This window comes from Streptomyces sp. NPDC021093, from assembly GCF_044333135.1.
Lineage (GTDB): Bacteria > Actinomycetota > Actinomycetes > Streptomycetales > Streptomycetaceae > Streptomyces.
The window spans coordinates 112,042-169,337 of record NZ_JBIRQJ010000005.1; the positions used below are offsets into that span (position 1 = coordinate 112,042).

Genomic DNA, 57,296 nt, shown 5'->3' on the forward strand with positions numbered 1-57,296 from the left:
GCTGAGCACGGGCACCTTCCCGTACGCCTCCCGGTACTCGGGCGCGATCTTCGTCTTGAGGTTGGACGTGCCCGCCATCCGGTCCTGGAGTCCGAGCTCCAGCAGCACCTCCGTCGCGGACTGGTCGAGCGTGACGGCACGTTTCGGCGCCCCCTCGAACGACAGCTGCCGTCCGCAACTGGTGACCTCCACGGCCTTGCCGTCGGCAGCCGGCTGCGGCGCGGAGGTCGTCGTCGGACCGGCACAGCCGACGACGGCGAGGGAGAGGGTCAGCGCGACGGCGCCGACCCGGACGGAACGGGACATGAGTCCTCCGGGGCAGTGATGGCAGGAGATCGGAACCGCACTCAGGTGCTGACGCGGCCCGGAACGAGCGCTACTGTAACGGTAATCATTTTCATTAAGCTAGCCCCCAAGGCCGGGCACCCCTGCCCGCGCCCCGACCTGCCGCTCCAACTCCCCTCCACCCGAGGTGAGTTGAGAGACAATGAAATCCCAGGAGTTCACACCCAGTGACGACCTCTCACCCCCACCGCCCCGCTCCGAACCCGGAACCACAGCCACAGCCGCCCGCGGGAGAGCCCCTTGGCGACCCCCTTGCGGAGGGGGCGCCTGCCGAGGTGTCCCGTGCCGGTGGGTCCTCTGCCGAGGTGTCCCGTGCCGGCGGGCCCCCTGCCGAGGGACCGCCCCCCGGCGCGCCCTCCGCCGAAGAACCGCCTGCGGGTGAACCCCCCGCTGAAGGGCCGCCCTCCGCCGAGAAGCCTGCCGAGAAGCCCGCCGAGAAGCCTGCCGAGAAGCCGTCCGTCGGTGAGCCCCCCGCCGGTGAGCCCCCCGCCCGGTCCGTCCTCCTCGACGCGCGCTTCCTGCGGCTGTGGACCGGCACCACCGCCTCCGGTCTCGCGACCTGGGCCCTGCCCTTCGTGCTCGGTCTCGCCGTCCTCGACCGCACCCTCACTCCGGCGGCCCTGGGCCTGCTCCTGGCCGCCCGTACCGCCGGATTCCTGATAGCCGTGGCGGTCGGCGGCGTCCTCGCCGACCGCCACACCCGGCGCGGCGTCGTCCTGTGGGCCGCCCTCGCGGCCGGGGTCGCGGCGCCCCTGCTGGCGGCCGGACTCGGCCGTTCGCTCCTGCTGATGGCGGTCGCCGCGGCGCTGGCCGGCGCGGGTCAGGGTGCCTGCCGCCCCGCCTTCCAGGCGCTCACCGCCGAGGTCGTCGCGCCGTCGCAGCGCCAGCAGGCCAATGCGGCGATGACCCTGTCCGTACGCGTCACCACCCTGACAGGACCGGCCCTGACCGCGCTGCTCGCGGTGTTCCTCGACACCGCGACCCTGCTCCTGGGCATCGGCCTGCTCTGGCTGACCGCCGCACTGGTCCCGGGCCGCGGCAGCCCCGGAAAGGCATCCGCCGAAAGCGCGAAGCCCACGTCACAGGACGACGAAGCAGCCGCCTCGCGCCCCGACTCGCGCCCCGAATCGCTCCCCGCCCCGCGCCCCTCCCTCCGAGCCGAGTTCATCGACGGGCTGCGCGAGGCCCGTCGGCACCCCTGGTTCCTGGCCGGACTCGGCGCGCTCACCACCGTCATCGCCACCGGGTACTCCGCCACCGGCGTGGCCCTGCCGCTGATCAGCCGCGACCGCTACGGCACCGAGATCGTCCTGGCCGCCGCCATGACCGCCTACACGCTCGGCGCCCTCGGCGGCGCCCTGCTGATGGCCCGCTGGCGCCCCCGCTCCCAGGGCCGCGCGGCCCTCCTCGGCCTGGCCTGCTACGGCTTCGCCCCGCTCGGCCTGGCCCTGCCCGTACACCCCGCCGTCGTCATCGGCGCGTACGTCCTCGCGGGCGTCGGCATCGAACTCTTCAACGTCCCCTGGTTCACCGCCACCCAGCGCGAGGTCGCCCCCGACAAACTGGCCCGAGTCTCCTCCCTCGACTTCCTCCTCTCCTACGGCCTGGCCCCCCTGGGCCTCGCCCTCATCGCCCCCGCCGTCACCACCTTCGGCCCCACCCCCACCCTCCTCACCTGCGCCTTCCTCTGCTTCCTCGCCCCCGCGGCCGCCACCCTTGCACCCGGCGCCCGCCACTTCTCCCGTACGAAGTGACACGCAGGCAAGCGAAAGAGCCCCGCCACCGCCCGGAAGGGCGGTGGCGGGGCTCCGTGCGAAGCAGCCGGCCTAGAGGTCGAAGTACAGCTCGAACTCGTGCGGGTGCGGGCGCAGCTGGATCGGGGCGATCTCCTGCGTGCGCTTGTAGTCGATCCACGTCTCGATCAGGTCGGGGGTGAAGACACCGCCGGCCAGGAGGTACTCGTGGTCGGCCTCCAGGGCGTCGAGGACGGCCGGGAGCGAGGTCGGGACCTGCTGGACGCCCGCGTGCTCCTCGGGGGCCAGCTCGTAGAGGTCCTTGTCGATCGGCTCCGGGGGCTCGATCTTGTTCTTGACGCCGTCCAGGCCGGCCATCAGCAGCGCCGAGAAGGCCAGGTACGGGTTGGAGGACGGGTCCGGTGCGCGGAACTCGACGCGCTTGGCCTTCGGGTTGGAGCCCGTGATCGGGATGCGCATCGCGGCGGAGCGGTTGCGCTGCGAGTACACCATGTTGACCGGGGCCTCGAAGCCGGGGACCAGGCGGTGGTAGGAGTTCACCGTCGGGTTGGTGAAGGCGAGGAGCGAGGGGGCGTGCTTGAGGATGCCGCCGATGTAGTAGCGGGCCATGTCCGAGAGGCCCGCGTAGCCCTGCTCGTCGTAGAACAGCGGGATGCCGTTCTGCCACAGCGACTGGTGGACGTGCATGCCCGAGCCGTTGTCGCCGAAGATCGGCTTCGGCATGAAGGTGGCGGTCTTGCCGTTCTTCCAGGCGACGTTCTTCACGATGTACTTGAAGAGCATCAGGTCGTCGGCCGCGGCGAGCAGCGTGTTGAACTTGTAGTTGATCTCGGCCTGGCCCGCGGTGCCCACCTCGTGGTGCTGGCGCTCGACCTGGAGGCCGTGCTTGTCCAGCTCCAGGGAGATCTCGGCACGGAGGTCGGCGAAGTGGTCGACCGGGGGAGTGGGGAAGTAGCCACCCTTGTAACGGACCTTGTAGCCGCGGTTGTTCTCCACCGCACCGGTGTTCCAGGCGCCGGCCTCGGAGTCGATGTGGTAGAAGCTCTCGTTCGCGGACGTCGCGAAGCGGACGCTGTCGAAGACGTAGAACTCGGCCTCGGGGCCGAAGTACGCGGTGTCGGCGAAGCCGGTGGAGGCGAGGTAGGCCTCGGCCTTCTTGGCGATGTTGCGCGGGTCGCGGCTGTACTGCTCGCCCGTGATCGGGTCGTGGATGAAGAAGTTGATGTTGAGCGTCTTGTCGCGGCGGAAGGGGTCGATCCGCGCCGTCGACAGGTCGGCGCGCAGCGCCATGTCGGACTCGTGGATGGCCTGGAAGCCACGGATCGACGAACCGTCGAAGGCCAGCTCCTCGTCCGGGTCGAAGGCCGCCGCGGGGATCGTGAAGTGCTGCATCACGCCCGGCAGGTCGCAGAACCGGACGTCCACGAACTTGACGTCCTCGTCCGCGATGAACTTCTTGGCTTCGTCGGCGTTCCCGAACATCCAGCTCCTCCTACTCCCGCCCGGGGCCGGACGGGGTTGCCGCTATCTCTGCGGGTCTACATGCGGGCCAGTGCGGTGGCACACGCTGGCGTCGACCATAGGCAGACGGGATTTCTCCAGCATGACCCATTTGTTTCGCCCAAGTTAACCAGCCCGGTGCGACAGTGCCCCGTCGAGCCGCTAAGGCTCCGCCCGGGAGCCCGTTCGACGCTGCCCCGGCCGGACCGGGACGAAGGGGGGCGCAGTACCTTTGACGGGTGGACAACAGGCAAGCAATCGGATCGTGGCTCTCCGGGCCGCGCGCGGCGGCCGAAGAGATGGGCGCCGACTTCGGGCACCGGGGCAAGCGCCTCGGCCTGCCCCCCGAGGGCCCCGGCTCGGTGGCTCCGCTGGGCCGCCGGTTCGGCGCCCTCTTCGTCGACTGGGCGCTCTGCCTGCTCATCGCGTACGGGCTCTTCGCCCGCGGCGACTCGCAGGCGGCTGGCAACTACGCGCTCGGCATCTTCCTGGTGCTGCACGTACTGACCGTCGGCACCCTGGGCTTCACCCCCGGCAAGCGCATCTTCGGCGTGCGGGTCGTCTCCGAGCACGGCGGGCGGCTCGGCTTCGGCTGGGCCGTGGTGCGCAGCGTGCTGCTCTGCCTGGCGATCCCGGCGCTGATCTGGGACCGCGACGGCCGCGGCCTGCACGACCGGCTGGCCCGCGCCGTACAGGTGCGCCTGTAGGAGCCCGTACGGCACGGAACGCAGGACGGCCCCGGAACCTCGAAGGTTCCGGGGCCGTCTTCTGCGTAGAAGGAACGGGGAGGGGCGGGGTCAGCGGCCGCGCGGCATCTTCATGCCCTTGGTGCCGGGCATCGGGCCCTTGGGGACCGGCATGTTGCTCATCAGGTCGCCCATCGCGCGCAGCCGGTCGTTGGTCGCGGTGACCTGCGGGCCCGTGAGGGTGCGGGGCAGCTTGAGCATCCTGGTGCGGACCTTCTTCAGCGGCACCTGGTCCTCGCCGTTGCCGACGATGATGTCGGTGACCGGGACCTCGCCGCCGACGATGCGGGCCATCTTCTTCTTCTCGGCCGCGAGCAGCGTCTTCAGCCGGTTCGGGTTGCCCTCGGCGACCAGGACGATGCCGGCCTTGCCGACCGCCCGGTGCACGACGTCCTGGTTGCGGTTCATCGCGACGGCCGGAGTCGTCGTCCAGCCGCGTCCGACGTTGTCCAGCACGGCCGCCGCGGCTCCCGGCTGTCCCTCCATCTGCCCGAAGGCAGCGCGCTCGGCGCGGCGTCCGAAGATGATCGCCATCGCCAGGAACGCCAGCAGGAAGCCGAGAATGCCCAGGTAGACCGGGTGACCGATCAGGAAGCCGAGGCCGAGGAGGACACCGAATACGACGATGCCCACGCCCGCGACGATCAGACCCACCTTGGGGTCGTTCCGCCGCGTCATCTTGTACGTCAGGGCAATCTGCTTGAGTCGCCCGGGGTTCGCAGTGTCCGCGTTCGCTGCGCGTTCCTTCCTCGCCATGCGAGAAAGTTTACGTTGCCTAGGACGTACGAGCGGACACGGCCTCCAGTACGTGCTGAGTCTCGACCCGGTCCTTCGCCCGGCGGCGGTCCTCCAGCACGGCGGTCCAGGCGTTCCGGCGTGCGGTGCGCTGCCCGGTGCCCATCAGTAGCGACTCGACGGCGCGCAGTGCGTCGGTGACGGACGGGAGGGCGTTGGCGCGTACGGCCTGCATGTCGGGGGTCCCCCTCGTAGCAACGGCGGGTGGCGGTAACGGCGTAACTGCGGTGCGTAAAGCCAGGGTCACTGCTTGGTGTTACCAGCGCGTGACCGACTGGTCAAACACCGATGAAACCTTGACGGTACGGGCGAAAACGTTGACGCGGCCCGTACGACGCCCCGACCTGCGGCATTCGTACGGACCGCGTCATTACGGCCACTACTTGTCAGTAACTGCTTGTGAGTCGATTCACACGGTCCCGGCCGCGGCGGTCTGCGCCCCGCGCCGTTCCATCGCCTGGCCGTAGAGACGGCCCGCGCGGTACGAGGACCGGACCAGCGGCCCGGACATCACACCGGAGTAGCCGATCGCGTCGGCCTCGTCCTTCAGTTCGACGAACTCCATCGGCTTCACCCAGCGCTCGACGGGGTGGTGCCGCGGCGAGGGCCGCAGGTACTGCGTGATCGTGATGAGCTCGCAGCCCGCCTCGTGCAGGTCGCGCAGCGCCTCGCTGACCTCTTCACGGGTCTCGCCCATGCCGAGGATCAGGTTCGACTTGGTGATCAGCCCGGCCGCGCGCGCCCTGGTGATGACGTCCAGCGAACGCTCGTAGCGGAAGCCGGGGCGGATGCGCTTGAAGATGCGCGGCACCGTCTCCACGTTGTGCGCGAAGACCTCGGGGCGGGACTCGAAGACGACGTCCAGCAGCTCGGGGACCGCGTTGAAGTCCGGGGCGAGCAGCTCCACCTTGGTGCGGCCCAGCTCGCGGCCGGCCGTCTGCTGGTGGATCTGGCGGACCGTCTCCGCGTACAGCCAGGCGCCGCCGTCCTCCAGGTCGTCGCGTGCGACGCCCGTGATGGTGGCGTAGTTCAGGTCCATGGTGACGACGGACTCGCCCACGCGGCGCGGCTCGTCACGGTCCAGGGCCTCGGGCTTGCCCGTGTCGATCTGGCAGAAGTCACAGCGCCTCGTGCACTGGTCACCGCCGATGAGGAAGGTGGCCTCGCGGTCCTCCCAGCATTCGTAGATGTTGGGACAGCCAGCCTCCTGGCACACCGTGTGCAGTCCTTCGGCCTTCACCAGGGCCTGCATCTTGGTGTATTCGGGGCCCATCTTCGCCCGAGTCTTGATCCACTCGGGCTTGCGCTCGATGGGGGTCTGGCTGTTCCGGACCTCCAGACGCAGCATCTTGCGTCCGTCGGGTGCGACAGCGGACACGTCCGGCTCCCTACGACTTCGATTCTTCGGCGAACACCAGGGTACGCCCGATATTTGTATGGCTTTACGTCCGCACAACCCGGTGCCGGACAGGTGCATTCCCTAAACGGTCGCCGACTCCACCACCCGCGGCGCGAGCACGGACTCCGCCATCACCGCGGTCAGGTGCTTCTCGACCACCGGGAGCACGTCCTCGATGGTGAGCGCGCGGCCCAGCTCGTTCGCGAGCGAGGCGACGCCCGCGTCGCGGATGCCGCACGGGACGATCCGGTCGAACCAGGTGTTGTCCGGGTTCACGTTCAGCGAGAAGCCGTGCATCGTGACGCCCTTGGCGACGCGGATGCCGATCGCGGCGAGCTTGCGGTCCTCGCGGCGCTGACCGGCGTTCGACGGCGCGTACTCCGGGCCGTTCAGCCGGGCGTCGAACTCGGGGTCCGTCAGCCGCGGGTCGAAGTCCAGGGACAGTCCGCCGATCTGCGGGCGCTGCTCGACCGGGTCGCCGAGCACCCAGACGCCGCTGCGGCCCTCGATCCTGGTCGTCTCCAGGCCCAGCTCCGCACAGCTGCGGATCAGGGCCTCTTCGAGGCGGCGCACGTGCGCCACGACGTCGACCGGGCGGGGCAGCTTCTGGATCGGGTAGCCGACGAGCTGTCCCGGGCCGTGCCAGGTGATCTTGCCGCCCCGGTCCACGTCGACGACGGGGGTGCCGTCCAGGGGGCGCTCGCTGTCCTCGGTGCGCCGTCCCGCCGTGTAGACGGGCGGGTGCTCAAGGAGCAGACAGGTGTCGGGCACCTCGTCGGCGAAGCGGGCGGCGTGCACCTCACGCTGCTTCTGCCACGCCTCCTGGTACTCGACGGCATCGTCGCCGAACCCCAGTCGGACAAACCGCAGCTCACTCACGGTGGTGTCTCCTTCGTATCGCCACGCCCCCAGCCACTGTACGGCGGCGGGAAGAGAGGCCCATGGGCAGGGCGAAAGCACGGGGTCTCCGTCAGCGCCTCCGGAGAATCGTCACACGATCGGATGAAGTAGGGGCGCAGAGGTCCGTTGCGGGGTCCAGGGTCGCTAAATTCACGCCGTTCCATGAGGGCTGCCACCCGGGGCCCGGAAGGCAGGAGAGCTCAGAGCTGATGACGGAACGACCTCCGCAGCGCACCCCCAACCGACAGCTCGCCGCGCTCATCGCAGAAGCGGGATTCTCCAACGCAGGCCTTGCCCGACGGGTGGACCAGCTGGGTCTGGAGCACGGGCTCGACCTGCGGTACGACAAGACCTCGGTCACCCGCTGGCTGCGCGGCCAGCAGCCGCGCGGCACCACCCCGGCACTGATCGCCGAAGTGTTCACGAGGCGGCTGGGCAGAAGGCTGTCCGCGCAGGACCTCGGGCTCGACGCCTGCGCCCCCGTGTACGCGGGGCTCGAATTCGCGGCCACCCCGGAAGAGGCCGTGGACATCGTGAGCGGTCTGTGGCGCAAGGACTCCGGCAGCCATGCCGAGCTGCGCAAGATCGCGTTCACCCCGGCCGGGCTCGTCGTGCCCAGCAGGGACTGGCTGATCGGGCGGGCCGACGACCGGGTCGGACGCGGTGAACCCCCCTCGCTGAACGGCGCGGGCGCGAACCGGGTCCCGGCCCAGGGCGGCCGCCCGGGGGCGCTGCCCCGGCAGCGGCAGACCGACCGGGGTCCGGGCCAGCGGGTCACATCGGGCGACATCGCGGCCCTGCGCTCGGTGGCCGATCTGTTCCGCACGCTGGATCACACGTACGGCGGCGGGCACGCCCGGCAGGCCCTCGTGCGCTATCTGGAGCACGAGGCGGAACCGATGCTCAGGGGGGTCTACGGGGAGGCGACGGGCCGGCGGCTGTTCTCGGCCGCCGCCGACCTGACCCGGCTGGCGGGCTGGACGGCGTACGACATCGCGGCGCACGGCCTCGCCCAGCGGTACTTCGTCCAGGCACTGCGGCTCGCGCAGGCGGCCGGTGACCGGGCCTACGGGTCGTACGTCCTGGTGACCATGAGCAGGCAGGCGGTCTACCTCGGGCACGGGCGGGAGGCCGTGCAGCTGGCGCGGGTCGCCCAGCAGGGGGTCGGGTCGTCGGCGCCCCCGGTCGTCCAGGCACTGCTGCACGCCGTGGAGGCGCGCGGGCACGGGGTGCTCGGCGAGGTGCGGGCCTGTACGTCGTCGCTGGTGCGGGCGGAGCGGGCGATGGAGACCGCGCGGCCGGCGGACGACGTACCGCACTGGGCGAAGTTCTTCGACGAGGCGCAGCTGGCCGACGAGTTCGGGCACTGCCACCGGGACCTGCAGCAGTACCGGGCGGCGGCGCAGCACGCGGAGCGCTCGTTGCAGCTGCGGCCGCACGGGTACGCGCGCAGTCGGCTGTTCTGCCGGGTGGTCCTCGCGCAGGCGCGGCTCGGGCTCGGGGAGCTGGACCAGGCGTGCGTGCTGGGCGCGGAGGCGGCGCAGCAGGCCTCCGAGATGCGGTCGGCGCGGGCGACGGAGTACGTGCGGGAATTCGAGCGGCGCCTGGAGCCGTACCGCGACGCGGCCGCGGTGCGGGGGTACCGGGACCGGGTCGCCGCGCTGGGCTGACGAACCGGCCCCGGTGCCCTGGTGGGCGGCCGTTCCGGCCGGGGGTACGATCCCGGCCGGGCGGCCCGCCCGTTCGGTGACGCGGACTGCCGTCAGGCTGCCGCGCGCAGCTCCTCGGCCGGGTGCCCGGTGCGGATGCCGAAGTCCCGCAGGATCTCCTGCGCGGCCCGGCGGCCCGAGTGCAGGGCGCCCTGCACGGTGCTCGTCTCGCGGTGGTCGCCGCACACGTACAGCCCGGACAGCAGCCGGACCGGCCGCCGTACGTCGTGCGGTGCGGGCATCGCGGGCACGGCGTCCGGGTCGTGGTGCACGGCCAGGAGCTCCCAGTCGTCCGTCGGTGTCCCGTACAGCCGCGACAGGTGGGAGCGGACCCCGTCGTCCAGGCCGGGCGGGGGCGTGCCCAGGACCGTGGAGGAGATCAGCACACGGCCGTCGGGTGCGCGCGTGGGGTCGACCGCGCTGATGACGGCGGTGTGCGAGACGGGGCCGCTCCGGTCGGCGTCCAGGACCAGGGCGGAGCCGGTCGGGGGCGCCGAGCGGGTGGTGTGGTGCAGGACGGTGACGGGGTGGAAGTCGGGGACGCGCAGGCCGGGCAGCAGCTCGGCGGCGGCGCGGGCGCCGGTCGCCAGGAGCAGGGAGCGGCAGCCGAGGTCGCCGTCCTCCTTGGTGCTGACGGAGGAGATGGAGGCGCCCGTGACGTGCACTCCGGTACGGACCGTGCCGGGCGGCAGCGTCGCGGCGAGGAGCTCGGGCAGGGACCCCGCGCCGCCCTCGGGCACGCACAGCCGGCCGCGGGCGAAGCCGCGCAGGGCGAGGTCGGCGCACCGGCTGGAGGTGGTGAGGTCGGGGTCGGACAGCAGCGCCGACAGCAGGGGCCGCAGGAAGCCGTTGACCGTACGGGACGGCAGGCCGCGGTGGAACAGGGCCTGCAGGGCCGGGAGTTCGGGCCGGGCGAGCAGGCGCTCGACGGGGGTGCCGGCGAACCTGCCGAGCGCCGCGCTCAGCCTGGCCTGGTCGAGCGGGCCGCCGAGCGGGCCGAGGGGGCGCGGCCTGGGGGCGCTCGCGAGGGCGCGTGCCGTGGTGAGTGCGCCCCGCGCGCTCCGTGTCCTCTGGGGGCCGCCCGTCTCGCCCGCGCGATGGTGCCGGCCCTCGCTGTGCACGAGGACACCGGGCGCGTACGGGCGCAGGACGAGGTCCTCCAGGCCCGGGGTGTGCAGCAGTTCCGGGTAGGCGGTGCTGAGCACCTGGCCGATCCGGTCGAGCCGGAACCCGTCGATCAGGTCGGTGGACATCCGGCCGCCGACGCAAGGGGCGGCCTCCAGGACGCTGACCGTTACTCCGGTGCTGATGAGCTGGTGGGCCGCCCGGAGTCCAGCGACTCCGGCTCCCACGATGACGACGTCCGCATGGTGTGCTGTGGCGAGCACGTGCCCCTCCCCGAGGTCGGCGCGGCTGTGGTGCAGGGCTCATGCCCCCGACAGCCTTGCGGAATACCCGTATGGAGGGTGCAGCGTAGAAGTCCGCACGTGCTCTCCGGCAGGCGCGCACCTCCCGTGCACCGATGCACGGCGGTCGCACGACGGTGGAGAACCGGTCAAGAAGTGATCGGAAAACGGTCGACGATGGGCATGAAGTTGCCTCAATTGGTGTGCAGTGCTGCCTTGATCGCGTCGTCGACGGTCGGGAACGCGAACGAGAACCCGGACTCCAGGAGCCGCCGCGGCACCACCCGCTGACTGCCCAGCACGTCCCCCGCCAGCTCCCCGAGCGCGATCCGCAGTGCGGGCGCCGGCACCGCGAACAGGGCGGGGCGGTGCAGCACCCGCCCCATCGCCGCCGTCACCTCCCGGTTGGTGACCGGCTCGGGGGCGGTCAGGTTCACCGGGCCCGACAGCGACTCGGTGTCGATCAGATGCCGCAGCGCCGCCACCTCGTCGTGCAGCGCGATGAAGCTCCAGTACTGCCGCCCGCTGCCCAGCCGCCCGCCAAGACCCGCCCGGAAGACCGGGAAGAGCCTGCCCCAGGCCCCGCCGCCGCGCGCCACGACCAGGCCGGTCCGGGAGAACACCGTCCGGATCCCCGCCTCCTCGGCGGGCGCGGCGGCCTCCTCCCACTCCACGCACAGCGACGGCAGGAACCCGTCGCCGGGCGGCGCCTCCTCGTCCACCGCGCGGTCCCCGGTCTCCCCGTAGTAGCCGAGCGCGGAGCCGCTGACGAACACCCGCGGCGGTACGTCGAGCGAGGCGACGGCCTCGGCGACGGCCGCGGTGCCGAGCCGTCTGCTCTCCCGCAGCTCCCGCTTGTACGCGTCCGTCCACCGGTGGTCGCCGATGCCCGCCCCGGCCAGGTGCACCACCGCCTCGCAGCCGACCAGACCGTGCGTGTCCACGTAACTCCGCATCGGATCCCAGGTGACCTCGTCCCCGGTCCTGGCCGGGCGTCGTACGAGACGCACCACCTCGTGCCCGTCCGCGCGCAGAGAACGTACAAGTGCCGTACCGATGAGGCCCGTGGAGCCCGTGACTGCGATCCGCATGGGGCCATCCTGCCCCGGGACGGGGCCCGTGCGCGCTCCGTGGCACAGTGGCGCCATGTCCGCCTTCGCGATTCGCACCGCCACGCCGGCCGACGGCCCCGGGATCGGCCGGATCGACCGGGAGACCTGGTCGCCGCTGAGTGCGGTGACCCCGGAGCCCGAGCCGCCGTACGGCCCGTACTTCGACGCCGGTCACCGGCCCGAGGACGTGCTCGTCGCGGTGGGCCCCGGCGGGATCCGCGGGTACGTCCGGCTGGTGCGGCCCACCCCGCTCGCCGCCAACGCGCACGTCCTCCAGATCAACGGCTTCGCCGTCGTCGACGAGGCCCGCGGCCGGGGCCTGGGGCGGGCACTGCTGCGGGCCGCGGCCGACGAGGCGCGCCGGCGCGGCGTCCGGCGGCTCACCCTGCGGGTGCTCGGCCACAACGCACCCGCACGGGCGCTGTACGAGGCGGAGGGATACGCGGTGGAGGGGGTGCTGCCCGGCGAGTTCTTCCTGCGGGGCGAGTACGTGGACGACGTGCTGATGGGCAAGGCCCTCTGACGGACGGGCCCCCGAAGGGTCCGCCGGACGGCGGGAAAGGGGCACAGCGGGCATAGTGATCAGCAGTGGCGCGTGGCCGGAGAGCGGTGCGCGTGCCCGCTCGCAGCCCCTGTCCCTGCCGCCCACCGTCCGTGCAGCTCACCGTCTGTGCAGCTCACCGTCTGTGCAGCTCACCGTCGGTGCCGCCCGCCGTCTTTGCCGCCCGTTGTCGTCAGCCCGGAGGAGTCTGAGCGCGATGAGCTCGGTCCGTGCGCGCCGAGGGGACGAGGTCCCCAAGTGGCTCAGGGGCGAGAAGCCCGCGCTCTGGCTGCGGCTGTTCCCCCTGACCGTCCTGGTGCTGCTGGCCCTGGCCGACCGCATCACGCCGAACGACGTCGAGCTGAGCTACTACCTCGCCGCGCTGCCACCGCTCGCCGCCCTGCTGTACGGACCGGTGAGCACCGCGTTCGTGGGCGTGGCGGTGGCCCTCTTCGCGCTGCGCGGCGGCGAGGACTGGGGCCACGGGGACGGGGTGGTGCTGTCCCTGATGCTGCTCTGCGCGACGAGCGTGGTCATCTCCTGGTCGCGCATCCGCAGGGACGCCCGGCTGGTGACCGTCGGGACGGCGGCCGAGGTCGCGCAGTTCGCGGTGCTGCCCCCGCTGCCGGCCTCCGTCGGCCGGGTGCACTGCGTCGGCCTCTACCGGGCCGCCGAGCTGGGCGCGCTGGTCAGCGGGGACCTGTACGACGTCCGCGGCGGCCCGCACGGCGTACGGGCGGTGATCGCCGACGTGGAGGGGCACGGGCCCGGCGCGGTCGCCACCGTCTCGGCGCTCCTCGGGGCCTTCCGCGAGGCGGCGCTCGACGACGCCGACCTGCCCGCGGTCGCCGCGCGTCTCGACCGGCGGCTGGTCGTCGACTCGGCCGCGGTGGAGCACGCGGAACTGTTCGCGACGGCCGTCCTCATGGAGTTCGCCGATGACGGCCGGTCCGTCCGGGTGGTCTCCTGCGGCCATCCGCCGCCCCTGCTGCTGCGGAACGAACGCGTCACCGAGCTGCGGCTCGACCCCGCCCCGCCGCTGGGCCTGGGGCTGACCGGGTTCGGACCGCCGGCGGTCACCGTCGTACCGCTGGAACCCTGCGACCGGATCCTGGCCCACACCGACGGCATCACCGAGGCCCGTGACGCGGACGGGGAGTTCTACCCCCTGGCCGAACGGCTCGAAGCGCTCGCCCCGGCCGCCGGAGGACCGGAGGACCCCGCGCACCTCGCGCTGCTCGCCGAGGCGGTGCAGCGGGACCTGGTGCGCTTCGCGGCCCATGTCGAGGACGACGTGGCCCTGCTGCTTCTGGCGCCGGACGGGCAGAACTGCCCGGACGACGGGGACGGTCCGGACGGCAGGGATGACGGGGGCGGCCGGGGCAACGGGGACGACCGGGACGACGGGGAGAGCCCGGAGGGCCGGGGCGGGGCGGCCGCCGGTTAACGCAGGCTCATGCCGCCGGTCAGTTCGCGCAGGCAGCGGGCGGCCAGGTCGGCGGGGGAGCCGGGGCCCCTGACGGGCGCCTCGGTGCGGGCCCACTCCTCCAGTGCCGTACGGATGGCGGCGGTCGCAGCCGCCGCGGCGAGCCGCACCTCAAGAGGGTCGGCCGACTCCCCGGCGAGCGCGCCGAGCACGGGGATCAGACGCTCCTCGGACTCCTGGTTCACCCGGTACCAGACGGCCCGCAGCGCGGGGTCCTGCTCGGCGGCCCGCAGCAGCCCACGGGTCCAGTCGAGCTGCTCGGCGGCCTCGGCGTCGGGCGCACCCAGCACCTCGGCCACCGCCCGCTCCAGCGTCGTCAGCACGCCCGCCCCGGGCTCCGCCGCCGCGAGCCGCGCGCGCCACTGGTCGCCGCCGCCGGAGAGCAGCGGGGCGACGGCGTCCTGCTTGCTGCGGAAGTACCGGTAGAAGGTGCGCAGCGCCACCCCCGCGCGCGTGGCGATGGCCTCGGCGGTGGTGCCGTCCGGGCCGTGCTCGGCGAACAGCTCGGCGGCGGCGCGCGCGATGTCGAGCTGGGTGGCGGCCTTCCGTCGCTCGGTGAGGGAGGGCTGGGCGGGGGGCGTCGCGGGGGGCGTCGGCTGGGTGCTCACCACGGAAGAGTACGCCGGGGAGAGGCACATGTGCACACGTTGACGCTATGGCAAATCGTGCCAGTCAGGCGTACCGTGTATATCGGGAACGCCAGGAACCCCTGGTGGGGCCCGTGTGGAACCGCGAATCGGAGAAGAGAACCATGAAGCGTTACGAAGGCCGCCGCGTCCTGATCAGTGGTGCGGGCTCCGGCATCGGCCGTGCCACCGTGCACCGCGTGCTCGCCGAGGGCGGCCGGGTCGTCGCCGTCGACGTCAGCGAGGCCGGTCTGCAGGAGACCGCCGGGCAGGCCGCGGCGGCGGGCGCGTCCGACCGCCTCACCACCGCCGTGCTGGACATCTCCGACGAGGCCTCGGTCAAGGCGGGCGTCGCCGCCGCGGTCGAGACCCTCGGCGGCCTCGACGTCCTGGTCAACGCGGCCGGGATCCTGCGCTCCTCGCACACCCACGAGACCACGCTGGACTTCTTCAACAAGGTGATCGCGGTCAATCTGACCGGCACCTTCCTGATGATCCGCGAGTCGATACCGGCCCTGCTCGCCGGTGACAAGCCGGTCGTCGTCAACTTCTCGTCGACGTCGGCCTCGTTCGCCCACCCGTACATGTCGGCGTACGCGGCGAGCAAGGGCGGCATCCAGTCGATGACGCACGCCATCGCCGCCGAGTACAGCAAGCAGGGTCTGCGCGCGGTGTCCGTCGCACCCGGCTCGATCGCCTCCGACATGACCAGCGGCAAGGGACCGGGCCTGCCCGATGACGCCGACATGACGCTCTTCATGAAGCTCGCCCCGGCCATCGGCGAGGGCTTCGCGGGCGCGGAGACCGTCGCGGGCGTCGTGGCGATGCTGGGCTCCGACGACGGTGCGTTCATCACCGGCACCGAGATCCGGATCGACGGCGGCACGCATTACTGAGGGCGGTGGGAGGGGCCGCTGTGCGGCCCCTCGTCCCTCACCCCTCGTCCCTCACTTTTCGTCCCTCTTCGGCCCTAGTCCCCGAACCGCTCCCAGAGCTGCGGGAAGCGGTCCGCGAGGACGCCGTCGTCGTCCAGGTCCAGGGGCGTCCCCTCCGGCTCCGCCGCCTGCGGCGGGACCCCGAGGTCGGGAGCCACCGCCCCCGTCAGCTGTTCGTACGCCTCGTCCGCCGCGTACCCCAGCTCCTCCCCGTCCCCGTCGATCTCGTCGTCGAACTCGTCGAGCAGTCCGGCCAGATCGTCCGGCTCGTGCAGCGCGCCCTCGAAGACCTCCCGGCCCTGGCCGATCAGCCAGCACCGGAAGTAGTCGAAGGCATCGTCGTTCGCGGCGCCGAGGAGCACCGCCGCCGCCCCCCACAGGTCCCACCGGTAAGCGCGGTTGTAGCGCACCTCGAAGTGCCTGGCGAAGTCGAGCACGGCATCGGGGTCCATCTGGAGCAGTCGCTCGACCAGCAGGTCGGCGTGATCCTCGGGGTCGCCCTCGGCGGCCACGCGGGTGCTGTCGACCGTCTCCCAGAATTCCGTCTCGTCCATCACGTGGTCCAGCATCGGGCTTGCGGGGGTGCGGCGCACGCGGAGCGCACGGATGAGGGCTGTCTCGTTACTCACGTCCGGGCGTCGGCACGCTCTCGTCCGGGCGTCGGCACGCTCTCGTCCGGACGTCGGCACGCTCCTGTACGGACGTCGGCCGATCCGCGTGCGGCGGTCCGTGCGGCGGTCCAGCGCGGTCCCCCTCTTGTGTGACCGTCGGAAGTTTCACTCGTTTGATGGGCAAGCGATGCACGCACTCTCACCCTCAAAGGGGTTGCCCTCGCCATGGACATGCACGACCGTACGGCGCACACCGGGACCGTCGCCGCCCCACTGAGCGTGGAACAGGCCGAGGCCACGCTGGTCGAGCACTATCCGCGCCTCGTCAGGCTCGCCTTTATCACCCTGCCGCCCCCGCTCGGCCGTCACCGCCGTGTCCTCGCCGCCCACGGAATCGTCCAGCGCGCCCTCCCGGCCCGCAGCACCCGCGGTCGCCCCTTCCCACCGGCGGTCCCCGCGCCACGGCTGCCCGCCAGGCGCGGCGCCCCCACCGAGCCCGCGTACGTCACGCTCCGGGCCCTGGTGCTGCGGGAGGCCCTCTCGTACGGCGCGCGGCCCGGCTGGTGGCCCAAGCGCGGCCCCGGCCCCCGGCAGCTGTGGCCCGTGCTGCCCGCCGTGTGGGGGCTGCGGCTCTTCCCCGCCGCGGGCGGCGCCGACGAACTGGCCCTGGAACAAGCCCTGTCGGGCACCGACGCCGCCACCCGCGCCGCCCTCGCACTGCGCCGTGCCGAGGGTCTGGGCGACGCCGAGACCCGGGCCGGGCTGGCCGAGGCAGGGGTGGCCGAGCCCGCCCTCGCGCTCCGCACCGCCGAACGACTCGCCCGGCAGGTGCTGGGCGTGGCGGGGGAGAGCGATCAGGGGAACTGTCAGGAGGAAGGCCGGGAGGAAGGCCGGGACGGAGGTCGGGACGGAGGCCGGGAAGTGGCTCAACACCCGCTCCTCTCCGGTGAGTTCGATCCCTGCTTCGTGCACACCCGCCCCACCGACCTGCTGCGCCGCCGGCACCGCGTCCGCACCGCGGGCGCTGCCCTCGTCGTCGCCGCGACGGCCGCCGCGGCCCTGCCCGTCGTGCTCGGCGGCGGTCCGCGCACACCGGAGCGGATCGCCGCCACCGGCACCGTTGACGTCGCCCTGGCCCAACGGGTCCTGGACCCCCGCAACGTGGTGCGCACCGCCGCCGGTGCCTGGGCCGACACCTCGCGCGTCGACTTCACCGTCTGGCCCGCCAGGGGCGACCGCAGCGACGACCTCGCACTGCTCGGCCGTGCCCTCCAGGTGTGGGCGAGTCCCGCCCGTACGGTACGGATCTCCAGCACGCCCGGCACGGGCACGGAACCGCCGACCGCACCGCCCCGGCTGCTGTACGCGGGCGACGTCGACGGCACCGCGGTCGTCCTGCTGAACGACGGCGACCGCACCGTCAGGTACGCGGAACCCGCCGACGGCGACAGGCCGCCGTCGCTCGAATTCGCCCGTACCGACGACGCCGACGTGGTCACCGGCGCGGCCCTCGTCGTCACCCGCGACGGAGCCGGCACCCGCTTCCTGCTTGCCCCCTGGATCGCCGAGAGCACCACCCGCGACCTGCTGAAACCCCATTCCCCCGGTCGCGGGCTCACGGTGCGCGGAGACGGCGTCACCGCGGCCGTGCCCCGCCCGGCCGCCGGCGGTACGTGCGACTCCTGGCCGGTGCTCCAGCTCCGCTCGTCCGAGCTGATCGTGGAGAAGCACGCGTTCCTGCTGACGGACCTCGGAGACCTCGCGCCCGTGCACCTCACGTACACCCCGCCGCCCGGCCGGGGAGCCCCCGCCAGGCAACCGCGCGAGGCGACCGGCACCGCCGCGCTGCGGACCTGGGCGCACAGCGCCTGCCACCTGCCGTCGATGCGCGGCGTCGGCGTGCGCGCCGTCAACAACTGGGTGTACGCACAGCAGACGCTGCCCGAGGCGGGCGGCCGGGCCGACTGGGTGTGCACCCGCGCCGACACCTGGCGGGGTCCGGGCCGCGTCATGGTCCAGCTCCAGCTGCCGGGCACGGAGCCGACCCGGCTCGGGGCGCTGGTGGCGACCGCGCAGGACACCGCGTCCTGCAGCAGGTTCGGGCAGCACGTACTGGCGGGCGCGGGCTGGCAGGCACCCGGGTCGGGCCATTGGTACCTGCTCGCGGCAGGAAGCAGGAAGGTCACCCGGATCGAGGCGGGCGGCGGAGTGCGGGCGACGGCGCCCGGGACCACGATGGCGGTACGGGCGCCCAAGGGGGTCGAGGCACAACTGAAGGGGAGGACGGCGGACGGGGGGACGGTGGCGGGGCTGCGATGAGATCCCGGCGGTAATCCCGACAGAAGGTGTCGGGATTGAGCGGCATCCTCGTACGTATCGAACCGAACGACGAAGGAGCCGTGATGAACCCGACGAACCCTGTGCGGCAGGACCTGGCCGGCCGGATCGCCCTCGTCGCGGGCGCGACGCGCGGCGCAGGACGCGCCATCGCCGTGGAGCTGGGGGCGCTGGGCGCGACGGTGTACGTCACCGGGCGCACCACCCGCGACAAGGTCAGCGAGGTCGGCCGGACGACGGAGACGATCGAGGAGACCGCGGAACTGGTGACGGCGGCGGGCGGCGAGGGCGTCGCCGTCCCCACCGACCACCTGGAGGCGGACCAGGTCCTGGCCCTGGCCGAGCGGATCGACCGGGAGCGCGGGCGGCTCGACGTCCTCGTCAACGACATCTGGGGCGGTGAGCACCTGGTCGAGTTCGGCAAAAAGATGTGGGAGACCGAACTCGCGCACGGCATGCGGATGTTGGAACTGGGGGTCAAGAGCCACATCATCACCAGCAGCTGTGTGCTGCCGCTGCTGGTGCGTCATGAGGGCGGGCTCGTCGTCGAGATCACCGACGGCACGGCCGAGTCGAACAAGGGGTTCCGCGCGAACTTCTACTACGACCTCGCGAAGAACGCACCGATCCGGATGGCGTCGAACCTGGCGCACGACCTGGCGGACGTGGGCGGGACGGCGGTCTCCGTGACCCCCGGATTCCTGCGCTCCGAGCAGATGCTCGACCACTTCGGGGTGACGGAGGCGAACTGGCGCGACGCGATCGCCAAGGAACCGTCCTTCGCGATCGCGGAGTCACCGGTGTACGTGGGACGGGCTGTGGCACACCTGGCCGCAGACCCGGCGCGGGCGCGGTGGAGCGGACGGTCGCTGTCCAGCGGGCAGTTGGCGGCGGAGTACGGATTCACGGACGCGGACGGGTCGCGGCCGGATGCGTGGGGGTATCTGTCGCGGGTCATGAACGGTGAGACGGACGTCTCAGCCGACGACTACCGCTGAGGTGAGGCGGGGTGGGGTGGTCGTACGGGTGCGGGCCGGTGGAGGGCTGGTCGCGCAGTTCCCCGCGCCCCTAAATGCCTGCCCCCTACCCCCTAGCCCTCTTGGGCAGCGGGGCCGCCCCCCGGGGGCGGGACGGGTGGGCAAGGGGGCGGCCCCCCACTGCGGCACGCCCCCCGCGCTCGCCCCACTCACCCGTAGAGCTTTCCCACCCTCCGCGCCGTCTCCGCCAGCATCGTCCTCAGCTCCGACGGCTCCAGCACCTCCACCTCCGCCCCCAGCCCCAGCAGCTGTGCGTACGCCACCTCCACCGACTCCACCGGCACGGTGACCGTCACCCGGCCCCGGGGGTCCGGCGGGCCCGCGGCCGTCAGGGCCTCGCGGGAAGCGGTCGGGTCCAGGGTGCGGGGCAGGGCGCGCGCACCCGCTTCGGTCAGTCGCAGGACCGCCTCCGTCCGCAGGATCGAGCGGGCGAAGTCCGCCGCCCTCGACTCCCAGAAGGCCGGCAGATCGAAGGACTGGGGCCGTTCGAAATGTTCGTCGGTGGCGGTGACCGACCTGAAGCGGTCCAGCCGGTAGACCCGTACGTCCCCGGAACCGGCCCGCGCGCACACGTACCAGATGCCGCCCTTGAGCACGAGTCCGTACGGTTCCAGGCGTCGCTCGACCTCCCGGTCCGCCCGCCCGTACCGCGTGTCGACGACCCGGTCGTCCCACACGGCCTCCGCCACCGCGGGCAGCAGCGCGGGGGTCTCCGGCTCCTGGTACCAGCCGGGTGCGTCCAGGTGGAAGCGCTGCGCGGCATTCGCGGAGGCGTCGCGGAGCGAGGGCATCAGGGCCGCCGACACCTTCAGCCGGGCCGCCGACGCCGCGTCCTGGAGGCCCATCTCCCGCAGTGCGCCCGGCAGTCCGGACAGGAAGAGGGCTTCCGCCTCGCTGCGGGCGAGCCCCGTCAGGCGGGTCCGGTAGCCGCCGATCAGGCGGTAGCCGCCCGCCCTGCCCCGGTCCGCGTACACCGGGACGCCCGCCTCGGAGAGTGCAGCTGCGTCCCGTGTGACGGTCCGCTCGGACACCTCCAGCTCCTGCGCCAGCTCGGCGGCCGTCATCATGGGCCGGGACTGGAGCAGCAGCACCATCTTGATCAAACGGGCAGCGCGCATGAGGTCATCATGCGCGCTGCCACTGACATTCAGGCCGCGGAGGGCCCACGGGTGCTACAGGCCGTAGCGCTCCCGCGCCTCCTTGACCGCCGAGGCCGGGACCGTGCCCCGCTTCGACAGCTGGGCCAGCGTGGCCACGACGACCGACTGGGCGTCGACGCCGAAGTGGCGGCGGGCCGCCTCACGGGTGTCGGAGAGGCCGAAGCCGTCCGTGCCCAGCGAGGTGTAGTCCTGCTCGACCCACTGGCTGATCTGGTCGGGAACCTGACGCATCCAGTCGCTGACCGCGACGACCGGGCCCGGCGCGTCGGCCAGGACCTGGGTCACGTACGGCGTGCGCTGCTCGCCGCGCAGGAGCGCCTCGTCGGCCTCCAGCGCGTCGCGGCGCAGCTCGCCCCACGAGGTCGCGGACCAGACGTCGGCGAACACGTTCCACTCGGCGGCGAGGAGCTCCTGCGCCTCCAGGGCCCAGTGGATCGCCGTGCCGGAGGCGAGCAGCTGGGCACGCGGGGCGTCCGGAGAGGTCGCGGTGGCCGCTTCCTTGAACCGGTAGAGGCCCTTGACGATGCCCTCCTCGACGCCCTCGGGCATCGCGGGCTGCGGCATCGGCTCGTTGTAGACGGTGAGGTAGTAGAAGATGTCTTCCGGCTTCTCGCCGTACATCCGCTTCAGACCGTCCTGGACGATCACCGCGACCTCGTACGCGAACGCCGGGTCGTAGTTCAGCGACGCGGGGTTCGTGGAGGCGATCAGGTGCGAGTGGCCGTCCGCGTGCTGGAGGCCCTCGCCCGTCAGGGTCGTACGGCCGGCCGTCGCGCCGACGATGAAGCCCTTGCCGAGCTGGTCGGCGAGCTGCCACATCTGGTCGCCGGTCCGCTGCCAGCCGAACATCGAGTAGAAGATGTAGAACGGGATCATCGTCTCGCCGTGCGTCGCGTACGCGGTCGACGCGGCGATGAAGTCCGCCATGGCCCCGGCTTCGGTGATGCCCTCGTTGAGGACCTGACCGTCCTTGGCCTCCTTGTAGTACATGAGCTGGTCGCGGTCGACCGGGTCGTACGTCTGGCCGAGGGGCGAGTAGATGCCGGCGGAGGGGAACAGCGCCTCCATGCCGAAGGTGCGCGCCTCGTCCGGGACGATCGGCACCCAGCGCTTGCCGGTCTCCTTGTCCCGCATCAGGTCCTTCACCAGGCGGACGAACGCCATGGTGGTGGCCATGCCCTGCTTGGAGCCCTTCTTCAGGGCGGCGAAGGACTTCTCCGCGGGCTGCGGCAGCGGTGCGGAGGCGTGCATGCGGCGGGCGGGGGCCGGACCGCCGAGGGCGGCACGGCGCTCCTGGAGGTAGCGGATCTCGGGGGAGTTCTCGCCCGGGTGGCCGTACGGGACCAGGGACTCGTCCAGCTTGGCGTCCGGAATCGGAAGCTCCAGGAGGTCGCGCATGGCGCGGAACTCCTTGCCGGTGAGCTTCTTCATCTGGTGGTTGGCGTTGCGCGACTCGAAGCCGGGGCCGAGCGTGTAGCCCTTCACCGTCTGCGCGAGGATCACGGTCGGCGCGCCCTTGAACTCGACGGCCGCCTTGTACGCCGCGTACACCTTGCGGGCCTCGTGGCCGCCGCGGGAGGTGTGGAAGCACTCGGCGATCTTCGCGTCGCTCAACAGGGCCGCGAGCTGCTTGAGGGCCGGCTCGGCGCCGAAGAAGTGCTCGCGGATGTAGGCCACGTCGCGGGTCGCGTACGTCTGGAACTGGGCGTCGGGGACCGCGCGCAGACGGCGGACCAGCGCACCCGTGGAGTCGAGCTGGAACAGCTCGTCCCAGGCGGAGCCCCACAGCGACTTGACGACGTTCCAGCCGGCGCCGCGGAAGGCGCCCTCCAGCTCCTGCACGACGCGGAAGTTGGCGCGGACCGGGCCGTCCAGGCGCTGCAGGTTGCAGTTGATGACGAAGGTCAGGTTGTCCAGGCCTTCGCGGGCGGCCAGTGCGAGCGCGGCCGTGGCCTCGGGCTCGTCCATCTCGCCGTCGCCGAGGAACGCCCAGACGTGGGAGTTCGAGGTGTCCTTGATGTTGCGGTTCTGCAGGTAGCGGTTGAAACGCGCCTGGTAGACCGCGGACAGCGGGCCGAGACCCATGGAGACCGTGGGGAACTCCCACAGCCAGGGGAGCCGGCGCGGGTGCGGGTAGGACGGGAGGCCGTTGCCGCCCGCCTCCTGCCGGAAGTTGTCGAGCTGCTGCTCGGAGAGGCGGCCGTCGAGGAAGGCGCGCGCGTAGATGCCGGGGGAGGCATGGCCCTGTATGTAGAGCTGGTCGCCGGAGCCGTCCCCCTCCTTGCCGCGGAAGAAGTGGTTGAAGCCGGTCTCGTAGAGCCAGGCGGCGGAGGCGAAGGTCGCGATGTGGCCGCCGACCCCGAACCGGGAACCGCGGGTCACCATGGCCGCCGCGTTCCAGCGGTTCCACGCGGTGATCCGGCTCTCCATCTCCAGGTCGCCGTCGAAGGCGGGCTCGGAGGCGGTCGGGATGGTGTTGACGTAGTCCGTCTCCAGCAGCTTGGGCAGTGCGAGACCGGCGGCCTCGGCGTGCTGGAGGGTGCGCCGCATCAGGTATTCGGCCCGGTTCGAGCCTGCGGCCTTGGCGACGGCGTCGAGGGAGGCCGCCCATTCGGCGGTCTCTTCGGTGTCGCGGTCCGGGAGCTGGTCGAGCTCGCTCGGAAGCTTGCGTACGGGGTCGGTCATGACGCCGCCTTCCGGGAAGGAGGGGGTGGAGAAAGAGGGGGGTCTGTGTCTGGCAGGACGGGACCCTGGTGGTGCGTTTTAGCGGGACCTTGATGAGGTCCGCCGTCGACTGTAAGCAACTGATCGATGATCGATCAAAGTCTGGGGCCAAAAAAGTCTTCCGCAGACCAAACTAGGCATTCCGTGCCACGAAAATGGGCACGAAGTGTCAGTGCCGAAAGTCCCAATCCGGGCAATACGGGCGCGTGGCGCTCGGATCAAGCACGCGGCGCACATCCGAGCACATGCGCCTTCACCAGCTCGCCGATCCGCGGATCCCGTCGCCGGAAGGCCGCCACGAGGTCCTCGTGCTCCTCCGCGTACGACTTCTGGACCGTCCCCAGCCAGCGGATCGACAGCGCTGTGAACACCTCGATGCCCAGGCCCTCCCAGGTGTGCAGCAGCACGCCGTTGCCCGCCGCCCGCACCAGCTCGCGGTGGAAGCCCACCGTGTGCCGCACCTGCGCCTCCCCGTCGACCGCCCGGTCCGCCGCGTACAGCGCCAGCACGTGCGGCTCAAGGGCCGACACGTCGTCCGCGAGCACGGGGGCCGCCAGCTCGGCGGCGATCTGCTCCAGGCCCGCCCGGACCGGGTAGCTCTCCTCCAGGTCGGCGGCCGTCAGATTCCGTACCCGTACGCCCTTGTTGGGGGCCGACTCGATCAGCCGCAGCGTCTCCAGCTCGCGCAGCGCCTCGCGCACGGGCGTCTGACTGACCTGGAGCTCGGTGGCGATCCTGCGCTCCACGATGCGCTCGCCCGGCTTCCAGCGCCCGCTGACGATCCCCTCCACGATGTGCTCGCGGATCTGTTCGCGCAGCGAGTGGACGACGGGCGGGGTCATGAGGAACTCCTTCAAGCGGGCGGCGCGGCGGGCGGGCCGTGTGGGGATGACGATACGGGCAGCCCGGGGGCCGTCAGGCCGGGACCTGTGGTCCGTGCGGCGATGCCCCCGCGGGCACCTTGGCGGCGTTGCGCGCGACCGCGTCGTAATGGGCCTCGATCGAGGCGAGGGTGGCTGCGGCGTCCGCCACCGCGCGGCGCTCGTACGCCAGATGGACGGCTTCGGAGACCCCCAGGTAGTTCACCGCCGTACGGCACCGGAGATCGGCGCTGGCGGCGGCCTTCTCGCGGGGGCCCGCTTCGGCGGTACGGGCCCAGGCGGGATCCTCGGCCGCGGCCTCGAAGGACGCGTAGGAGAAGCCCCGCTGCTTCATGCAGGAGGACCAGGCGGCGGTCATCCTCGTGTACGCCGGGTCCGCGGCCCCCCGTGCCCAGGCGGCGGACCGCAGCCTCAAGAGGGTGTTGAGCGCGCTGTTGCCGGGGTGCTCGGCGGACTCGGCGGGGCTGCCCTCGGCGAGGGTGCGTTCCGTGCGGCCGGCGCAGCCGCCGCGCGGCACGGTGCGGCCGTTGACCTTGCGGTCGGGTCCTGTGGAGGGGGCGCCGCTGGGGGCGGGACGGGGATCGGGGCCGTTGAGGACGAGCAGACGGGTCTGCTGCTCGGGGTCGGGCTTGCGGCCGGTCCGCTCGTCCGTCCCACCGGGCACGTTGTGGAAGCCGTACGCCGCCGCCTCTTCGAGGGTGCGGGGGAGCGTGGTGCCCCGGCGGAGGTCGGCGAGCAGTCCCGCGTCGGAGTGGGCGGTGATCCGCGTCGTGAATCCGAATTCGGCCATACAGGAATTGAGGAGTGCGGACTCGGCCCGCTGGATTTCCTTCAATTCGCCGTCGCCGGGCAGAAAGGCGGCGAAAGGCATTTCCGTGTCGGTGGGTCCGGAAGGAGTGGCCACCGGCCCGACGACGACCGGCTCGGCCGCCTTCTTCTCCGTACCCCCGCAGCCCGCCAGCAGCCACAGCGCCGTGACCGCCAGGGCTGCCGCTCCCCGCTTCCGCACGCGGTCAGGCTTTCCCGTACACCCAGGGCCCACAGGCGCTGAACGCACCGGTGCCGGCCTCGCCGACACAGGTCTGGTACGAGATCACGGAATCCTCGGCGAGGTTGAAATTGAAGTCCGCACGGTAGTTGAGACCGCCGGTCACCCAGTTGTTGTAGACCTTGTTCCGGTACGGGACGTAGAGGCGGCCCACCGCGGAATGGCCGTCCTTCGCGATGTCCTGGACCACGTGGTGATCGCCCTCCGACTCCCACCAGGAGGCGCCGCCCGCACCGGTGCTCCAGGCGATGCCGCCCTCTTCGCCGGCGGCCGAACCGGCCATGGCGAGGGTCAGTGCAAAAGCACCCGTAATGGCCAGCGAAATACGCTTTGCCCCGGTCTTCCTGCCGGACTGCATTTCCCGCTCCCTCCCACGACTGGGAATTACCCTAACGCGCAGCGGCCCCTCCGGAAAATTCCCGGAGGGGCCGCTGCGGTGGAGAAGAAGCGGAGGTTACAGGCCGCGTTCTACCTCGTTGCGAACCTCGGCCCCTCGCGGGGCCGCCACGTTACAGGCCGAGCTCGACCTCGAACTCGCCGGCCTCCAGGATCGCCTTGACGGCCGTCAGGTAACGGGCCGCGTCGGCGCCGTCCACCAGGCGGTGGTCGTAGGAGAGAGCCAGGTACGTCATGTCGCGGATCGCGATGGTCTCGCCCAGGTCCGGGTGGTTGATGACCACGGGACGCTTGACGGTGGCACCGATGCCCAGGATGGCGACCTGGTTCGGCGGCACGATGACCGTGTCGAACAGCGCACCGCGCGAGCCGGTGTTGCTGATGGTGAAGGTCGCACCGGACATCTCGTCCGGGCTGATCTTGCCGGAGCGGGCCTTGCCGGCCAGCTCGGCGGTCTTCTTGGAGATACCGGCGAGGTTGAGGTCGCCCGCACCCTTGATGACCGGGGTCATCAGACCCTTTTCGGCGTCCACCGCGATACCGATGTTCTCGGTGTCGAAGTAGGTGATCGTGCCCTCGTCCTCGTTGATCCGGGCGTTGACGACCGGGTAGGCCTTCAGCGCCTGGGCCGCTGCCTTCACGAAGAACGGCATCGGGGACAGCTTGACGCCCTCGCGGGCGGCGAAGGAGTCCTTCGCGGCGGCGCGCAGCTTCATCAGCTTGGTGATGTCCACCTCGACGACCGAGGTGAGCTGGGCCTGCGAGTGCAGGGCCTTCATCATGTTGTCGCCGATGACCTTGCGCATGCGGGTCATCTTGACCGTCTGACCGCGCAGCGGCGAGACCTCAAGGGCCGGAGCCTTCGAGGACGCGGCCGGGGCGGCAGCGGCGGCCGGAGCCGGGGCCTTGGCGGCCTCGGCGGCAGCCACGACGTCCTGCTTGCGGATGCGACCGCCGACGCCGGTGCCCTTGACCTGGCCCAGGTCGACGCCGTTCTCGGCGGCGAGCTTGCGGACCAGCGGGGTCACGTACGCACCGTCGTCGCCGGAGGTCGCGGCCGGAGCCGGGGCCTTGACGGCGGCGGGAGCGGGCGCGGCCGGAGCAGCCGGGGCGGCCGGAGCCGGAGCGGCAGCGGCGGGCGCGGCCTGGACCGGTGCCGGAGCAGCCGGGGCGGCGGGAGCCGGAGCCGGAGCGGCCGGAGCCGGGGCGGCAGCGGCGGGTGCGGCCTGGACCGGAGCCGGGGCAGCGGCCGGAGCCGGAGCGGCCGCGGCCGGGGCAGCACCCTTGGCACCGATGACGGCGAGCTTCGCGCCGACCTCGGCGGACTCGTCCTCGGCGACGACGATCTCCAGGAGAACGCCGGAGACGGGGGCCGGGATCTCGGTGTCGACCTTGTCGGTCGAGACCTCGAGCAGCGGCTCGTCCTCGGTGACCTCCTCGCCGACCTCCTTCAGCCAGCGGGTGACGGTGCCCTCGGTGACGCTCTCGCCGAGCGCCGGAAGGGTGACGTCGGTGCCTTCGGCGGAGCCGGCGGCCGGAGCCGCTGCCGGGGCGGCGGGCGCCTCGGCGACCGGAGCCGGAGCGGCGGGCGCCTCGGCAACGGGAGCCGCGGCGGCCGGAGCCTCAGCGGCGGGGGCGGCAGCGGCAGCCGGAGCGCCGGAGCCGTCGTCGATGATCGCGAGCTCGGCGCCGATCTCGACGGTCTCGTCCTCGGCGACCTTGATGGAGGCCAGGATGCCCGCGGCCGGGGCCGGGATCTCGGTGTCGACCTTGTCGGTCGAGACCTCAAGCAACGGCTCGTCGGCCTCGACGCGCTCGCCCTCGGCCTTGAGCCAGCGGGTGACAGTGCCCTCGGTGACGCTCTCGCCGAGCGCCGGCAGGGTTACGGAAACCGACATGGTTTCAGTTGCTCCTAACGGAAATGTGGTGCGGAAGTGGTCGTCGCGCCCGGACCAACGTATTAGTCGTGGGAGTGAAGCGGCTTGCCGGCCAGGGCCAGGTGGGCCTCGCCGAGCGCCTCGTTCTGCGTCGGGTGCGCGTGGATGAGCTGCGCGACCTCGGCCGGCAGGGCCTCCCAGTTGTAAATGAGCTGCGCTTCGCCGACCTGCTCGCCCATCCGGTCACCGACCATGTGGACGCCGACCACGGCACCGTCCTTGACCTGGACGAGCTTGATCTCGCCCGCGGTCTTCAGGATCTTGCTCTTGCCGTTGCCGGCCAGGTTGTACTTCAGAGCGACTACCTTGTCCGCACCGTAGATCTCCTTGGCCTTGGCCTCGGTGATACCGACGGAGGCGACCTCGGGGTGGCAGTACGTCACCTTCGGCACGCCGTCGTAGTCGATCGGCACGGTCTTGAGACCGGCGAGACGCTCCGCCACCAGCATGCCCTCGGCGAAGCCGACGTGCGCGAGCTGGAGGGTCGGGACGAGGTCGCCGACGGCCGAGATCGACTCGACGTTGGTGCGCATGTACTCGTCGACGAGGACGTAGCCGCGGTCCATCGCGACACCCTGCTCCTCGTAGCCGAGGCCCTGCGAGACCGGGCCGCGGCCGATCGCGACCAGCAGCACCTCCGCCTCGAAGGTCTTGCCGTCGGCCAGGGTGACCTTGACGCCGTTGTCGGTGTACTCGGCGCTCTGGAAGAAGGTGCCCAGGTTGAACTTGATGCCGCGCTTGCGGAACGCGCGCTCAAGGAGCTTCGAGGAGTTCTCGTCCTCGACCGGGACCAGGTGCTTCAGGCCCTCGATGACGGTGACGTCCGTACCGAAGGACTTCCACGCCGAGGCGAACTCGACGCCGATGACGCCGCCGCCCAGGATGATCGCCGACTCCGGGACGCGGTCCAGGGTGAGCGCGTGGTCCGAGGAGATGATGCGGTTGCCGTCGATCTCCAGGCCCGGCAGCGACTTCGGAACGGAGCCGGTGGCCAGGAGCACGTGCCGGCCCTGGACGCGCTGGCCGTTCACGTCGACGGAGGTCGGGGACGAGAGCCGTCCCTCACCCTCGATGTACGTCACCTTGCGGGAGGCGACCAGGCCCTGCAGGCCCTTGTACAGGCCCGAGATGACCTCGTCCTTGTACTTGTGCACGCCCGCGATGTCGATGCCCTCGAAGGTCGCCTTCACGCCGAACTGCGCGGACTCGCGCGCCTGGTCGGCGATCTCGCCCGCGTGCAGCAGGGCCTTCGTCGGGATGCAGCCGTTGTGCAGGCAGGTGCCGCCGAGCTTGTTCTTCTCGATCAGTGCGACGTCCAGGCCCAGCTGGGCTCCGCGCAGAGCCGCGGCGTAGCCGCCACTGCCACCGCCGAGGATCACTAGGTCGAAAACGGTGCTGGCGTCGTTCGCCACGTCACGTCCTCCATGCATGTGCGCCGGTCGCCGGTCATCGATGACCGGGCGGCGGGGGTGTACGGCCGCTTGTTGTTCGGCCCTGTGGTGGGGGCCCTGTCCTGCCGGTAAACCATCTTCGCACTTGTTGACGGAAGGCGGGACGCCGGGCCGGGTCCTGAGACGGGGACGGACCCCGCTCTCAAGGGTTACCAGCGCGTACGTACGTACAAATATTTCGTTTAGGGCGAAACCGTACGAACACGCACGTACGACCCCGAGCACGTTGGCTCGGGGCCGTACGGATGAATGACTAACCCAGGTCGCCGTCGGCCGTGCGCTCCGCCAGCTTCACCAGCGTGCGGATCGACGAGCCGGTGCCGCCCTTGGGCGTGTAGCCGAACGGGGCCGACTCGTGGAAGGCCGGGCCCGCGATGTCCAGGTGCGCCCAGGCGATGTCCTCGCCGACGAACTCCTGGAGGAACAGACCGGCGACCAGGCCGCCGCCCATCCGCTCGCCGATGTTGGCGATGTCGGCGGTCTCGGAGTTCATGCCCTTGCGCAGCTCGGCCGGCATCGGCATCGGCCAGGACTGCTCGCCGACCTCCTCCGCGATCTCGTGGATCGCGGTGCGGAAGGACTCGTCGTTGCCCATGATGCCGAAGGTGCGCGAGCCGAGCGCGACCATCATCGCGCCGGTCAGCGTCGCCACGTCGACGATCGCGTCCGGGTTGTCCTCCGAGGCGCGGGTCAGCGCGTCGGCCAGCACCAGACGGCCCTCGGCGTCCGTGTTGAGGACCTCGACGGTCTTGCCGCTGTACATCCGCAGCACGTCACCGGGGCGGGTGGCGGTGCCGGACGGCATGTTCTCGGCGAGCGCCAGCCAGCCCGTGACGTTGACCTTGAGGCCGAGGCGGGCGACCGCGACGACGGCGGCGAACACGGCGGCGGCGCCGGCCATGTCGCACTTCATCGTCTCGTTGTGGCCGGCCGGCTTGAGCGAGATGCCGCCCGAGTCGTAGGTGATGCCCTTGCCGATGTAGGCGAGCGACTTCTCCGCCTTGGCGTGCGTGTAGGAGATCTTCACCAGGCGCGGACCGTGGGCCGCGCCCTGGCCGACGCCCAGGATGCCGCCGAAGCCACCCTTGGTCAGGGCCTTCTCGTCAAGGATCTGGATCTTGAGGCCGTGCTCCTTGGCGGCGGCCTGGGCCACGGCGGCGAACGACTCGGGGTAGAGGTCGTTCGGCGGGGTGTTCACCAGGTCGCGGGCGCGGTTGATCTCCTCCGCGACGGCGGTGGCGCGCTCGGCGGCGGCCTTGAAGGCCTTGTCGCGCGCCTTGGTGCCCAGCAGGGCGATCTCGGCGAGCGGCTGCTTGGCGTCGCTCTTCGCGGCCTTGTCGGCCTGGTCCTGGTAGGCGGTGAAGCTGTACGCGCCGAGCAGCGCGCCCTCGGCGATCGCCTCGGCGTCCTCGACGGACTCCACCGGAAGCGCGAAGCCGGCCTTCTTGGTACCGGTCAGCGCGCGGGCGGCAGCGCCGGCCGCGCGGCGCAGGGACTCGGCGGCGTACGCGTCGTCCTTCTCCGGGACGGGGCCGATGCCGACAGCCAGGACGAGGGGGGTCTTCAGTCCGGAGAGGACGGGGAGCTTGGTGACCTCACCCTCGGCGCCGGAAGCGCCCAGGGTCTCCAGGACGGAAGCCAGCTTTCCGTCGAACGCCTTGTCCACGGCCTCCGCGCCGGCGGCGACGACGGGACCCTTCGGTCCCTTGGCGATACCGATGACGAGCGCGTCGGCGCGCAGCGTCGCGGCACCGGAGGTGCTGAGAGTGAGAACAGTCACGGTGGTGAAATCTCGCTTCCTGGGTTCCTGGTGATGGCGGGTATGTGCGCCTATCGGTCGAGACTACGCGCGGTTGGGTACTTCGATCACGGCGGTGACCGGTTCACTCATCCGTGGTGTCTCTCCGAGGTTTCGGGGGCGCGGAGCGTGAGCGATGCGTCACACTCGCCGTAGTTCGTGCAAGGGATCAGGGGATTGCTTTGCATGATTTCCACAGGTTTCCCGTGGCGAGTCCGCAAGGATGAGGTATTGAGGGGCCTTCAAGGGGGAGGGGAGTACGCCATGGCGTACGGAGACAGGACGACAGGCGTGATGCGCGCGGGCAGAGCGGGGGCGGCTCTGCTGACCGCCGGTCTGCTGGGAGCGGTGGTGGCGCTGTCGCCCACCGGAGCGGTCGCCGCGGAGGCGCCGCGCATCGATTTGAAGGTTCTCGTCGTCGACGACGGCGGGGAAGCGGTGGGGGCCGTCACCGACGAACTGCGCGGTACGGGCGTGCCGTTCACCACGGTGAAGCTCGGGGCCGCAGGCCGCCCGGTGATCAATGCGGCGTTCCTCAGTGACACCGTCGCCGGCCGCCCGCGCGCCAAGTTCCAGGGTGTGGTGCTGCCCAACGAGGCGCCGTTCGGCGCGGATTCGCCCGAGTCGGCCGCGCTCGTCGCGTACGAGAAGACCTTCGGCGTCCGCCAGGTCGACGCCTACACCTGGGCGCACCCGGGCGTCGGCCTCGACTACACCGACCAGGAGGGCTACGCGGGCCCGATGGACGGCGTCGACGCCACCGTCACCGCCGCGGGCCGGGCGGGGCCCTTCGGGTACCTCGACGGGCCGCTGAAGTTCGAGGACAACTCGCCCTCGGTGATGGAGAGTTACGGGTACGCGGCCCGGCCCCGCACCGGTTTCACCAGCTACGTCGACATGCCCACCGGGACCGGCGCGACGCGCGGCAGCCTGGTCGGCGAGTACGCCCACGACGGACGGCGCGAGCTGGTCGTCACCTTCGCGTACAACAAGTACCAGCGGCAGTTCCGGGTACTGGCGCGCGGTGTCGTCGAATGGCTGACCCAGGGCGTACACCTCGGGCAGAGCCGCAACTACTTCTCCGTTCACGTCGACGACGTCTTCGCCCCCGATGCTCGCTGGGACAGCGAGCTCAACTGCACCCCGGGCGACTTCGACTGCAAGGGCGGTGAAGGTGAGGGGGAGAAACCGGTCCGGATGACGGCGGCCGACGCGCAGTACGCGGCCCAGTGGCAGCGCGAACGGGGCTTCCTGCTCGACATGGTCTACAACGCCGGGGCGGGCGAGGAGTGGAAGGCCGAGAACGGCGGCACCGACGCGCTGGCCGCGCAGCTGGTGACCGACCGCGCCCAGTACCGCTGGATCAACCACACGTACACCCACCCCTTCCTCGGCTGCACGCAGGACAACACGGTCGTGCCGTGGAAGTGCGCCACCGACACGGCGGGCAACACGCTCTGGATGAGCCGCGCCGAGATCTCGAAGCAGATCTCCGACAACCACAAGTGGGCGACCGCACGGGGCATCTCCGTCGACCGGACGGAACTCGTCACCGGCGAGCACTCCGGGCTGAGGACCACCCCGCAGCAGCCCGTGGACAACCCGAACCTGGCTCCCGCGCTCGCCGACAACGGCGTGAAGTGGACCGCGAGCGACGCCTCGCGCGAGCCGCAGCAGCGGGCCGTCGGCACGGCAGGGGCGCTGACCGTGCCCCGGCACCCGATGAACGTGTACTACAACGTCGGCACCGCCGCCGAGATGACCGACGAGTACAACTGGCTCTACACCAGCAGGGCCGACGGCGGCAGCGGCGCCTGCGAGGACAACCCGGCCTCCACCTGCCTGGCCGGACCGCTCGACGTGAACACCGGCTTCGCCTCGTACATCGTCCCGCAGGAGGCCCGTACGGCACTGAGCCACGTCGTCGGCAACGACCCGCGCCCGCACTACGTCCACCAGTCGAACCTGGCGGAGGAGCGGCTGCTCTACCCGGTCGTCGACAAGACCCTGGCGGACTACCGGGCGCTGTTCGCCGACAGCGCGCCCGTGGTGAACCCGCGCCAGCGCGACGTCGGCGTCGAGTTCACCCGCCGCGCCGCCTGGGACAAGGCCCTGGCCGCCGGCACCGTCACCGCGTACCGCATCGGGGACACCGTCACCGTCAAGGCACCGTCGGGCGTCGTCGCGCCCGTCACCGCCCCCGAGGGGACGAAGAAGCAACTGCTCCTCGGCACCGCCGCGTTCGGGACGCCGTACGCGGGGCAGCGGTCGGCGTGGACCGGGCCGGAGACACTCCAGTCCGCGGTCACGCTCAAGCTGCCGACCGCGCTGTAAGGGGCGCCCCTTCGGGGGCGCGGCCACCGCAACTGCCATCGGCAACTCGTCCTGGGGGGACACGAACATGAGCCGTGGGCGTCATGTCAGCATGCTCACCGAAGGCACCTATCCGCACGTCCAAGGGGGTGTCAGCACCTGGTGCGACCAACTGGTGCGCGGCATGCCCGACGTCGAATTCCATGTCGTGTCCCTCACGGGCAGCGGGCGCGAGCCCGTCACCTGGGAGCTGCCGCGCAACGTCTACGAGCACACCGTGGTGCCGCTGTGGGGTCCGGCGGACACCTCGCGCGCCGCCCGGCCGAGAAGGCGCGAGAAGCGCGCCTTCCTCTCCACCTGCGAACGCTTCCTGCTCTCGATCCTCGACCCCGATTCGGGCTGCGACTTCGGCCAGGAGCTGTACGCCCTGGCCGAACTCGCCCGGCAGGGACGCCTCACGGCGGCCCTGGGCAGCGAGGACGTACTGCGCACCCTGATGTGGATCTGGACCATGCCGCACCTGGACATATCGCGGGCCCGGCCCACCCTGCACGACGCACTCATAGCCACCGACCTCCTCGACCACCTGCTGCGCCCGCTCGCCGCCCGCCTGCCGGACGGCAGCATCGCGCACGCCGTCAGCAGCGGGCTCGCCACGCTGCCCGCGCTCGCCGCCAAGCACTTCGACGGCGCGCCCTTCCTGCTCACCGAGCACGGCATCTACCTGCGCGAGCGCTACCTGGGCTACCGCTCCGCGGCGCAGCGCTGGCCCGTGAAGGCCCTGCTCCTGGGCTTCTACCGGGAGCTGAACTCGCTGGGCTACCGCGAGGCCGACCTGATCACCCCCTGCAACCAGTACAACCGCAGGTGGGAGGAGCGCGGCGGCGCCGACCCGGACCGCATCCGCACCGTCTACAACGGCGTCGACCCCCAGCTCTTCCCGCACGCGGGACCCGAGCCCGAGATCCCCACGCTCAGCTGGGCGGGCCGCATCGACCCGATCAAGGACCTGGAAACACTCGTACGGGCCTACGCGATCTGCCGCGCCGAGATCCCGGCGCTGCGGCTGCGGCTCTTCGGCGGAGTCCCCGAGGGCGGCGAGCATTACAGGACCACGCTGGAGAAGCTCGCCGCCGAGCTCGGGGTCACCGACGGCATCACCTACGAGGGGCGGGTCTCGGACGTGGCGCGCGCCTACGCATCGGGCAGCGTCGTGATGCTGTCCAGCATCAGCGAGGGCTTCCCCTTCAGCATCATCGAGGCCATGTCCTGCGGCCGTACGACGGTCTCCACGGACGTCGGCGGAGTGCGCGAGGCGGTCGGCGACACCGGCCTGGTCGTGCCGCCGCGCGAGCCCGGGGCCATGGCCAGGGCCACCCTGGAGCTGCTGCGGGACAACGCGCGCCGGGCCGAACTGGGGGAGCGGTCCCGGCAGCGGGTCATCGACCAGTTCACCCTGCGGCGCTCCGTCGAGGGCTTCCGCCGCATCTATGAGGAGCTCGACGGCGTGCCCGCGCCGCTCGCCCACCCGATCCACGACGCGGACGAACTGTCCGGCGAGTGGACCGTGCAGCTGCGCATGCCGGACCCCTGGCGGGCGATGGCGGCGGACGGGACGACCTGGTGAAACTGCTCGACGCACGCAAGAGCCTCAAGAGCCGCTTCTACGGGGGTACTTCATGAGCGGCCCCATGTGGCTGACGCCCGACGACCGGCAGGACACCCTGCCCGCCATCCCGCGCCCCCGGCCCCGCTGGGCGGCCGCCGCCGACCCGATGGACGAACTCGCCGACCGGCTCCGCGACCTCATAGAGGCCGCGGTCCACCCCGACGAGATCGCCGCCATCCTCGAATCCGACGGCATGACCGACGACCACATCCGGCTCACCTACGGCCGCGCCGACTCCTTCGAGCTCGCCGAGGACCTCTACGCACGCGTACCGCGGACGTATCCCGAACCGGGTCTCGCGCCCGGCGACCCCTGGCACGTCAGCCTGTTGCCGTGTCTGCTGCGCGGCCTGGTGTTCGCGCTGCCGGGACTCGCGTACGTCCTGGTGGCGCCCCTCGCGACGGGCACCACCCCGATCGCGGTCCTGCTCGCCAGCGCCCTCACCGGCTGGGCGTGGAACCAGGCGCTCGCCCACCGCGCGTACACCTGGCTCGGCCTCGGCGACCGGCCCGCCGCCGTCCGCGCACTGCTCACCGGGGCACCGCTCGGGGCCCTGCTCGGCACCGCGGTCGCCCTCGCCGTCGCCGGTACGGGCGAAGGCGGCGCCGTCGCCTTCGCTTCCGTACAGGCGCTGTACCAGGGGGCGGCGACCGTCCTGCTCGTCCTCGGCCGGGAGCGGCTGCTGCTCGCCGCGCTCGCCCCGATGTCGGCGGGCGCCGTCCTCGCCCTGCTGCACGACCTCCCCGACCCGGCCCGCATCGCCCTCCTCGCGGTGTCGCCGCTGGCGGTGCTCGCGCTGGCGGCGGCGGAGCTGCTGCGGGGCGTCGGCGGCCGGGTGCGGGGGCCCGGCGGACCCCGGGTGGCGGCCTCCGTGCCGTACGGGGTGTTCGGCCTGGCCACCGGCGTCCTCGTGCTGCACGTCGCGCTCGGCGACGTACTGGCGGACGGGATGACGGGGGAGATCGGGGCGGCCGGGGCGGCGGCCGCACCGGGGGCCGTGGCCCTGACCCTCAGCATGGGTCCCGCGGAATGGCTGCTGCACAGGTTCCGCAGCGGCAGCCTGACCGGGCTGCGGGAGTCCACCACACCGGCGGCGTTCCGGCGTGCCACGGTGCTGACGCTGGCCCGCTGCCTCGGGCAATACCTGCTGGTGCTGGCGGGGCTCGCCGCGGCGGGCACCTTGCTGTGGCCGCAGGCGGGCGGGTTCGACGGGGTGCGTGCGGCGGGGCTGCTGCTCATCGGGACACTGATGTGGACGGGGCTGCTGCTCCAGGCGTTCGGCGCGGTCGTCGCGGCGGCGTCGGTGTGCGGAGCCGCGGCGCTCGTACAGACACTGGTGGTGCTGGGCGGGACCACCTCCCTGACGTCGCTGGCGGTGCCCGGCCTCGCGGCGGTGGTGCTGGCCGCGCTCGTCTGCGCACTGCTGGGGAGGGCGACGGCGCACCGGCCGTGACCCGCCTGCCGGAAACCCCCTGCCGGGGACCTCTGCCGGGTCCCCCGCGGGGCCCTGCCGGAGACACTGCGATGAGGACCGACACGTGAGACAGCTGCTCGTCCCGTTCTACGAACACCCCGCCGAGCGCCCCGACGCCTGGGCGGCGCTCCTGCGCGTGCCCGAGCGGCTCTACGGGGTGGTCCTCAACCCGGCCAGCGGGTCCGGGAGTTCGCCCGACCCGGCGTTCGCGGCGGTCGCGGAGCGACTGCGTGCGGCGGGCGTACGCGCCCTCGGGTACGTCGACACCGACTACGCCCGGCGTCCGCACGCCGAGGTGGTGGGCGACCTGCTCCGGTACCGCGACTGGTACGGCACCTCCGGCGCCTTCCTCGACCAGGTCTCCTCCGGTGCCGACGCCTTCGCCCACTACCGGCGCCTGGCGGTGGCGGCGCGGGCGGCGGGCAGCGGCTCCCTGGTGCTGAACCACGGGACGCACCCCGACCCCGCGTACCTCCGGCTGGCGGACGTGCTGGTCACCTTCGAGGGCAGCTGGGAGACGTACCGGGACGCGCCCGAGGCCCCGGCCTGGACGGCCGGCTACCCGGCGGACCGGTTCTGCCACCTGGTGTACGAGGCTCCGGCGGACGTGGACATCGCCTTCCTCGCGGCGCGGCGGGGCGCGGCGGTGCACTGCGCGGTGCCGGGCGGCGGGGAACACCCGTGGGGGACGCTGCCGCAGGGGCTGGGCGCGGCGGCGCCTCTATGAGGCGTGCCGCGGCCCTGCTGCTGACCTTGCCGCTGTTCCTGACGGCGGGGTGCGCCCGGCCGGGCCCCGAACCCGCTCCGGGGCCCAGCGAGTCCGGGCCCCGTCCCACCGGCCCCCGTTGGCAGCCGCGCCCCGGGCTCGCCTGGCAGTGGCAGCTCAGCGGGAAACTGGACCTTTCCGTCGACGTCCCGGTGTACGACGTGGACGCCCACACCACCTCCGCCGAGACCGTCGCCGCGCTGCACGCCAAGGGCCGCAAGGTCGTCTGCTACCTGTCGACGGGGGCGTGGGAGGAGTTCCGCCCGGACGCCGCCCGCTTCCCGACGGAGGTCCTCGGCAAGGGCAACGGCTGGAAGGGCGAACGCTGGCTGGACGTCCGCCGCACCGACGTCCTGGAGCCCCTGATGGCCGCCCGCATGGACATGTGCCGGGACAAGGGCTTCGACGCCGTCGAGCCGGACAACATGGACGGCCACCTCAACGAGACCGGGTTCCCGCTCACCGCCGCCGACCAGCTCCGCTACAACCGGCTGATCGCCCGCCTCGCCCACGACCGGGGCATGGCCGTCGGCCTGAAGAACGACCTCGACCAGATCCCCGAGCTGGTGGGGGACTTCGACTTCGCGGTCAACGAGCAGTGTGCCCAGTTCGACGAGTGCGCGCAGCTGACGCCGTTCATCGAGGCGGGCAAGGCCGTCTTCCACGTGGAGTACGAGATCCCGGCCGAGGACTTCTGCGGACAGGCACGTCGGCTGAAGCTCAGCTCGATGCTGAAGAAGTACGAACTGGGGGCGTGGCGCAGGGAGTGCTGAGCGGCTGAGCGGGAGCCGGGCGCAACAGCCGCTACCCCAGCGCCAGCACCACCAGGGCCGCCGTCGCCGCCGTCTCCGCCAGAGCACCGAACACGTCCCCCGTCACCCCGCCGAACCGCCGTACGCAGTGGGCGAGGAGCACCTGGGCCGCGCCGAGCGCCCCGAGCACCGCCACCGCGTGGTGCACCGCGCCGTACGGGCCCAGGGCGAGGCCCGCCGCCGCGCACAGCGCCGTGGTGACGGTCCCCGCCACGACGGCGGCGCGTACCGGAACCACTCCCGCCACCGCCGCCCCCAGCCCCTCCGGCCGGGCCGCGGGCACGCCCGTACGGGACGCGAGGGTGAGCGCCAGCCGGGCGGCGACGCCCGAGACCAGCGCCGCGACCGCGCCGTGCGCCCACCCGTCGGCGTACAGCTGGGCCAGTACGGCCACCTGGGCGAGCAGCGAGAACAGCAGGGTGATGACGCCGAACGGACCGATGTCGGACTGCTTCATGATGTCGAGCGCGGTCGCCGCCGGCTTGGCGCTGCCGAGCCCGTCCGCGGTGTCCGCGAGCCCGTCCAGGTGCAGTCCCCGGGTGAGCACGGCAGGCACCGCGGCGGATGCCACGGCGGCGAGCAGCGGCCCGGAGCCGAGCAGGAGCAGCAGTACGCCCAGCGCCGCCGCGCACAGCCCCACCACCGCGCCCGCGAGAGGCGCGCACAGCATGCCCGTACGCGCCGCCTCCCGGTCCCAGCGCGTGACATGCACCGGGAGGACAGTGAGGGTGCCGAAGGCGAACCGCACACCGTCCGGGAGAGTGGGGCGCGCGGTGGGCGGGGGAGGAGTGGTCACCGGCCGCAGGCTATCCCGCACGACCGGCCGGTAAGTTACGCATGACGGGTAAATGAGACAAAGCGGAGTGGGTGGCATGGGTCACTGGCTGTACCGGAACATCGTCGAGCCCGGCAAGCTCCCGCTCTTCCTCGCCCTGCTCTCCTTCGTGCTGTCCTTCCTGGTCACCCGCACCATCACCCGCATGATCCGGGCCGGCAAGGGCCCCTTCCGCAACGTCACCCCCGGCGGCATGCACATCCACCACGTCGTCCCCGGCGTCGTCCTCACCACCATCGGCGGCTTCGGCGCCGTCGCCAGCGGGCGGCACGGCGTGGGGGCGGCGATCTGCGCGGTCATCTTCGGCACGGGCGCGGGTCTCGTGCTCGACGAGTTCGCGCTGATCCTCCACCTCGACGACGTCTACTGGTCCGAACAGGGCCGCACCAGCGTCGAGATCGTGGTCCTCACCGCCGCCCTGGTGCTGGTGGTGCTCACCGGCTCCCTGCCCTTCGGTGTGAACGACATGACGCCGGACGAACTGCACAGCCGCGGGCTGGTCTTCCTGAACGTCGTCCTCAACGGGATGTGGTCGGTGATCGCTCTGTTCAAGGGCAAGGTGCGCACCGCTCTGTTCGGGATCGTGGTCCCCTTCGTCGGCATGGTCGGCGCGATCCGCCTGGCCCGCCCCAACTCGCCCTGGGCGCGCCGCTTCTACCGCCGCCGCCCCAGGGCCAGGGCGCGGGCGATGCGCCGGGTCTACCGGCACGACCGCCGCTGGTCCCGGCCCACCCGCGCCCTTCAGGACTGGATCGGCGGAGCCCCGTCGCCCAAGCCCTGAGCGCGCCGCCCGCGCCCTCTGCGCACCGCACCCTCGACCAGCATCAGTACGAGGACGCCCAGCAGCGCCGCGATGTGCTCCTTGCCCGCCAGGTTCGTCTTGACGATCACCTCGACCACCATCGCCACGACGACCGCCGCGGCCGTCCACCGCGCGCCGTACCGCCAGCACACGTACAGCGCGAGCCCGACCACCGCGGCCGAGGGGCCGGTGTCCACCACCGTCCTGTCGATCTCGGGCAGCCCGAGCGGATGGTCGGGGCCCAGGGCGACACCCAGGCGGGCGTACATCGTGCCGGACAGGGTGGCGACGTACGCGATGAAGAGGGTCTTCGCGCGGCCCAGGCAGATCTCCGCGATGCCGAACACCAGCAGCACCTGTGCCAGCGCCCCCCACACCGGCAGGTTCAGCGCCGGTACGAACAGCGACAGCGGGGTGCGCAGGAGCGACGGCAGCAGCGGGTCGCCCGCCCGCAGCGCCCCGATGTCCTGGACGAACTGGTAGCCCCAGGACTGGTTCTGCACGGCCTGGAACACCGACGTCAGCACGATCGACGCCAGCGTCAGCGGGATCGCCCGCCACTTGCGCGCGACCAGCGCCTCGCGCACGCGCGCGTACAGCCGGCCCCACTCGCGGTGGGCGAACCGCCGCATCGAGGAGGCGCGGGCGATCGTGTCCGTCAACGTCTCTTTCCCGTCCCCAGGTGCTTGCGGTGCATCCACTTGGGCAGACCGGGGGCTTCCAGGAAGCCTTCGGCGCGCCCGGCGGCGATGCCGATGCGCAGTAGGTCGGCACTCTTCTCGAAGAGCATGAATCGAGGCTCCCAGATCGGTCGGTACTTGGCGTTCGCCCGGTACAACGACTCGATCTGCCACCAGCGCGAGAAGAAGCTCAGCAGGGAGCGCCACAGCCTCAGCACCGGTCCCGCACCGAGTCGTGAACCACGTTCGAAGACCGAGCGGAACATCGCGAAGTTCAGCGACACCTGAGTGATCTTGATCTCTCCGGCGCGCTGCAGGAGCTCGATCACCATGAACTCCATCAGCCCGTTCTCGGAGTCCCGGTCGCGCCTCATGAGGTCGAGGGAGAGCCCCTTGGGCCCCCACGGCACGAAGCTGAGCACGGCCCGCAGCTCGCCCGTGCCGTCCGTGCACTCCAGCATCACGCAGCGCCCGTCGCCCGGGTCGCCCAGCCGCCCCAGCGCCATCGAGAAGCCGCGCTCGGTCTCACCGTCGCGCCAGTCGTCGGCCTTGCGCAGCAGCTCGGCCATCTCGGCCTCGGGGATCTCCTCGTGGCGCCGGATGCGGACCTCGTACCCGGCCCGCTTCACCCGGTTGTACGCCTGCCGCACGGTGCGCATCGCGCGCCCCTCCAGGGTGAACTCGGCGGTCTCCACGATCGCCTCGTCGCCGAGCTCCAGCGCGTCCAGACCGTGCCGTGCGTAGATCGTGCCGGCCTCCTCGCTCGCGCCCATCACGGCCGGCACCCAGCCGTGCGCGCGGGCCTCCGCCAGCCACGGCTCGATCGCCCCCGGCCAGGCCTCCGGGTCGCCGATCGGGTCGCCGGAGGCGAGCGAGACCCCGCCCACCACGCGGTACGTCACCGCCGCCTTCTCCGTCGGCGACCAGACGACGCTCTTCTCGCGGCGCAGCGAGAAGTACCCCAGCGAGTCGCGGTCGCCCTGCTTGTCCAGGAGCGCCCGCAGCTTCTCCTCGTCCTCCTCGGACAGCGGGTCGACGGCGCGGCGGGAGCGGAACGCGGCCAGCAGGACGCCGATCAGCAGCGCCGTGCTCATGATGTTGATCGTGACGTCGACCCAGCCCGGCGTCAGGATCCCGGCGAACTGGGTGTCGGGCGCGGCGATGGTGATCAGCCGGGCCACCCCGTACCGCCAGCGCTCCAGGAACGTCGAGGAGCCCGCCCCGTGCGAGGCGGTGTTCGTGACGGTGACCAGCAGTGCGGCCAGCAGTGAGGTGACCAGCAGCCCGCCGACGGCGACGGCGGTGGCCAGCTTGGGGTTCGACCGGTCGCCCTTCGCGTAGAACTCGCGCCGGCCGAGCAGCAGTGCCACGAAGAAGGCGCCGGTGAGGGCGAGGGAGACCCAGTTGTGCGGGTACTTCCTGACCTCGGGGAAGACCATCACCAGCGCGAACAGCAGGAACAGCAGTCCGCTGAGCGCCGTGTTGAGGAGCCACGCCGCCCGCTTGCGGCGCCGCAGGGTGACCGCCATGACCAGCGCGAACAGGCCCGCGGCGAATCCGGCCGTCAGCAGGTACGGGGTGAAGTGGTCGCCGTCGTTGTGCCGCCGCAGGTCATTGCCGAGGGACACCCACACGGCGCTCAGGAAGCAGATGAACGTCACGACGCGCAGGTACCAGACGGCGAAGCCCGCACTGCGCCGGGTCAGTGGTGTGCTCCGCCGTGCCGCGGGTGCCTTGGGTGGTTCTTCGGTGGCCAAGCGGACATCTCCCATAAAAAGCGATGATATGGGGCATCGTGCTTGGCCGGAGGACCCCGCCGGATCCGTGCGCGGCCGGTGTCATCCGGCCGCACCGGGCGACTCAGCCCATGGCGTCCGCACTGCCCGCGCCGTCCGCGCCGCCCGCCTCCGCCGCGACATCCTTGATGTCCTCGGCGTCCTCGGCCGCCTCCTCCCGCACCGGCAGCTCCGCGGCCAGCGCGGCGGCGGCCTGCACCAGCGGAAGTGCCAGCAATGCCCCAGTTCCTTCACCCACAGTGACGCCCTGGTCGATCAGAGGGTTGAGCGCCATCCGGTCCAGCGCCTTCGCCTGCGCGGGCTCGCCGCTGGCGTGCCCCGCCAGCCACCAGTCCGGCGCCCGGAACGCGGCACGCTGCGCGACCAGCGCACACGCCGCCGACACCACGCCGTCCAGGATCACGGGCGTACGGCGCACCGCGCACTGGAGCAGGAACCCGGTCGCCGCCGCCAGGTCCGCACCGCCCACGGCGGCCAGGAGCTCCAGCTGGTCGCCGAGCACCGGCCTGGCCCGCCGCAGCGAGTCCCGCACCGCCGCGCACTTGCGCATCCACGCCAGGTCGTCGATGTGGGCGCCGCCGCGCCCGGTGACCACCGACGCGTCCGTGCCGCACAGCGCGGCGACGAGCGTGGCCGCGACGGTCGTACCGCCGACGCTCAGGTCCCCGAGCACCACGAGATCGGTCCCGGAGTCGGCCTCCTCGTCCGCGATCGCCATGCCGAGGCGTACGGCGGCCTCGGCCTCCTCCGGCGTCAGCGCGTCCTCGACGTCGATGCGTCCCGAACCGCGCCGCACCCGGTGCCGCACGACCTCGTCGGGCAGCAGCGCGGGATCGCAGTCGAGACCGGCGTCGACGATCCGCACCGGCACGCCGAGCCGCCGGGCCAGCACGGCCACCGGGCTCTCGCCGTCCAGTGCCGCCCGCACCAGCCGGTACGCGGAACCGGCCTCGCGCGCGGACACGTCCAGCGAGGCCACCCCGTGGTCACCGGCGAACAGCACCACCTTCGCCCGCTCCACGGGCCTGACCGGCACGGCCCCCTGGGCGGCGGCCAGCCACTCGCCCAGCTCGTCGAGCCTGCCGAGCGTGCCGGGCGCCACGGCGAGGCGCTCCCGGCGGTCCTCGGCATCACGCCGGACGCCGCTGTCGGGGCGTTCGATCAGGTCGGAGAAGTCGTCGAGATTCAGCGCGCTCATTCGCCGAACAGTACCGGCCGAACGGGGTAATCCTGAGACCTCCCTGCGGGTCCTCTCGGCAGTCCCCATGGCGGTCCTCGCGGCGGTCCCCGCGGCGGCCCTCCCGACGGTCCCCGCAGCGGGTCCCGGCGGGGCCCGCTCGGCGGCCCGCTCAGCGCAGCACCAGCGCCTGTCCCGCCACCACCAGCAGCACCTGCTCGCACTCCGCCGCGAACGTCGTGTTCAGCCGCCCCAGTTCGTCCCGGAAGCGCCGGCCGCTCGCCGTCGCCGGAACGACCCCCGAGCCCACCTCGTTGCTCACCGCGACGACCGTCCGCCGGGTCTCCCGCAGCGCCCGCACCAGCTCCCCGGTCCGCTCCCGCAGCGCCCGCTGCCCGTCCGCGGCCCACTTCTCGTCGTCCCACGCGCCGACCCGGTCCATCGCGTCCGTCAGCCACAGCGCCAGGCAGTCGATCAGCAACGGCGGTCCGTCCTCGCCCAGCAGCCCCACCAGCTCGCACGTCTCCTCGGTGCGCCAGCTGCCCGGCCGCCGCTCCCGGTGCAGCCCGATCCGCTCGGCCCACTCCCGGTCGCCGTCCCGCCGTCCGCCGGTCGCCACGTACACGACCCCCGGGAAGCCCTCAAGGCGCCGCTCGGCCTCCACCGACTTCCCCGACCGGGCCCCGCCCAGTACGAGGGTGCGCCGGGGCACGTCGGGCACGTCCTGGTACTCGCCGACCACGAGCGTCGTCCCGTCCGGCACGGCCCTGGCGCCGAGCGCGGCCAGCCGCCTGGCGGTCTCCGCCGGTCCCGGCACCCCGTGATCCAGATGTACGGCGACCACGTCCGTCGTCCCGGCGACCGCACCCCACCCGCGCAGCTTGGCCAGCGCGTCCGGCCGCCCGAGCACGTCCATCACCACCAGGTCGTACGGGCGCACGCCGCCCTCGCCCGCGGGCGAGCCGCCCTGCGGCAGGTACAGCAGCCGGTCGCCCTCCGCCGACGTCACCTCGTACCCCGTCCCGGGGGAGTCCATCGGCACGGCCCGCACCCGGTGCCCGCTGATCAGCGTCAACTCCTGTCCGTCCGGCACCCGTCCGGCCCGCGGCAGCCCCGGCGGGAGCTCGACGGGCGGCCCGTTGTGCGGATGCGTGAGCAGTACCTGCCGTACGCCCCCGAGGGACTGCCCCGCCCGGGCTGCGGCCAGCGCGGCTCCCGGCGTCAGATCGAGCAGCAGCGCCCCGTCCACCAGCAGCGAGGTGGCACCGCGCGCGTGCGCGGCGCGGGCGGTGGCGCAGGTCGCGCAGGGGCAGTCGGGGCGGGGGAGTCCGGCGGGCGCGGCCGTGCCGAGGAGAGTCAGTTCCACGGGTCGATCCTCCCGCGTCCTTGTGCGCGCTGCGCGCCCGGCTACGCTGCGGAAAGCATCGAGACGACCCGGGAGGCGTACATGGCGTGGACGTGGCGATTCGAGACGGCGGGCGGGACCGAGGTCCAACCGGCGGTGGAACCGGAGGAGTTCACCACTCAGGGCGATGCGGAGTCCTGGCTCGGCGAGGTCTGGAAGGACCTGCTGGAGGGCGGGGCCGCGCAGGTGATCCTGTCGGAGGACGGGACGAAGGTGTACGGCCCGATGAGCCTGAACGCGGAGGGGTAGACGGGGCGGGGGCGGGCCGGGCCAAGGGGGGCAGGCCGGGCCAAGGGGGGCAGGCTTTTAGGGGCGCGGGGCCGTACTGGATATGCGGCTCCGCCGCGTGGGCGCGACCAGCCACAACGCACCCGCACGACGACCACCGGCCCGGCCCGCACCGTTCTACCCCGCCCCGCCCCGCCCCGCGCCCAAGCGGCCCTCACATCTCGCCCAGCGTCACCTCCGCCCCCTTCTCCACCCCGTCCCGCTGATAGGCGACCCTCACCCTCGCCCCCGGCTTCGAAGAAGCCAGCGCCTCGCTCAGCGAAGTGATCGTGGTCAGAGGCCGCCCGCCGAAGGCGACCAGAATGTCCCCCGCCTCGATCCCGGCCCTCGCCGCCGCCCCGTCCTTCTGGACCGAGGCCACCGCCACCCCCGCCGGCTGGAACCTGTCGTCCAGGACCGTCCGCCCGGAAATCCCCAGCGCCGCGCGGCCCGAATCCGTGACCTTGCCGTCCTTGATGATCTGGTCGGCGACCGTCCGCACCATCGACGCCGGGATCGCGAACCCGATGCCGGGCGCCGCCGAACCCCCGAGCTGCGGATCCGTCGCTGCGAGCGTCGGGATGCCGATGACCCGGCCGTCCAGGTCGACCAGCGCGCCCCCGCTGTTGCCGGGGTTGATCGCGGCGGACGTCTGCACCATGTTCCCGATGGTGGCCCCGGTGCCGCCGCCCTGCCGGGGTTCGCTGACCGTGCGGCCGACCGCCGAGACGATGCCCTGGGTGACGCTGCTGGACAGTCCCAGCGGGCTGCCCATGGCGAGGACGATCTGCCCGACCTCCACCTTCGCCGAGTCCCCGAAGCGGGCCGCCCGCAGTCCGTCCGGCACCTTCTCCAGCTTGATGACGGCCAGGTCCTGCTCCGGGTACGCCGCCACCAGCTTCGCCGTCATCGGCTCACCGCCCCTGGTGGCGACGGTGACCTTGAACTCCTTCTCGTCGCCCACCACATGGGCGTTGGTGACGACATGGCCCCTGTCGTCGTACACGACCCCGGACCCGAGCCCGCTCCGTGCGTCGATCTGGACGACCGACGGCAGTACGTCCTTGATCACCCGCTGGTAGTCCTCCTCCAGCTCCCGGGTGCCGGACGCACGCGACGGGGAGGAGGACGCGGACGTGGACGCGGAGGCGGAGGCGGAAGCGGAAGCGCGGGCCGCGTCCTTCGGCGCCGGATCCGAGCACCCCGCCAACCCCGCCCCCGCCAGCACCACGGAGCAGACGCTCAGCGGCACCAGCACCCGCCGACGTACGGAATCTCGGTGCGCGGAGGTGCGGCGTGCAGGGTCGCGGTACAGCGAACGGTCGTCCATGACTGGAGTGTCCCTTCGGTCCGTACGGCACGGCCCGCCGAAAGGGGCCGATCAGGGGGTCGGGAGGGCGGGCGCCGCCGGCTCGCTCGCCGACTGGGCCGCCGGCTGCGCAGCCGACTCCGCGTGCAGGAACTGCGTGGCCGCCAGCTCCCCGTACAGCGAGTCCCCCGCCACCAGTTCCGCATGCGTGCCCACTGCCCGTACCTTCCCCGCGTCCATCACCACGATCCGGTCCGCGAGCGTCACCGTCGACAGCCGGTGCGCCACCACCAGCACCGTCGTCTCCCGCGCCGCCTCCGCGACCGCGTCCCGCAGCGCCAGCTCGTTGACCGCGTCGAGCTGCGAGGTCGCCTCGTCGAGGAGCAGCAGCCGAGGTCCCCGCAGCAGTGCCCGCGCGATCGCCACGCGCTGCCGCTCGCCGCCCGACAGCTTGGACCCCCGGTGCCCGACCACCGTCTCCAGACCGTCGGGCAGTCGGTCCACCAGCCCGTCCAGCCGGGCCTTGACCAGCACTTCCCGTATCGCCTCGTCCGTGGCGTCCGGCGCGGCGAACACCAGGTTCTCGCGCAGCGTCCCCGCCAGCACCGGCGCGTCCTGCTCCACGTACCCGATGGCGGCGCGCAGTTCGGCGAGCGGCCAGTCCCGTACGTCGCGGCCGTCGACCAGCACCCGCCCGCCCGTCGCCTCGTAGAAGCGCTCGATCAGCCCGAAGACGGTCGTCTTGCCGGCCCCCGAGGGACCGACGAAGGCGGTCATGCCGCCGCCCGGCACGTCGAAGTCGACGCCGTGGTGGACGTACGGAAGGTCGTCCCGGTAGCGGAAGGCGACGCCCTCGAAGGCGACCTTCGCGGGCCCGCCCCCCACCGGGGCGAGCGCCGTCCCCGGCTCCTCCACGTCCAGCTTCTCCGCCTCCACGATCCGGGCCACCGCCGCCGAGCCCACCTGGTACTCGGTGACCGCCTGCACCATCTGGCTGATCGGGTCGATCAGATAGAAGAGGTAGAGCAGGAAGCCGATCAGCGTGGCCACCGAGATCGACCCCGAAGCGACCCGGGCCCCGCCTATCCCGAGCACCGCCAGGAACGACATCTGGACCGCGAGTCCGACCGAACTCCCCGCCAGCGCCTGCCACTTGGCGGACCGCACCCCGTGCCGCCAGGCCTCCTGCGCGGCACCCTCCACGACCGCCGCCTCGCGCGCCTCGGCGCCCGAGGCCTTGACCGTACGGAAGGCGCCGAAGGTGCGCTCCAGCACGGTCGAGATCGCCCCGACCGCCTCCTGCGACTGCTTCGTCGCCTGCGCGATCTTCGGCATGACGAACCCGACGGCCCCGCCGATCAGCACGATCACCCCGAGCGTGACCCCGAGCAGCACCGGGTCCAGGACCGCCATCAGCGCGATCGTCGCGAGGAAGGTCAGGCTGCCGGTCGCCGCCGAGACGATCGAGCTCGTGGTGACCGAGCGCAGCAGCGTGGTGTCGGAGGTGACCCGGGACATCAGGTCGCCGGGCTGGGTGCGCTCCACCTCGGGCACCCGAAGCCGCAGCAGCCTGCCGATCAGGTTGCGGCGGGCGACCAGGACCACCGTCTCCGCGGTGCGTTCCAGCACGTACGAACCGACGGAAGCGATCGCGGTGCCGAGCACCACGATCGCCGTGAGCAGCAGCAGGAGGCCGACGATCGACTTGTCCTCGCCGAGCCGTTCGACGAGTGCCATGGCGGCGAGCGGCTGCGCCAGCCCGCTCGCCGCGCCGACCAGCGTGAACAGTGCACCGAGCGCGACGGCCCAGCGGTGCGGACGGAAGTGCTGGTAGAGGGCGCGCCAGGTCTCGCGCGCAGGGAGTTTGGGCGTGCTGACCGGGTCTCCGGTCTTCTCGGTTGTCGTGGCCACGTTAAAGAAGACGCAAAGCCGGGGTGCGTACCTGACCGGCCCGGGCCCCGAATCCCACGGACTCCACGCCCCTCATCCCCGTACCCCGCACAGATGCAGCAGCGCCGCCACTCTCCGGTACGGGTCCGTCCGCCCCGCCCTGTCCTCCAGGGCGAGCACCTGCGCCAGCTCCTCCTCGGGGAGCGGCGGTGCCTCGTTCGGCACGTTGTCGGTGAAGACCCGCACCCCGTACCAGGCGTGCAGCGGGGCCGCGATCCCGGCGAGCGTCGCGGTCAGCGCGTCGAGCCGGTCCGCCCGCACCGGCAGCCCCAGCCGATTGGTGTACGCATCCGTGTCGAGCGCTCCGAGCGCCCCCGCCCAGTCCCCGGCGAGCGCGGGCCGCATGGCCAGCGCATCGGCGTTCCGTACGAGCAGGGACAGCAGTCCGCCGGGCGCCAGCATCCGGGCCAGGCCCGCCACCAGGGCGTCCGGTTCCTGGACGTACATCAGCACCCCGTGGCACAGCACCACGTCGAAGCTGCCCGGCAGGAAGTGCACACCGGTGTCGCGGCCGTCGCCCTGTATGAGCCGGACCCGCTCGCGGATCCCGGCGGGCTCCGCGGCCAGCGCCTCGCGGGCCGTCGCCAGCATCCCGGCGTCGGCCTCCAGTCCCGTCACCTTGTGCCCGGCGCGGGCGAGCCGCAGTGCCTGGGTGCCCTGCCCCATGCCGACGTCGAGTATCCGCAGCCGCCGTCCGACCGGGAAGCGGCCGGATATCTGCTCGTCGAGCTGGCGGGCGACCAGTTCCTGCCTGACCCTGTTGCGCAGTCCCCCCAGACCGGCCAGCCATGTGGCGGAAGCCCCGTCGAAACCCGCCACAGCGGCGGTCGACGAGGCTTCCGGAGCGTGGGGGATGTCCCGGCTCAGGGTCGCTCTCCACGCTTGACCTGCGGCTTCGGAAGACGCAGACGGCGCATCTGGAGCGAGCGCATCAGGCCGTAGGCCACGGCGCCGCGCTTGGGCTCGTCGGGGAAGCGCGTGTTCAGCTGCTTCTTGAGGCGGATGAACAGGCCGATCGAGTCGAGCACGATCAGCGCGATGACGATCATCCACAGCAGCAGCGAGATCGTCTGCAGGTTGCCGACCTGGATCATGCTCATGACGAGGATGACCACTGCCATCGGCAGGAAGAACTCCGCCACGCAGAAGCGCGAGTCGACGTAGTCGCGGACGAAGCGGCGCACCGGACCCTTGTCGCGGATGGGCAGGTACCGCTCGTCACCACTGGCAAGGGCCTCCCGCTGCTTGGCGAGGTCGGCACGGCGGGCTTCCCGCTGGCGCTTCATCGCCTCCTTGCGGTTCGCCGGCTGGGTCACGGCGCTGCGGCGCTGCGACTGCGCGACGGCGCGCTTGGGGGTGGGGCGCCCCTTGGGCGCCTGCGGGTCACGGGGCTGCTTGGAGAGGTCGGCAGTCACCTTGTCGGTGGCGGCGGTCTTCTCAGCGCTGGAGTTGGCACGGCTACGGAACACAAAACCCAAGGGTACGGGGTGCGGCGCACGGACCCCAGCGTGGAGGGGAACGATCCGGCAACAGCTGCGCCCGTACGGCCCCGCCCGGACGCGTCTCCACGGCCCGGCCGAGTGCGTCCCCACGGCCCGGCCGGGTGCGCCCCCACGGCCACGGCCGGGTGCGTACCAGGGTCTCTCCTACTCCCTACGCCCGAGCCCGCCCGCGCACAGTCGTCCTGGAGGAGGAGCACATCGGAGCCGGAACAGTGCGGTAATGGAGGCAGGGCCCGTACTGTGGGGTCTGTGGAGTGGCCAGGAGCCTGAGTCCGTCAGAAGGGGGCGCGCGAAGCCCATGAGCGGTGTCATGAAGCGTATGGGGATGATCTTCCGCGCGAAGGCGAACAAGGCCCTTGACCGGGCCGAAGACCCGCGGGAGACGCTGGATTACTCGTACCAGAAGCAGCTTGAGCTGCTCCAGAAGGTACGCAGGGGAGTCGCCGACGTGGCGACGTCGCGCAAGCGCCTCGAACTGCAGCTCAACGGGTTGCAGAGCCAGTCCTCCAAGCTGGAGGACCAGGGCCGCAAGGCCCTCGCACTGGGCCGGGAGGACCTCGCCCGCGAGGCCCTGTCCCGCCGTGCCGCGCTGCAGCAGCAGGTCTCCGACCTGGAGGTGCAGCACCAGACGCTCCAGGGCGAGGAGGAGAAGCTGACCCTCGCGGCGCAGCGCCTCCAGGCCAAGGTCGACGCCTTCCGTACGAAGAAGGAGACCATCAAGGCCACCTACACGGCGGCGCAGGCGCAGACCCGGATCGCGGAGTCCTTCTCCGGCATCTCCGAGGAGATGAGCGACGTCGGCGTCGCGATCCAGCGCGCCGAGGACAAGACCGCGCAGCTGCAGGCCCGCGCGGGCGCGATCGACGAGCTGCTCGCCTCGGGCGCGCTGGACGACCAGTCCGGGCTCGCCAAGGACGACATCCAGGCCGAACTGGACCGCCTCTCCGGCGGTACGGACGTCGAGCTGGAGCTCCAGCGCATGAAGGCGGAACTGTCCGGCGGTCCGTCCCAGCAGGCCATCGAGGGCGGCCAGCAGGATGCGGCCGGCACCGGTCAGGGCCAGAATCAGGGTCAGTCCCACCCCAGGTTCGACAAGCAGTAGTGCGACGAGCAGGAGGAGGAGCGCCATGATCGTACGGATCATGGGCGAGGGCCAGCTCAATCTGGCCGACAGCCACTTCGTCGAGCTCAACACTCTCGACGACGAACTGCTGGCCGAGATGGAGAACGGCGACGGGCCGGGGTTCCGGCGCACGCTGGAGGCGCTCCTGGATGCGGTACGCACTCTGGGCGTGCCGCTTCCCGACGACTCCCTGGAGCCGTCGGAACTGATCCTCCCCGCTCCGGACTCCACGCTGGAGGAAGTCCGCACCATGCTCACCGACGACGGCCTCATCCCCGGCTGAAGTTCCCCGCCCCCGCCCCCGCCCCCTAGCCCTCTTGGGCAGCGGGGCCGCCCCCCGGGGGCGGGACGGGTGGGCAAGGGGGCGGCCCTCACTGCGGCACGCCCCTCCGCGACCGCACCTGCTCGCCCCCGCACCCCCACCGCCGCCCGCCCCAGGGCCCCGTACCGTGAAAACATGACCGCCCCCAGCCTCCGCACCGGCCTCCCCCGCACCCGGTCCTGGCTGCGCGCCCACCCCCTCGTCGTCGACGCCGTCCTCGCGGCCACCGTCCTCGCGTGCATGATCGTCGGATCGTTCGCCGATCCGCACGACGGCATGCACGGTCCCTCCTTCGGCACCCGTGCCCCCGGCGTCCGCGGTGTCGTCCTCATGGTGCTGGCCGCCGCCACCCTCGTGTACCGCCGTCGGCGGCCCCTGCCCGTCCTGGCCGTGACCTGCGCGCTCACCGTCACCGGGTTCGTCCTCGCGCCCGTGGACCCGCCCGCGCCCGTCGCCATGAGCGCCGTCGTCGCGCTCTACACCGTCGCCGCCCGCACCGACCGGCCCACCACCTGGCGCATCGGTCTGCTCACCATGGCCGGGCTCACCGGCGCCGCGATGTGCTTCAGCGACGGGCCCTGGTACGCACAGGGGAACCTGGGGCTGTTCGCCTGGACGGGGATCGGCGCCAGCGCCGGCGACGCGGTCCGCTCCCGCCGCGCGTTCATCGACGCCATCAGGGAGCGCGCCGAGCGGGCCGAACGGACCCGTGAGGAGGAGGCCAGGCGCCGGGTCGCCGAGGAGCGGCTCCGGATCGCCCGCGACCTGCACGACGTCGTCGCCCACCACATCGCCCTGGTCAACGTCCAGGCGGGAGTGGCGGCGCACGTCATGGACAAGCGCCCCGACCAGGCAAAGGAAGCCCTCGCGCACGTCCGCGAGGCCAGCCGGTCCGCGCTCAACGAACTCCGCGCCACCGTCGGCCTGCTCCGTCAGTCCGGCGAACCCCAGGCCCCCACCGAACCCGCCCCCGGGCTCGCCGTCCTCGACGGCCTCCTCGATACGTTCCGCAATGCGGGACTCCCCGTCGAGCTGGCCCGTACCGACGACGCGTCGCTGGCCGCCTCCGTCGACCTGGCCGCGTACCGGATCATCCAGGAGGCCCTCACCAACGTCCGCAAGCACGCGGGCCCGGACGCGAAGGCCGAGGTCAGCGTCGTACGGGTCGGGACGTCCGTCGAGGTCACCGTCGTCGACGACGGTACGGAGACCCCGCCGCCCGAGGCCGGCGGCGGTCACGGCCTCATCGGCATGCACGAACGCGTCGGCGCCCTCGGCGGCACCCTCACCGCGGGCCCCCGCTACGGCGGCGGCTTCCGCGTCCATGCGATCCTGCCCGACACAACCGGTGCGTTGGCCGGTACGCCGCCCACCACCAGGGCCGAACCACCGGCCCGTCCGCAGTCCGGCCCGGGGGAGGACCACGCACCATGACCGTCGAGCAGCCCTTGTCACCGCCCGCACCCACGATGCCTCCCATCAAGGTCCTCCTCGCCGACGACCAGGCTCTCCTGCGCAGCGCCTTTCGCGTACTCGTCGACTCCGAGCCCGACATGGAGGTCGTCGGTGAGGCCGCCGACGGTGCCCAGGCCCTCGAACTGGCCCGCGCGCACCGGCCGGACGTCGTCCTGATGGACATCCGGATGCCCGGCACCGACGGCCTCGCCGCGACCCGCGCGATCGGCGCCGACCCCGAACTCGCCGCCGTGCACGTCGTGATGCTGACCACCTTCGAGGTGGACGAGTACGTCGTCGAGTCGATCAGGGCGGGCGCCTCCGGCTTCCTCGGCAAGGGCGCCGAGCCCGACGAGCTCCTCAACGCCATCCGGATCGCCGCCGGCGGCGAGGCCCTGCTCTCGCCCGCCGCGACCAAGGGCCTCATCGCGACCTTCCTCAAGCAGGGCGATTCCCCGGGCGCGTCCCCGGCCGCCGACGGCGCCCACGCCGCCCGCCTCGCCACCCTCACCGTCCGCGAACGCGAGGTCCTCGCCCACGTCGCGGGCGGCAACTCCAACGACGAGATCGCCGAACTCCTCGTCGTCAGCCCGCTCACCGTCAAGACCCACGTCAACCGCGCGATGGCGAAACTCGGCGCCCGCGACCGGGCACAACTGGTGGTTTTCGCGTACGAATCCGGCCTTGTACGTCCAAGGGTGGAGTGACGTCGCACCCCGACGTACTGCGCCTGCGGTACACCCCGGTCGAGAAAGGGACCTGGGAGCGAGGAATCGACCTCTTCCGATGGCTGATCGTATGAAAGGACCCTCGCGTCCGCCTGCCTCGCACGCGGACCCCTGTTCCGGGGGCCGTCTGCCTCGCTCGCCACAGATCGCCACAGAAGAGAGACCCCACCCATGTCCTGGCTGTCCAGGTTCAGCCTCGCCCAGCGGGCCTTGATCGGGCTGATATCGATCGTCGCGATCGTGTTCGGCGCGATCGCGATTCCGCAGCTCAAGCAGCAGTTGCTGCCCACGATCGAGCTTCCGATGGTGTCCGTGATCGCCCCGTACCAGGGCGCCGCTCCGGACGTGGTCGAGAAGCAGGTCGTCGAGCCGCTGGAGAACTCCCTCAAGGCCGTCGACGGCATCGAGTCCGTGACGTCCACGGCGAGCGAGGGCTCCGCCGTGATCATGGCCCAGTTCGACTACGGGGACGAGGGCACCAAGCAGCTCGTCGCCGACGTCCAGCAGGCCGTGAACCGGTCCAGGGCGCAGCTTCCCAAGGACGTCGACCCGCAGGTCGTGGCCGGTTCGACCGACGACCTGCCGACCGTCACGCTCGCCGTGACCTCGGACCAGGACCAGCAGGCGCTCGCCGACCGGCTGGACCGCGGCGTCGTCCCCGTCCTGCAGAACATCGACGGCGTCAGCCAGGTCACCGTCGCCGGCGTCCAGGACCTCCAGGTCGCCGTCACGCCGAACGACGCGAAGCTGGCCGCCGCCGGACTCAACGCGATGACGCTCGGCCAGGCCCTCCAGCAGGCGGGCGCCACCGTCCCGGCCGGCGCCTTCGCCGAGGACGGCAAGAGCCGCACCGTGCAGGTCGGCGGCAACCTCACCTCGCTGAAGCAGATCGAGAACCTGCGGGTCAGCGGTCAGGCCGTCCCCGGCCAGACCCCGCCCAGGCCCGTACGCCTCGGTGACGTCGCCACCGTCAAGGAGACGCCCGCCGCGGCCACCTCCCTGACCCGTACCAACGGCAGGCCCAGCCTGTCGGTCTCGATCACGATGGACCAGGACGGCAGCGCCGTCGCCATCTCCGACGCGGTCAAGGACAAGCTCCCCGAGCTGCGCGCGAGCCTCGGCTCCGGCAGCGAGCTGACCACCGTCTTCGACCAGGGTCCCTCGGTCTCCAAGTCGATCTCCGGCCTCACCACCGAGGGCGCGCTCGGCCTGGCCTTCGCGGTCGTCATCATCCTGATCTTCCTGGCGTCGATCCGTTCGACGCTGGTCACCGCGATCTCCATCCCCCTCTCGGTGGTCCTCGCGCTGATCGTGCTGTGGACGAAGGACCTGTCCCTCAACGTCCTCACCCTCGGCGCGCTGACCATCGCGATCGGCCGTGTCGTCGACGACTCGATCGTCGTCCTGGAGAACATCAAGCGGCACCTCTCGTACGGCGAGGAGCGCCACTCGGCGATCACCACAGCCGTCAAGGAGGTCGCGGGCGCGGTCACCTCGTCGACGCTCACCACGGTCGCGGTGTTCCTGCCGATCGGCCTCGTGGGCGGCATGGTCGGCCAGCTCTTCGGCTCGTTCTCCATCACGGTGACGGCCGCCCTGCTGGCCTCGCTGCTCGTCTCCCTCACCGTGGTCCCGGTCTTCTCGTACTGGTTCCTGCGCGCGCCGAAGGGCTCCGAGGGCGTCGACCCGGCCGAGCTGCGCCGCCGCTCCGAGGAGAAGGAGAACAAGAGCCGCCTCCAGCGGATGTACGTCCCCGTGCTCCGCTTCGCGACCAAGCGCCGCCTCGTCAGCGTGGCGATCGCCCTCGTCGTGCTCGTCGGCACGTTCGCGATGGCCCCGCTCCTGAAGACCAACTTCTTCGACCAGGGCGAGCAGGACACCCTCTCGCTCACCCAGAAGCTGGAGCCGGGCACCAGCCTGGACGCCACGAACGCCGCGGCACTCAAGGTCGAGAAGGTCATCGAGTCCGTCGACACGGTGAAGGACTACCAGGTCAACGTCGGCTCCGCCGGGATGATGGCGGCCTTCGGCGGCGGCTCCGGAGCCAACCAGGCCTCGTACCAGCTCACCCTGAAGAGCGCCGAGGACACCGAGGCGGCCACCAAGGAGCTGGAGGACAAGCTCGCCGCCCTCAAGGGCGCGGGTGACACCAAGGTCGGCGCGGGTGGCGGCTTCGGCAGCCAGGACCTGAGCGTCGTCGTCAAGGCCGCCGACTCGGACACCCTCAACAAGGCGACCGAGCAGGTACGTTCCGCCGTGGCCGGTCTGAAGGACGTCACCGACGTCCAGAGCGACCTCGCCCGGTCCGTGCCGCGCATCTCCGTCAAGGGCACCCCGAAGGCCGCGGAGGCGGGCTTCAACGACGCCGCCCTCGGCGCGGTCGTCGCCCAGGCGGTCCGCGGCACCCCGTCCGGCAAGGCCATGCTGGACAGCACCGAGCGCGACATCGTCATCAAGTCCGCCAAGCCGGCGACGACGATGGACGAGCTGAAGAAGCTGCCGCTCGGCCCGGGCGTCACCCTCGGACAGCTCGCCGACGTCAAGCTCGTCGACGGCCCGGTCTCGATGACCCGCATCGACGGCGCCCGCTCGGCGACCGTCACCGCCAAGCCGGTCGGCGACAACACGGGCGCGGTCGGCACCGCGCTCCAGTCGAAGATCAACGACATCAAGGCGGACCTGCCCCAGGGCGCGACCGTCGCGATCGGCGGTGTCTCCGCCGACATGGACGACACCTTCGGCAAGCTCTTCCTGGCCATGCTGGCGGCCGTCGCGATCGTCTTCATGCTGCTGGTCGCGACCTTCAGGTCGCTGATCCAGCCGCTGATCCTGCTGGTCTCGATCCCGTTCGCGGCGACCGGTGCGATCGGCCTGCTGCTCGCCACCGGCACCCCGATGGGCGTCCCGGCGATGATCGGCATGCTGATGCTCATCGGCATCGTGGTCACCAACGCGATCGTGCTGATCGACCTGATCAACCAGTACCGGGCGCAGGGCATGGGCGTCGTGGAAGCCGTCGTCGAGGGCGGCCGCCACCGGCTCCGCCCGATCCTCATGACGGCCCTCGCGACGATCTTCGCGCTGCTCCCGATGGCACTGGGCATCACGGGCGAGGGCGGCTTCATCTCCAAGCCGCTCGCGATCGTGGTGATCGGCGGTCTGATCACGTCGACCCTGCTGACCCTCCTGCTGGTGCCGACCCTCTACGCCGTGGTGGAGCTCCGCAAGGAGCGCCGTGCCGCGAAGAAGGCGGCCAAGCGGGGCGGCGGTGCGAAGCCGGACGGCGCCGGCACCGAGGCGAAGGACGACGACCGCGAGCCCGCGACCGTCTGATCCCGCTGATCCTCGCTGAAGCATGAGTAAGGGGCACCCTCCCTGGAGGGTGCCCCTTACTCATGTGTGTGACGCGGCGACCGTCAGGCCGTCGGGTCCTCCGGAATCGCGTGCACCTCGACCGGGTCGTTGCCGGGCTTGCCGCCAGGGCCGGGACACGCGGAGGCGCGCGCCGCGATCTCGTACGCCCGCTCCGGGCTCTTGACGTCGACCACCCAGTACCCGGCGAGGATCGGGCCCTGCACGGCCGGTCCTTCGGTGATCTGCGGCTTGCCGTCGGAGCCCGCCCGCACGGTCTTGACCAGCCCAGGCCCGCCGAGCCCGCGCGCCTCGACCATCTCGCCCGCCGAGGTCAGCTCCTGGTTGAGGGCCTCCATGTGGGCGAACATCGCCTGCATGTCGTCCTGGTCGTACGAGGACATGACGCTGTCCCACTGACCGGCGTCCACGTTCATCTGGATCATGTACAGCATGTGCCTGCGCTCCTCGGGCCGAGTCGTTTCGTACGGTGCCGTTTCGTACGGTGCCGTTTCGTACGGTGCTGAAAGGTGGACTGTCCCTTCCAGCGAAACTCATCGGCCCGGGGTCCGCTACGGGAGCGCCAGCATCCGCTCCAGCGCCAGCTTCGCGAAGCTCTCCGTCTCCCGGTCGACCTCGATCCGGTTGACCAGATTGCCCTCGGCCAGCGACTCCAGGGTCCACACCAGGTGGGGGAGGTCGATGCGGTTCATGGTCGAGCAGAAGCAGACCGTCTTGTCGAGGAAGACGATCTCCTTGTCCGGGTGCGCGTTCGCCAGCCGCCGGACCAGGTTCAGCTCGGTGCCTATCGCCCACTTGGAACCGGCCGGGGCCGCGTCCAGGGCCTTGATGATGTACTCCGTCGAACCGACCTCGTCCGCCGCCGCGACGACCTCGTGCTTGCACTCCGGGTGGACCAGGACCCG

At 71.9% G+C, this 57,296-nt stretch carries 49 protein-coding genes (2 of these 49 only partly in view); 20 read left to right on the plus strand and 29 right to left on the minus strand.

Annotated features, from left to right (window positions below):
• Positions 1-306: the 5' portion of an ABC transporter substrate-binding protein gene (locus ACH4SP_RS16585; protein ID WP_398415358.1), read on the minus strand. Its footprint begins 711 nt before the window's first position; only the first 306 of its 1,017 coding nucleotides appear in the window; the start codon lies at positions 304-306; the stop codon falls past the left edge of the window.
• A gap of 557 nt (positions 307-863) precedes the next feature.
• Between ACH4SP_RS16585 and ACH4SP_RS16590 the strand changes: the two genes are divergently transcribed.
• Complete coding sequence (locus ACH4SP_RS16590; protein ID WP_398416278.1) at positions 864-2,099, plus strand: MFS transporter; 1,236 nt, start codon at positions 864-866, stop codon at positions 2,097-2,099.
• Positions 2,100-2,171: 72 nt separating this feature from the next.
• Here the strand turns inward: ACH4SP_RS16590 and glnA are convergent, their stop codons facing one another.
• Positions 2,172-3,581 carry a type I glutamate--ammonia ligase gene (glnA, locus tag ACH4SP_RS16595; protein WP_398415360.1) on the minus strand — a complete coding sequence of 470 codons (1,410 nt, stop codon included), beginning with the start codon at positions 3,579-3,581 and terminating at the stop codon, positions 2,172-2,174.
• A 257-nt stretch (positions 3,582-3,838) separates the two neighbouring features.
• On the opposite strand from glnA, the gene ACH4SP_RS16600 reads away from it, so the two are divergent.
• The gene (locus ACH4SP_RS16600; protein WP_398415362.1) at positions 3,839-4,306 is read left to right on the plus strand and encodes an RDD family protein; all 468 of its coding nucleotides are present in this window, start codon (positions 3,839-3,841) and stop codon (positions 4,304-4,306) included.
• 90 nt (positions 4,307-4,396) lie between these two features.
• Here the strand turns inward: ACH4SP_RS16600 and ACH4SP_RS16605 are convergent, their stop codons facing one another.
• The 4 genes from ACH4SP_RS16605 to lipB form a co-directional block, all read right to left on the minus strand.
• Positions 4,397-5,101: a DUF4191 domain-containing protein gene (locus tag ACH4SP_RS16605; RefSeq protein ID WP_398415363.1), complete on the minus strand. Its 705-nt coding sequence runs from the start codon at positions 5,099-5,101 to the stop codon at positions 4,397-4,399.
• A gap of 19 nt (positions 5,102-5,120) precedes the next feature.
• Positions 5,121-5,315, minus strand: a complete 195-nt coding sequence (locus ACH4SP_RS16610) for a hypothetical protein (protein WP_189821824.1) — start codon at positions 5,313-5,315, stop codon at positions 5,121-5,123.
• 234 nt (positions 5,316-5,549) lie between these two features.
• Complete coding sequence (gene lipA / locus ACH4SP_RS16615; RefSeq protein WP_398415366.1) at positions 5,550-6,518, minus strand: lipoyl synthase; 969 nt, start codon at positions 6,516-6,518, stop codon at positions 5,550-5,552.
• Between the two features lie 102 nt (positions 6,519-6,620).
• The gene (gene lipB / locus ACH4SP_RS16620) at positions 6,621-7,418 is read right to left on the minus strand and encodes a lipoyl(octanoyl) transferase LipB (RefSeq protein WP_398415368.1); all 798 of its coding nucleotides are present in this window, start codon (positions 7,416-7,418) and stop codon (positions 6,621-6,623) included.
• Positions 7,419-7,648: 230 nt separating this feature from the next.
• On the opposite strand from lipB, the gene ACH4SP_RS16625 reads away from it, so the two are divergent.
• Complete coding sequence (locus tag ACH4SP_RS16625; protein ID WP_398415370.1) at positions 7,649-9,109, plus strand: regulator; 1,461 nt, start codon at positions 7,649-7,651, stop codon at positions 9,107-9,109.
• Between the two features lie 92 nt (positions 9,110-9,201).
• On the opposite strand, the gene ACH4SP_RS16630 is transcribed toward ACH4SP_RS16625, so the two are convergent.
• Together ACH4SP_RS16630 and ACH4SP_RS16635 are read right to left on the minus strand one after the other, a co-directional pair.
• A complete protein-coding gene (locus ACH4SP_RS16630; RefSeq protein WP_398415372.1) occupies positions 9,202-10,536 on the minus strand; it encodes an NAD(P)/FAD-dependent oxidoreductase in 1,335 nt (444 codons plus the stop codon).
• A gap of 212 nt (positions 10,537-10,748) precedes the next feature.
• The gene (locus ACH4SP_RS16635) at positions 10,749-11,645 is read right to left on the minus strand and encodes a TIGR01777 family oxidoreductase (RefSeq protein ID WP_398415374.1); all 897 of its coding nucleotides are present in this window, start codon (positions 11,643-11,645) and stop codon (positions 10,749-10,751) included.
• A gap of 55 nt (positions 11,646-11,700) precedes the next feature.
• On the opposite strand from ACH4SP_RS16635, the gene ACH4SP_RS16640 reads away from it, so the two are divergent.
• Positions 11,701-12,189, plus strand: coding sequence for a GNAT family N-acetyltransferase (locus ACH4SP_RS16640; RefSeq protein ID WP_398415376.1), 489 nt, complete (start codon positions 11,701-11,703; stop codon positions 12,187-12,189).
• Between the two features lie 235 nt (positions 12,190-12,424).
• Positions 12,425-13,654, plus strand: coding sequence for a PP2C family protein-serine/threonine phosphatase (locus ACH4SP_RS16645; protein ID WP_398415378.1), 1,230 nt, complete (start codon positions 12,425-12,427; stop codon positions 13,652-13,654).
• Here the strand turns inward: ACH4SP_RS16645 and ACH4SP_RS16650 are convergent.
• A complete protein-coding gene (locus ACH4SP_RS16650; RefSeq protein ID WP_398415380.1) occupies positions 13,651-14,331 on the minus strand; it encodes a TetR/AcrR family transcriptional regulator in 681 nt (226 codons plus the stop codon). The two genes, ACH4SP_RS16645 and ACH4SP_RS16650, sit on opposite strands and share 4 nt — an antisense overlap.
• A 113-nt stretch (positions 14,332-14,444) precedes the next feature.
• On the opposite strand from ACH4SP_RS16650, the gene ACH4SP_RS16655 reads away from it, so the two are divergent.
• Positions 14,445-15,215 (plus strand): SDR family NAD(P)-dependent oxidoreductase, encoded by a 771-nt coding sequence (locus ACH4SP_RS16655; protein WP_398415381.1) that lies wholly within the window; start codon positions 14,445-14,447, stop codon positions 15,213-15,215.
• Between the two features lie 74 nt (positions 15,216-15,289).
• Here ACH4SP_RS16655 and ACH4SP_RS16660 read toward each other — a convergent pair whose 3' ends face one another.
• A complete protein-coding gene (locus ACH4SP_RS16660; protein WP_398416280.1) occupies positions 15,290-15,808 on the minus strand; it encodes a DUF4240 domain-containing protein in 519 nt (172 codons plus the stop codon).
• A gap of 282 nt (positions 15,809-16,090) precedes the next feature.
• Here ACH4SP_RS16660 and ACH4SP_RS16665 point away from each other — a divergent pair, with 282 nt between their 5' ends.
• The gene (locus ACH4SP_RS16665; RefSeq protein ID WP_398415383.1) at positions 16,091-18,184 is read left to right on the plus strand and encodes a hypothetical protein; all 2,094 of its coding nucleotides are present in this window, start codon (positions 16,091-16,093) and stop codon (positions 18,182-18,184) included.
• 83 nt (positions 18,185-18,267) lie between these two features.
• Entirely contained in the window at positions 18,268-19,200 is a 933-nt protein-coding gene (locus tag ACH4SP_RS16670; protein ID WP_398415384.1) for an SDR family oxidoreductase, read from the plus strand.
• 188 nt (positions 19,201-19,388) lie between these two features.
• On the opposite strand, the gene ACH4SP_RS16675 is transcribed toward ACH4SP_RS16670, so the two are convergent.
• From ACH4SP_RS16675 to ACH4SP_RS16710, 8 genes are all read right to left on the minus strand, one after another.
• On the minus strand, positions 19,389-20,357 hold the full coding sequence (locus ACH4SP_RS16675) for a helix-turn-helix transcriptional regulator (RefSeq protein ID WP_398415386.1): 969 nt from the start codon (positions 20,355-20,357) through the stop codon (positions 19,389-19,391).
• Positions 20,358-20,411: 54 nt separating this feature from the next.
• On the minus strand, positions 20,412-23,084 hold the full coding sequence (gene aceE / locus ACH4SP_RS16680) for a pyruvate dehydrogenase (acetyl-transferring), homodimeric type (protein WP_398415388.1): 2,673 nt from the start codon (positions 23,082-23,084) through the stop codon (positions 20,412-20,414).
• A gap of 257 nt (positions 23,085-23,341) precedes the next feature.
• Positions 23,342-23,965 carry a GntR family transcriptional regulator gene (locus ACH4SP_RS16685; protein WP_398415390.1) on the minus strand — a complete coding sequence of 208 codons (624 nt, stop codon included), beginning with the start codon at positions 23,963-23,965 and terminating at the stop codon, positions 23,342-23,344.
• Between the two features lie 73 nt (positions 23,966-24,038).
• Positions 24,039-25,013: a hypothetical protein gene (locus ACH4SP_RS16690; protein ID WP_398415392.1), complete on the minus strand. Its 975-nt coding sequence runs from the start codon at positions 25,011-25,013 to the stop codon at positions 24,039-24,041.
• 4 nt (positions 25,014-25,017) lie between these two features.
• Entirely contained in the window at positions 25,018-25,410 is a 393-nt protein-coding gene (locus ACH4SP_RS16695) for a hypothetical protein (RefSeq protein WP_398415394.1), read from the minus strand.
• Between the two features lie 151 nt (positions 25,411-25,561).
• Positions 25,562-27,346, minus strand: a complete 1,785-nt coding sequence (sucB, locus tag ACH4SP_RS16700) for a 2-oxoglutarate dehydrogenase, E2 component, dihydrolipoamide succinyltransferase (RefSeq protein WP_398415396.1) — start codon at positions 27,344-27,346, stop codon at positions 25,562-25,564.
• Positions 27,347-27,408: 62 nt separating this feature from the next.
• Positions 27,409-28,797, minus strand: coding sequence for a dihydrolipoyl dehydrogenase (gene lpdA / locus ACH4SP_RS16705; protein ID WP_398415397.1), 1,389 nt, complete (start codon positions 28,795-28,797; stop codon positions 27,409-27,411).
• A gap of 292 nt (positions 28,798-29,089) precedes the next feature.
• Positions 29,090-30,616: a leucyl aminopeptidase gene (locus ACH4SP_RS16710; RefSeq protein WP_398415399.1), complete on the minus strand. Its 1,527-nt coding sequence runs from the start codon at positions 30,614-30,616 to the stop codon at positions 29,090-29,092.
• 282 nt (positions 30,617-30,898) lie between these two features.
• On the opposite strand from ACH4SP_RS16710, the gene ACH4SP_RS16715 reads away from it, so the two are divergent.
• The 5 genes from ACH4SP_RS16715 (at position 30,899) to ACH4SP_RS16735 (ending at position 37,629) form a co-directional block, all read left to right on the plus strand.
• On the plus strand, positions 30,899-32,968 hold the full coding sequence (locus ACH4SP_RS16715) for a hypothetical protein (RefSeq protein ID WP_398415401.1): 2,070 nt from the start codon (positions 30,899-30,901) through the stop codon (positions 32,966-32,968).
• Positions 32,969-33,035: 67 nt separating this feature from the next.
• On the plus strand, positions 33,036-34,574 hold the full coding sequence (gene pelF / locus ACH4SP_RS16720) for a GT4 family glycosyltransferase PelF (RefSeq protein ID WP_398415403.1): 1,539 nt from the start codon (positions 33,036-33,038) through the stop codon (positions 34,572-34,574).
• A 52-nt stretch (positions 34,575-34,626) separates the two neighbouring features.
• On the plus strand, positions 34,627-36,069 hold the full coding sequence (locus tag ACH4SP_RS16725) for a hypothetical protein (RefSeq protein WP_398415405.1): 1,443 nt from the start codon (positions 34,627-34,629) through the stop codon (positions 36,067-36,069).
• Between the two features lie 85 nt (positions 36,070-36,154).
• Entirely contained in the window at positions 36,155-36,817 is a 663-nt protein-coding gene (locus ACH4SP_RS16730) for a spherulation-specific family 4 protein (RefSeq protein ID WP_398415407.1), read from the plus strand.
• The gene (locus ACH4SP_RS16735) at positions 36,814-37,629 is read left to right on the plus strand and encodes an endo alpha-1,4 polygalactosaminidase (RefSeq protein ID WP_398415409.1); all 816 of its coding nucleotides are present in this window, start codon (positions 36,814-36,816) and stop codon (positions 37,627-37,629) included. The genes ACH4SP_RS16730 and ACH4SP_RS16735 overlap by 4 nt, the downstream gene beginning before the upstream one ends.
• A gap of 31 nt (positions 37,630-37,660) precedes the next feature.
• Here ACH4SP_RS16735 and ACH4SP_RS16740 read toward each other — a convergent pair whose 3' ends face one another.
• A complete protein-coding gene (locus ACH4SP_RS16740) occupies positions 37,661-38,464 on the minus strand; it encodes an adenosylcobinamide-GDP ribazoletransferase (RefSeq protein ID WP_398415411.1) in 804 nt (267 codons plus the stop codon).
• A gap of 76 nt (positions 38,465-38,540) precedes the next feature.
• Between ACH4SP_RS16740 and ACH4SP_RS16745 the strand changes: the two genes are divergently transcribed.
• Positions 38,541-39,284, plus strand: a complete 744-nt coding sequence (locus ACH4SP_RS16745) for a hypothetical protein (protein WP_398415413.1) — start codon at positions 38,541-38,543, stop codon at positions 39,282-39,284.
• On the opposite strand, the gene ACH4SP_RS16750 is transcribed toward ACH4SP_RS16745, so the two are convergent.
• From ACH4SP_RS16750 to ACH4SP_RS16765, 4 genes are all read right to left on the minus strand, one after another.
• Complete coding sequence (locus ACH4SP_RS16750) at positions 39,245-39,937, minus strand: hypothetical protein (RefSeq protein WP_398416282.1); 693 nt, start codon at positions 39,935-39,937, stop codon at positions 39,245-39,247. The two genes, ACH4SP_RS16745 and ACH4SP_RS16750, sit on opposite strands and share 40 nt — an antisense overlap.
• 26 nt (positions 39,938-39,963) lie before the next feature.
• Positions 39,964-41,757, minus strand: coding sequence for a phosphatidylglycerol lysyltransferase domain-containing protein (locus ACH4SP_RS16755; RefSeq protein WP_398415414.1), 1,794 nt, complete (start codon positions 41,755-41,757; stop codon positions 39,964-39,966).
• A gap of 88 nt (positions 41,758-41,845) precedes the next feature.
• Positions 41,846-42,979: a nicotinate-nucleotide--dimethylbenzimidazole phosphoribosyltransferase gene (gene cobT / locus ACH4SP_RS16760; protein ID WP_398415416.1), complete on the minus strand. Its 1,134-nt coding sequence runs from the start codon at positions 42,977-42,979 to the stop codon at positions 41,846-41,848.
• Positions 42,980-43,130: 151 nt separating this feature from the next.
• Entirely contained in the window at positions 43,131-44,324 is a 1,194-nt protein-coding gene (locus tag ACH4SP_RS16765) for a bifunctional adenosylcobinamide kinase/adenosylcobinamide-phosphate guanylyltransferase (RefSeq protein ID WP_398415418.1), read from the minus strand.
• Between the two features lie 81 nt (positions 44,325-44,405).
• Between ACH4SP_RS16765 and ACH4SP_RS16770 the strand changes: the two genes are divergently transcribed.
• Entirely contained in the window at positions 44,406-44,612 is a 207-nt protein-coding gene (locus tag ACH4SP_RS16770; protein WP_398415419.1) for a hypothetical protein, read from the plus strand.
• A 193-nt stretch (positions 44,613-44,805) separates the two neighbouring features.
• On the opposite strand, the gene ACH4SP_RS16775 is transcribed toward ACH4SP_RS16770, so the two are convergent.
• The 4 genes from ACH4SP_RS16775 to ACH4SP_RS16790 all read right to left on the minus strand — a co-directional run bounded on the left by ACH4SP_RS16775 (position 44,806) and on the right by ACH4SP_RS16790 (position 49,358).
• Entirely contained in the window at positions 44,806-45,960 is a 1,155-nt protein-coding gene (locus ACH4SP_RS16775; protein WP_398415422.1) for a S1C family serine protease, read from the minus strand.
• Between the two features lie 51 nt (positions 45,961-46,011).
• A complete protein-coding gene (locus tag ACH4SP_RS16780) occupies positions 46,012-47,850 on the minus strand; it encodes an ABC transporter ATP-binding protein (protein WP_398415424.1) in 1,839 nt (612 codons plus the stop codon).
• Between the two features lie 72 nt (positions 47,851-47,922).
• Entirely contained in the window at positions 47,923-48,657 is a 735-nt protein-coding gene (locus tag ACH4SP_RS16785) for a class I SAM-dependent methyltransferase (RefSeq protein WP_398416284.1), read from the minus strand.
• 95 nt (positions 48,658-48,752) lie between these two features.
• A complete protein-coding gene (locus ACH4SP_RS16790; RefSeq protein ID WP_398415427.1) occupies positions 48,753-49,358 on the minus strand; it encodes a DUF3043 domain-containing protein in 606 nt (201 codons plus the stop codon).
• Positions 49,359-49,689: 331 nt separating this feature from the next.
• Between ACH4SP_RS16790 and ACH4SP_RS16795 the strand changes: the two genes are divergently transcribed.
• From ACH4SP_RS16795 to ACH4SP_RS16815, 5 genes are all read left to right on the plus strand, one after another.
• Positions 49,690-50,493 carry a PspA/IM30 family protein gene (locus ACH4SP_RS16795; protein WP_398415429.1) on the plus strand — a complete coding sequence of 268 codons (804 nt, stop codon included), beginning with the start codon at positions 49,690-49,692 and terminating at the stop codon, positions 50,491-50,493.
• Positions 50,494-50,518: 25 nt separating this feature from the next.
• Positions 50,519-50,797 carry a hypothetical protein gene (locus ACH4SP_RS16800; protein WP_398415431.1) on the plus strand — a complete coding sequence of 93 codons (279 nt, stop codon included), beginning with the start codon at positions 50,519-50,521 and terminating at the stop codon, positions 50,795-50,797.
• 174 nt (positions 50,798-50,971) lie between these two features.
• Entirely contained in the window at positions 50,972-52,270 is a 1,299-nt protein-coding gene (locus tag ACH4SP_RS16805; protein ID WP_398415432.1) for a sensor histidine kinase, read from the plus strand.
• Positions 52,267-52,998: a response regulator gene (locus tag ACH4SP_RS16810; protein ID WP_398415434.1), complete on the plus strand. Its 732-nt coding sequence runs from the start codon at positions 52,267-52,269 to the stop codon at positions 52,996-52,998. Before ACH4SP_RS16805 ends, ACH4SP_RS16810 begins: the two co-directional genes overlap by 4 nt.
• A 192-nt stretch (positions 52,999-53,190) precedes the next feature.
• Positions 53,191-56,352: an efflux RND transporter permease subunit gene (locus tag ACH4SP_RS16815; protein WP_398415436.1), complete on the plus strand. Its 3,162-nt coding sequence runs from the start codon at positions 53,191-53,193 to the stop codon at positions 56,350-56,352.
• An 83-nt stretch (positions 56,353-56,435) separates the two neighbouring features.
• Here the strand turns inward: ACH4SP_RS16815 and ACH4SP_RS16820 are convergent, their stop codons facing one another.
• Together ACH4SP_RS16820 and nadA are read right to left on the minus strand one after the other, a co-directional pair.
• A complete protein-coding gene (locus ACH4SP_RS16820) occupies positions 56,436-56,825 on the minus strand; it encodes a YciI family protein (RefSeq protein WP_398415438.1) in 390 nt (129 codons plus the stop codon).
• Positions 56,826-56,942: 117 nt separating this feature from the next.
• Positions 56,943-57,296 carry the final stretch of a quinolinate synthase NadA gene (nadA, locus tag ACH4SP_RS16825; protein ID WP_398415440.1) on the minus strand. The gene runs 840 nt beyond the window's last position, so 354 of the gene's 1,194 nt are visible here — the last part of the coding sequence; the start codon falls outside the window, past its right edge — the gene reads right to left on this strand; its stop codon occupies positions 56,943-56,945.

Bases quoted from the DNA above. Each gene is read 5' to 3' on its own strand.
- glnA (WP_398415360.1), bottom strand. From the start codon at position 3,581: ATGTTCGGGAACGCCGACGAAGCCAAGAAGTTCATCGCGGACGAGGAC.
- ACH4SP_RS16605 (WP_398415363.1), bottom strand. From the start codon at position 5,101: ATGGCGAGGAAGGAACGCGCAGCGAACGCGGACACTGCGAACCCCGGG.
- ACH4SP_RS16610 (WP_189821824.1), bottom strand. From the start codon at position 5,315: ATGCAGGCCGTACGCGCCAACGCCCTCCCGTCCGTCACCGACGCACTG.
- ACH4SP_RS16625 (WP_398415370.1), top strand. From the start codon at position 7,649: ATGACGGAACGACCTCCGCAGCGCACCCCCAACCGACAGCTCGCCGCG.
- ACH4SP_RS16635 (WP_398415374.1), bottom strand. From the start codon at position 11,645: ATGCGGATCGCAGTCACGGGCTCCACGGGCCTCATCGGTACGGCACTT.
- ACH4SP_RS16640 (WP_398415376.1), top strand. From the start codon at position 11,701: ATGTCCGCCTTCGCGATTCGCACCGCCACGCCGGCCGACGGCCCCGGG.
- ACH4SP_RS16645 (WP_398415378.1), top strand. From the start codon at position 12,425: ATGAGCTCGGTCCGTGCGCGCCGAGGGGACGAGGTCCCCAAGTGGCTC.
- ACH4SP_RS16650 (WP_398415380.1), bottom strand. From the start codon at position 14,331: ATGTGCCTCTCCCCGGCGTACTCTTCCGTGGTGAGCACCCAGCCGACG.
- ACH4SP_RS16655 (WP_398415381.1), top strand. From the start codon at position 14,445: ATGAAGCGTTACGAAGGCCGCCGCGTCCTGATCAGTGGTGCGGGCTCC.
- ACH4SP_RS16660 (WP_398416280.1), bottom strand. From the start codon at position 15,808: ATGGACGAGACGGAATTCTGGGAGACGGTCGACAGCACCCGCGTGGCC.
- ACH4SP_RS16665 (WP_398415383.1), top strand. From the start codon at position 16,091: ATGGACATGCACGACCGTACGGCGCACACCGGGACCGTCGCCGCCCCA.
- ACH4SP_RS16670 (WP_398415384.1), top strand. From the start codon at position 18,268: ATGAACCCGACGAACCCTGTGCGGCAGGACCTGGCCGGCCGGATCGCC.
- ACH4SP_RS16675 (WP_398415386.1), bottom strand. From the start codon at position 20,357: ATGCGCGCTGCCCGTTTGATCAAGATGGTGCTGCTGCTCCAGTCCCGG.
- aceE (WP_398415388.1), bottom strand. From the start codon at position 23,084: ATGACCGACCCCGTACGCAAGCTTCCGAGCGAGCTCGACCAGCTCCCG.
- ACH4SP_RS16685 (WP_398415390.1), bottom strand. From the start codon at position 23,965: ATGACCCCGCCCGTCGTCCACTCGCTGCGCGAACAGATCCGCGAGCAC.
- ACH4SP_RS16695 (WP_398415394.1), bottom strand. From the start codon at position 25,410: ATGCAGTCCGGCAGGAAGACCGGGGCAAAGCGTATTTCGCTGGCCATT.
- sucB (WP_398415396.1), bottom strand. From the start codon at position 27,346: ATGTCGGTTTCCGTAACCCTGCCGGCGCTCGGCGAGAGCGTCACCGAG.
- ACH4SP_RS16715 (WP_398415401.1), top strand. From the start codon at position 30,899: ATGGCGTACGGAGACAGGACGACAGGCGTGATGCGCGCGGGCAGAGCG.
- pelF (WP_398415403.1), top strand. From the start codon at position 33,036: ATGAGCCGTGGGCGTCATGTCAGCATGCTCACCGAAGGCACCTATCCG.
- ACH4SP_RS16725 (WP_398415405.1), top strand. From the start codon at position 34,627: ATGAGCGGCCCCATGTGGCTGACGCCCGACGACCGGCAGGACACCCTG.
- ACH4SP_RS16735 (WP_398415409.1), top strand. From the start codon at position 36,814: ATGAGGCGTGCCGCGGCCCTGCTGCTGACCTTGCCGCTGTTCCTGACG.
- ACH4SP_RS16745 (WP_398415413.1), top strand. From the start codon at position 38,541: ATGGGTCACTGGCTGTACCGGAACATCGTCGAGCCCGGCAAGCTCCCG.
- ACH4SP_RS16750 (WP_398416282.1), bottom strand. From the start codon at position 39,937: ATGCGGCGGTTCGCCCACCGCGAGTGGGGCCGGCTGTACGCGCGCGTG.
- ACH4SP_RS16755 (WP_398415414.1), bottom strand. From the start codon at position 41,757: ATGGGAGATGTCCGCTTGGCCACCGAAGAACCACCCAAGGCACCCGCG.
- cobT (WP_398415416.1), bottom strand. From the start codon at position 42,979: ATGAGCGCGCTGAATCTCGACGACTTCTCCGACCTGATCGAACGCCCC.
- ACH4SP_RS16770 (WP_398415419.1), top strand. From the start codon at position 44,406: ATGGCGTGGACGTGGCGATTCGAGACGGCGGGCGGGACCGAGGTCCAA.
- ACH4SP_RS16775 (WP_398415422.1), bottom strand. From the start codon at position 45,960: ATGGACGACCGTTCGCTGTACCGCGACCCTGCACGCCGCACCTCCGCG.
- ACH4SP_RS16795 (WP_398415429.1), top strand. From the start codon at position 49,690: ATGAGCGGTGTCATGAAGCGTATGGGGATGATCTTCCGCGCGAAGGCG.
- ACH4SP_RS16800 (WP_398415431.1), top strand. From the start codon at position 50,519: ATGATCGTACGGATCATGGGCGAGGGCCAGCTCAATCTGGCCGACAGC.
- ACH4SP_RS16805 (WP_398415432.1), top strand. From the start codon at position 50,972: ATGACCGCCCCCAGCCTCCGCACCGGCCTCCCCCGCACCCGGTCCTGG.
- ACH4SP_RS16810 (WP_398415434.1), top strand. From the start codon at position 52,267: ATGACCGTCGAGCAGCCCTTGTCACCGCCCGCACCCACGATGCCTCCC.
- ACH4SP_RS16815 (WP_398415436.1), top strand. From the start codon at position 53,191: ATGTCCTGGCTGTCCAGGTTCAGCCTCGCCCAGCGGGCCTTGATCGGG.
- ACH4SP_RS16820 (WP_398415438.1), bottom strand. From the start codon at position 56,825: ATGCTGTACATGATCCAGATGAACGTGGACGCCGGTCAGTGGGACAGC.